Source organism: Kitasatospora sp. MMS16-BH015 (genome assembly GCF_002943525.1).
Classification (GTDB): Bacteria; Actinomycetota; Actinomycetes; order Streptomycetales; family Streptomycetaceae; genus Kitasatospora.
On sequence record NZ_CP025394.1, the window covers coordinates 6,612,062 to 6,669,732 of the forward strand.

The window sequence follows — 57,671 nt, forward strand, 5'->3', positions numbered from 1 at the left end:
CGCCAACCCCGACTACGTGCTCTGCTCCACCGCCCTGCGCACCAGGGAGACCTGGAAGCTGGCCGGCCACGAGCTGCCCAAGCGGGTGCGCCGCACGGTCTACGAGGAGCGGGTCTACGAGGCCAGCCCCGGCGAGATCATCGCCGTCCTCCAGGAGACCCCCGAGGAGTACACCGACCTCCTCCTGGTCGGCCACAACCCGGGCGTGCTCGGCCTCAGCCAGGTCCTCGCGGGCGACACCGGCGACCCGGACGCCCTCAAGCGCCTCAGCCTGGCCGGCTTCCCCACCGCCGGGATCGCGATGCTCAGCTTCGCCGGCCCCTGGTCCGCCGTCGAGCCGGGCATCGCCCAGCTCGACGCTTTCCACACCCCGGTCGAGTAATTCGGGCCGCGAGGTAGTTGCACTATCAGGGGCGCGGGGAACTGCGCGACCAGCCAAGCACCTCGGTGCACGCCGCTCGCACAGCTTCCCCGCGCCCCCCGGTGGCAGTCCGACTCAGTCGGCCACCGCGTCCGCCGCCTCGACCTCTTCCCGCGTGATCCCCAGCAGGTACAGCACCGTGTCCAGGAACGGCACGTTCACCGCCGTGTCGGCGGCCTCCCGCACCACCGGCTTGGCGTTGAACGCCACGCCCATCCCGGCCGCGTTGAGCATGTCGAGGTCGTTCGCGCCGTCCCCGATCGCCACCGTCTGCTCCAGCGGCACCCGCGCCTGCTCGGCGAACCGCCGAAGCCACCGCGCCTTGCCCGCCCGGTCGACGATCTCGCCGGTCACCCGGCCGGTGAACTTGCCGTCCACCACCTCCAGGGTGTTGGCCGCCGCGAAGTCCAGGCCCAGCTGCTCGACCAGGTGGTCGGTGACCTGGGTGAAGCCACCCGAGACGATCGCCACCTGGTAGCCCAGCCGCTGGAGCGTACGGATCAGGGTCCGCGCGCCCGGCGTGAACCGGACCTGGGCCCGGACCTTCTCGGTGACGGAGGCGTCAAGACCGGCCAGCAGGGCCACCCGGGCCCGCAGCGACTCGGCGAAGTCCAGCTCGCCGCGCATCGCCGCCGAGGTGATCTCGGCGACCTTGTCCTCGCAGCCCGCGTGGCCCGCGAAGAGCTCGATCACCTCGTCCTGGATGAGTGTGGAGTCCACGTCCATCACCACCAGCCGGTTGGCCCGCCGGTGCAGACCGGCCTGCACCACCGCGAGGTCCACGTGCTGGGCCGCGGCCTCGGCGACCAGCGCCGGGCGCAGCTCCTCGGTGGCCACGCCCGAGACGGCCAGCTCCACCGCGACCACCGGGTACTTGGCGAGCCGGAAGATGCGGTCGATGTTGCCGCCCATCTCGGTGATCCGGGCGGCCAGGGCGGAGACGGCGGCGGCGGTGAGCGGGTGGCCGAGCACGGTGACGTGCGAACGGCCCTCGCGGCGCGGGGCGTTGTCGCCGATGCCGGAGATGATCTCGGCCTGGAGGCGCTGCTCCTCGGCCCAGCGGTGCACGGTGACCCGCAGTGCCCCCTCGGCCTCGGGCGAGCCGCCGGGCGGGGGAGTGACCAGGGCGCAGAGCGTTATCCGCCCCCGGGTCACGAGCTGCTCCAGGTCGATCACCTCGACCCCGAAGTCGGCGAGGGTGGCGAACAGGCCGGTGGTGATACCGGGACGGTCCTTGCCGAACACCTTGACCAGCAGCGTGCGCTCGTCGTCAAAGGTCCGGGGCTGGTCGGCGGGGGCGGGCGCAGCGGCCGGAGGCATAGCGTTCATGGTGGGCCCCACGCTACCGGGCGCGGCACTCGGTGCCGCGCACCCGTCCGCCCCGTGGGACACCCCGCCGGTGGGCTCCCGCCGCGAGGTGCCGCCTGCACCAGCTGGGTCACAACCGGGCCCAGCGGGTTTCACCCGGCCCGGCCGGGCTGGGATGATGCCGCTCTAGTCGGAGTGGATCAACCGGGGCACCCGGAGAGCGGGCGGGCGGACAGTGCCGCAACTGGTAGTGGACATCAACGGGCAGCGGCGGACGCTCGAATCGGGCCGCAGCTACACCCTGGGCCGGGATCCGGCCTGTGACCTGCGGTTCGAGGACGCCCGGGTCTCCTGGCGGCACGCCGCCATCGCGTACGAGGGCACCGGTTGGCAGTACACCGACCAGGGCTCCACCAACGGCACGTACGGCCCCGGCGGCCGCACCGACCGCCTGACCCTCGCTCAGGGCACCGTGCTGCACCTGGGCAACGCCCAGGACGGGCCCCGGCTGGAGTTCTCGGTGCCGGTCACCGTGCCGCCGGTGGCGGAGGGGCCCGAGCCCCCGGTCTGGTTCGAGGCCACCACCCGCCGGGCCCCCGGCCTGCCCGCCCAGCAGGGCAACCCCACCCCGGTGAGCACCCCGGCGCCGGTCAGCCCGACGATGATCCGCAACCTGCCGCCGGCCGCCCGGGTGATCCGGATCGGCCGCGCGCTGGACAACGACATCGCGCTGGCCGACCTCCAGGTCTCCCGCCACCACGCCGAGCTGCGCCAGCTGGCCGACGGCCGGTACGAGATCGTCGACCTGGCCAGCCACAACGGCATCTTCGTCAACGGCCAGCCGGTGGAGCGTCAGCTGCTCGGCGAGGGCGACCGGCTGACCATCGGCCACTCCACCTTCCGGCTGGTCGGCGACCAGCTCCAGGAGTTCGTCGACACCGGCGCCGTCACCTTCTCGGCCCGCCACCTCACCGTGGAGGTCGACCACCAGGGCGGCAAGAAGGTGCTGCTGAACGACGTGAGCTTCACCGTGCCGGAGAAGTCCCTGGTGGCCGTGATCGGCCCCTCCGGCTCGGGCAAGTCCACCCTGCTGCGCGCCCTCACCGGCTACCGCCCGGCCGACCGCGGCGACGTGCTCTACGACGGGCGCAACCTCTACAAGCAGTTCGCCGAGCTGCGCTCGCGGATCGGCCTGGTGCCGCAGTCGGAGATCCTGCACAAGGAGCTGACCGTCCGCAGCGGCCTCAAGTACGCGGCCCGGCTGCGCTTCCCCGGCGACACCGAGGCCGCCGAGCGCGAGCGGCGGATCGACGAGGTGCTCTACGAGCTGCGCCTGGACAAGCGGGCCGACAACCGGATCACCGCGCTCTCCGGCGGCCAGCAGAAGCGCGTCTCGGTCGCCCTCGAACTGCTCACCAAGCCCTCGCTGATCTTCCTGGACGAGCCCACCTCGGGCCTCGACCCGGGCATGGACCGCGAGGTGATGCAGACCCTGCGGGGCCTGGCCGACGACGGCCGCACGGTGCTCGTGGTCACCCACTCGGTGGCCGAACTGGCCCTCTGCGACCGCCTGTTGGTGATGGCCCCGGGCGGCTCGGTGGCCTACTTCGGCCCGCCGGACGAGGCCCTGCACTTCTTCGGCTACCAGAGCTGGGCCGACGTCTTCCAGGCCTTCGAGAACTACCCCGAGCACCCCTGGGCCGAGCGGTACCGCGGCTCGGTGCACTACCAGCAGTACTCGGCGGACGTGGACGCGGAGGCCGCCCAGTCGCCCGCGATCGCCCGGGAGCAGTCGCGTCCGCCCAAGCCGCAGAGCTGGGGCTCCCAGCTCTGGACGCTGATCCGCCGCTACCTGTCGGTGATCGCCTCCGACTGGGGCTTCATCGGGCTCTCGCTGCTGCTCCCGCTGGTGCTCGGCGGGGTCTCCACCCTGATCCCCGACAACTGCGGCCTCGCCCCCTGCGACAACGGCCGCAACGACATCGCCCGGATGATCCTGCTGGTGGTCGCCTTCGGCGCCTGCCTCTCCGGCTCGGCGAACTCGGTGCGCGAGCTGATCAAGGAACGGGCCATCTACGAACGGGAACGGGCCACCGGCCTCTCCCGGTCGGCGTACCTCAGCTCGAAGATCATCGTGCTCGGCGCCGTCAGCTTCCTCCAGGGCGCCGTGATCTCCGCGATCAGCTTCGGCTTCCGCGACCTGCCCGCCCAGGGCCTGCTCTTCAAGCACGCCCCCGCCGTGGAGATGGCCATCGGCGTCATCCTGCTCAGCTTCACCTCGATGATGGTCGGCCTGGCCATCTCGGCCCTGGTCAAGACCGCCGAGAAGACCATGCCGCTGCTGGTGATGTTCGCGATCGTCCAGATGGTCTTCACCGGCGCGATCTTCCAGCTCTTCCACAAGCCCGGCCTCGAACAGCTCGCCTGGCTGATGCCCGCCCGCTGGGGCGTCGCCGCGACCGGCAACACCCTCGACCTCGCCCACACCGGCCCGGTCGTCGTCACCCGCCCCCCGGCCAAGCCCGAGATCGACGCCCTCTGGGACCACGGCATCAGCCACCTGGTGATCAACTGGCTGGCCCTGGTCGTCCTGGCCGCGGCTCTTGCCTACCTGGTAGGCCGCCTCCAGCGCCGCCACGAACCCGAAGTCATGCGCTAGCCCCCTCCGGGGGCGCGGGGAACGGCGCGGCCAGCTCTGCACCTCCCGCTGTTTTACATCGATGCCCACTTGCACTATCCGTTGACGGTGCAAGTGGGCATCTCTGCGATGTGACCGGGCGCGCTTCTTCCGTGTTCGCGCAGTTCCCCGCGCCCCTGGGGGATGCCCTCCGTCGTAAGGCTTAGGACCACTGGGGCTCAGGTCGGAGGTTCCGATTCCGGCCGGCCGCTAGGTTGGGGTGCATGTCCACCGACCTGAGCCTGAGCAGCATCGAGGCCGTGAGCGCCGCCGTGCTCGACATGAGCCGGCACCTGGAGGTGCGGGAGGTGCTGCGGCGGATCACCGCCTCGGCGCGCAGCCTGCTCGGGGCCGAGTACGCCGCCCTCGGGGTGCCCGACGACCACGGCGGCTTCGCGCAGTTCGTGGTGGACGGCGTGACCGACGAGCAGTGGAAGGCGATCGGCCCGCTGCCCCGCCAGCACGGCGTCCTGGCGACCATGCTGCACGAGATGACGCCCACCCGGCTGACCGACGTGCGCAAGGCGCCGGCCTTCGGGGGGTGGCCCGAGGCGCACCCGGACATGAAGGACTTCCTCGGGATGCCGATCGTGGACGGCGAGGAGATCCTCGGTGCCGTCTTCTTGGCGAACAAGGAGGGCGGTTTCACGGCCCAGGACGAGGAGCTGCTCCGGATCCTCGCGGCCCACGCGGCGCTGGCCCTCGGCAACGCCCGCCTGTACGAGCGCAGCCGCGAGCTGACCCTGGCCGGCGAGCGGGCCCGGATCGCCCACGACCTGCACGACGCCGTCTCCCAGAAGCTGTTCAGCCTCCGTCTGACGGCCAAGGCAGCAGCCACCCTGGTCGAGCGCGACCCGGCCCGGGCCCGGGCCGAACTCGCCGAGGTGGCCCGGCTGGCGGCCGAGGCGGCCGACGAACTCCGGGCCGTGGTGGTGGAGCTCCGGCCCGCCGCGCTGGACGAGGACGGCCTGGTGGCCACCCTCGCCTCCCAGGTGCAGGTGCTCGACCGTGCGCACAGCGCCGAGGTGGCCTTCACCACCGGGGGCGTCCGCACGCTGCCCCCGGGCCAGGAGGCCGCGGTGCTGCGGGTCGCCCAGGAGGCGCTGCACAACGCCCTGCGCCACTCCGGCGGCAGCCGGGTCGAGGTCACCCTCACCGGCACGCCCGGCCGGGGCGCGCTGCTCCGGGTCGCCGACGACGGCCGCGGCTTCGACCCGGACGGCGTCCGGCGGGCCGGGCGCCACCTCGGGCTGGTCTCCATGCGCGACCGCGCGGCGGCCGTCGGCGGCCGCCTCTCCCTGGAATCCGCCCCGGGCCAGGGGACCGTCATCGAGCTGGAGGTGCCCGGTGCCTGACCTCACCTCACCCATCCGCGTCCTGCTGGTCGACGACCACCAGGTGGTCCGCCGCGGCCTGCGCACCTTCCTGGAGGTCCAGGACGACATCGAGGTGGTCGGCGAGGCCGCCGACGGCGCCGAGGGGATCGCCAAGACCCAGGAGCTGCTGCCCGACGTGGTGCTGATGGACCTCAAGATGCCCGGCACCGACGGCCTGGAGGCGCTCAAGCAGCTCAAGGCGCTCGGCAGCCGGGCCCGGATCCTGATCGTCACCAGCTTCACCGAGCACCGCACCATGGTCCCGGCCCTGCGGGCCGGTGCCGCCGGGTACGTCTACAAGGACGTCGACCCGGAGGCGCTGGCCGGCGCGATCCGCTCGGTGCACGCCGGCCACGTCCTGCTCCAGCCCGAGCTCGCCGACGCGCTGCTGGCCGACGACGGCCCCCGCACCCCCGCCGGCCGCGGCGGCACCCTCACCGAACGCGAACGCGAGGTGCTCTCCCACATCGCCGACGGCCGCTCCAACCGCGAGATCGCCCGCGCCCTGCTGCTGTCGGAGAAGACCGTCAAGACCCACGTCAGCAACATCCTCATGAAGCTCGACCTGGCCGACCGCACCCAGGCCGCCCTCTGGGCCGTCCGCAACATGAACGCCTAGCGAGGACGCTCGTCCACCAGCGAGTTGTACGCCGCCACCTGCGCCCGCCGGGCCGTCCGCAGCAGCGGAGCGAGCACCTCCCGGCGGGCCGCCATCTCCCCGGCGCTCACCGCCGCGCCGTGCTCCTCCAGCGCGATCCCGAGCAGCGCCGCCACCTGCCGGGCGGAGCCGAGCACCCGCACCGCGCGCCCCGAGTACCCCGGCGCCAACAGCTCGTCCTGCCCGTGCCGGCGCAGCGCGTCCAGGGCCCGCAGGGCGTCCGGCCCGGCCCCGGCCACGTCCAGCTTGGTGAGCAGCAGGGTGGCCTCACGCAGGGCGTCGGCCATGGACCGCTCGGCCTCGTCCAGCGAGGCCACGTCGGCGCCGGGGCCCTCGCCGACCACCGCGCCGCGCCAGCGCACCCGCACGCCCTGGTCACCGGCCGGCCCGTACCGCTCCACCTCCGGGACGAAGCCCAGCGGCGCGCCCACGCAGAGCACGGCCTCCCCGGCCGCCAGCGCCTCGCCGTTGAAGCCGGCCGGGCCGGTCAGCCCCAGCGGGTGGCCGGCCGAGGGCAGGGCCAGCCGCAGGCCGGTCACCCCCAGCACCCGCAGCCGGCCGAGCGCCCAGGCCAGGCTGTGCAGTTCGCCCTCGGCGTCCCCGGGCAGCCCGCTCACCCGGTGGGCCTCGTCACGTCCGAGGATCGCCACGGCGGCGTTGTCCGGCGGGGCGAAGCCCGCCAGCAGGGCGTTGCCCCAGGCGGTCAGGCGCCCGGAGCGGGGTTCGGCGAAACGGTCGGCGGCAGCATCGGCGGCGGGAGATGACGGCATCCGGCCAGCCTACGGAATGACCGCCCATCCGGGTGGCGTAGGTTTGCCCTGTGCTGCGAGCGGCACCCCTCCCAGGCCTCACCCGGCGACGGGAGTAGGCTGCGCGCCCGCACCGACTGGTCGAACACGAGTGGACCGCACCCGAGGCCCCGAGCGCAGGGCCGCGGACGGCCGAATTCTGCATTGGGGAAGGCGTAGGCATGAGCGACGTGCTGGAGCTGGTGGACGTAACCGTGGTCCGAGAGGGTCGCGCTCTGGTCGACCAGGTCTCCTGGTCGATCTCGGAGGGCGAGCGCTGGGTCATCCTCGGGCCGAACGGCGCGGGCAAGACGACCCTGCTCCAGGTCGCCGCCACCTACCTCTTCCCGAGCACCGGCCAGGCCGCCGTGCTCGGCGAGAAGCTCGGCTCGGTGGACGTCTTCGAGCTCCGCTCCCGGATCGGCCTGGCCGGCGCCTCGATGATCGACAAGCTCCCGCACGAGCAGACCGTGCTCCAGTGCGTGCTCACCGCCGCCTACGGCATGACCGTCAGCTGGCGCGAGCAGTACGACACCACCGACGAGGCCCGCGCCCTCGCCCTGCTCGACCGCCTCGGCATGGCCGGCTACACCGACCGCAAGTTCGGCACCCTCTCCGAGGGCGAGCGCAAGCGCACCCTGATCGCCCGCGCCCTGATGACCGACCCCGAGCTGCTGCTGCTCGACGAGCCCGCCGCCGGCCTCGACCTGGGCGGTCGCGAGGACCTGCTGCGCCGCCTCGGCGCCCTCGCCCAGGACGACCAGGCCCCCGCGATGGCCATGGTCACCCACCACGTCGAGGAGATCGCCCCCGGCTTCACCCACGTGCTGATGATCCGTCAGGGCAAGGTGCTCACCGCAGGACCGATCGAGACCGAGCTGACCGCCCGCAACCTCTCGCTCTGCTTCGGCCTCCCGCTCACCCTGGAGCGCCACGGCGACCGCTGGTCCGCCCAGGGCCTCCCGCTGGGCTGAACCACCCCCGGAACGGGCTGAACTCACCGAGCTCGTACGCCTGGCCGGTTTCTCCCCGTCCACCTGCGGGAACTTGTCGTCCCAGTAGTGCTCCTCTCCCTAGGATGGACTTCGTGGACGGCTGGGCCTGGTGGTTGTTGGCCGGACTCGCCTTCGGCATCCCGCTGGTGCTGACGGCGATGCCGGAGCTCGCCATGTTCGCGATCGGTGCCGGCGTCGCCGCAGTGGCCGCCGGCCTCGGCGCGGGCGTGGTGCCGCAGTTCCTGGTGTTCCTGGGCGCCACGGCGGCCCAGCTGGTCTTCGTGCGGCCGGTCGCCTACCGGCAGCTCCGCAAGGGGCAGGCACCGCCGATGGGGATCGAGGCGCTCAAGGGAGCCACCGCGGTCGTGCAGGAACAGGTCGACGACGGGGAGGGCGGCCGGATCAAGCTGAACGGCGAGATCTGGTCAGCCCGCGCGCTCCACCCCGGCCAGGTGTACGCGCCGGGGCAGCAGGTCGACGTGGTGGAGATCCAGGGCGCAACCGCCCTGGTCGTTTAGGTCCGTCAAAGGGGAGAAGTCCGTGGAACCCGTCCTTATCGTGCTGGTCGTCCTGGTCGTGGTGGCCTTCATCGCACTGATCAAGACGATCCAGGTGATCCCGCAGGCCAGCGCCGCGATCGTGGAGCGCTTCGGCCGCTACACCCGCACGCTCAGCGCCGGGCTGAACATCGTGGTGCCGTTCATCGACACCGTGCGCAACCGGATCGACCTGCGCGAGCAGGTCGTGCCCTTCCCGCCGCAGCCGGTGATCACCCAGGACAACCTGGTGGTCAACATCGACACCGTCATCTACTACCAGGTGACCGACCCGCGCGCCGCCACCTACGAGGTGGCCAGCTACATCCAGGCCATCGAGCAGCTCACCGTCACCACCCTGCGCAACATCATCGGCTCGATGGACCTCGAGTCGACGCTGACCTCCCGCGAGGTGATCAACGCCGGTCTGCGCGGCGTGCTGGACGAGGCCACCGGCAAGTGGGGCATCCGGGTCAACCGCGTCGAACTCAAGGCGATCGAGCCGCCGACCTCCATCCAGGACTCGATGGAGAAGCAGATGCGCGCCGACCGTGACAAGCGCGCCGCCGTCCTCACCGCCGAGGGTGCCCGCCAGGCCGCCATCCTCCGCGCCGAGGGTGAGAAGCAGGCGGCGGTGCTCACCGCCGAGGGTGAGGCCCAGGCCGCCGTGCTGCGCGCCGACGGTGAGGCCGCCGCGATCCGCACCGTCTTCGAGGCCATCCACGAGGGCGACGCCGACCAGAAGCTGCTGGCTTACCAGTACCTCCAGACCCTCCCCGAGCTCGCCAAGGGCGACTCCAACAAGCTCTGGATCATCCCCAGCGAGGTCGGCGACGCCCTCAAGGGCCTCGGCGGCGCCTTCACCGGCCTGACCGGTGCCAACGGCGGCGCCCAGGCCGCCCCCACCCCGGTCCAGGTGCCGGTCGACAAGCAGCCCGGCGGCCCGCGCCCGCTCGACACCGACCCGAAGGGCGGCGCCGCCCGCCCCCGCGTCGAGCCGACTCGTGAGTACCCGCCCATCGACCCGGAGTAAGTTGCACTATCCGGGGGCGCGGGGAACTGCGCGGCCAGCCAGCGGAGACCATCTGCCGCCGACGCCGCCTAGCCCCCGCGCCCCTTTCCGCGTCCGTACACGTGATCATCCGCATACCGGACCGCCATAGCCCGCACCCACCCGCCAGCGGCATGATCACCACATGACGTTCTGGGAGTGCATAGCCGTCCTCCTCGCGGGAGTGGGCGCGGGCACCATCAACGCGGTGGTCGGCTCCGGCACCCTGATCACCTTCCCGGCCCTGCTCGCCTTCGGCATCCCCACCGTCACGGCCAACGTCTCGAACACCATCGGTCTGGTGCCCGGCAGCCTCTCCGCCGCCCTCGGCTTCCGCCGCGAACTGGCCGGCCAGCGGGCCAGGCTGCTCCGCACCGGCGGAGCAGCCCTGCTGGGCGGCCTGCTCGGCGCCGTCCTGCTGGTCAAGCTGCCCAGCAAGGCCTTCGACGCGATCGTCCCGGTGCTCATCCTGGTCGCCCTGGTGCTGGTGCTGATCCAGCCCCGGGTGGCCCGCGCGATGGCCGCCCGCCGCGCCGCGAACGGCGGCGGCACCCGCGACGGCGGCCCGCTGCTGCTGGTCGGCCTCTTCCTCTCCGCCATCTACGGCGGGTACTTCGGCGCGGCCCAGGGCGTCCTGATGATCGCCATCATGGGCATCCTGCTGGACGAGACCATGCTGCGGATCAACGCGACCAAGAACGTCCTCGCACTGCTGGTCAACGGCGTCGCCGCGCTCTTCTTCCTCTTCACCTCGACCGTCGACTGGACGGCCGTCGCCCTGATCGCCGTCGGCTCGGTGATCGGCGGTCAGCTCGGCGCCAAGATCGGCCGCCGCCTCCCACCCGCCGCCCTGCGCGGGATCATCGTCCTGGTCGGCCTCGCCGCCGTCGCCCACCTGCTCACCAGCTGAGCCCCACCCACCGGAGGACCCCATGGCCCTGGAGATGCGCGAGATCTGCGAACGCTGCGAGGTGTCGCTGACCCCGGACGCCCCGGCCTACATATGCTCATACGAGTGCACCTTCTGCCCGGCCTGCACCGAGGCGCTCGCCCACGTCTGCCCCAACTGCGGCGGTGAGCAGACCCCGCGTCCGCGCCGCGTCACCAGCTGAGGAGTCCCGGATGCCCGACCGCACCCTGCTGACCGAGGACGAGCTCACCGCCGGCCTGGCCGGCCTGCCCGACTGGACCAGGGACGGCGGCACCATCAGCCGCACCGCCGAGACCGCGAGCTTCCCCACCGCGATCCGGGTGGTCGACGCGGTGGCCGTGGAGGCCGAGCGGATCGACCACCACCCCGACATCGACATCCGCTGGCGCACCCTGACCTTCGCCCTCTCCACCCACAGCGCGGGCGGCCTGACCAGGCTCGACCTCGCCCTGGCCGCCTTCGTCGACGAGGCGCTGCGGACGGTCTCCTGAGCCCTCGTCAGCCCCCCGTCCACCCCGACCGGGCCGGGCTCTCCCGCCGTCCATGAGATGCTGGCAGCCGCAGCAAGCAGTCTGGACGGACGGAACGCATGGCTCAGGAGCACGCCGGCGCCGCCGGGCAGGAGCCCGTCGGCTACGACTACCAGCAGCCCTGGTACCCCCAGCAGGGTGGCCACCAGGGCGACCAGTGGACCGAGGGCCAGCCGCCCCAGCAGCAGCCCTGGCCCACCCAGGACCAGTCGCCGTGGCAGCCCGGCACCCCCGAGGGCCAGTACGCCCAGCCCGGTTACGAGCAGCCCTTCCCGACCGGGCAGCCGTACCCCGCCGAGCCGCAGCCGTACGCCGCCGACCAGCTCTACGCGCCCGACCAGTCCTACGCCGCCCAGCCCTATGCGGGCCGGCCCTACGCCGAGCAGCAGGGCTACCCGCAGGCGGACTTCGGCCACGCCGGCACCGGCACCGAGCAGCCGTACGCCGACCCGTACCAGCCCGACGCCACCGCAGGCACCGAGCAGCAGCTCTACGCCCCGCCCGGCGCCGACGGCTACTACGCCCCGTACGGCACAGGCGAGCCCGCCACCCCCGGCGACCCGACCGCCGCCTTCCCCGCCGTCGCGAGCCCGGCCTTCCCGGACGCCGCCACCTCCGCCTTCCCGGCCGTGGCCACCGCCGGCCCCACCGCTCCCGAGGCCGACCCTGCGTCCGCTGACCCCGCCGCCGAGGGCGCGGGCCGCCCCGGTCTGGTCGAGCGGGCCAAGGCCATGGCCGATTCGGTGATCTCCGCCGACCACGCCCCGAGCCGCCGCGCGCTCGCCATCCGGGCCGGCGCGGGCGCCGCCGCCCTCGCGGTGCTGATCACCGCGGGCATCATCGTCACCAGCGGCGACGACGGCGGCTCGAAGGCCGACTCCAACGACGCCACCGCCGCCGCCCCGGGCTTTGCCGTCGCGCACACCAAGACGTGGGCCGCCCAGGCTGCCCCGGCCGCCTCCGCGCAGCCCGGTGCCCCCGCCGCCGCCCCGGCCGACGACAGCCTGCTCGGCGGTTGGCTGCTGTCCGACGCGGTGGTCCGCGCCGACAGCACCGGCGTGCACGCCTACGCCCTGGCCGACGGCAAGCCGACCTGGACGGTGGCGCCCCCGGCGCCCGGCGCCGTGCCCTGCGGCCTCTCGCCGACCGTCAACGCGGCCGGCCTGGGCGCAGCGCTCTTCCGCCCCCAGGCGGACCCGAAGAGCCCCTGCACGGCCGTGGTCGCCGTCGACACCAAGACCGGCAAGACCGCCTGGCAGAAGAACCTCTCCGACGCCAAGGAGAACTACGCCGCCCACGTGGCCGTCACCGACGCCGCCGTGATCGCGGTCGGCGACGACAAGGCCGCGGCCTGGGCCGCGGGCGACGGCAAGGACTCCTGGCAGTACGGCGGGCAGGGCAAGTACTGCACCCTCTCCGGCAGCGCCAACGGCGCCACCGTCCTGCTGCACAGCAGCTGCGCCGACAGCAACCCGGTCGACCAGGCGGTGGCGCTGGGTGCCGGCGACGGCAAGGTCAAGTGGTGGCGCGGGCTCAACAACCAGCCCAAGACCGTCACCGTGCTCTCCGCCGAGCCCGCCGTGGTGCTCACCACCGGCGCGCAGCCCGCCGACGACCGGATCTTCGGCTGGGGCGCCGCCGGCGACCCGGCCGTGGAGATCCCGCTCACCACCCCGGCCGGCCGCCTCGACGCCTCCCGGGGCGCCTTCGACGCCCTGCCGAACGTCTTCTTCCAGGGCCAGACCATGGTCACCACCCTGACTCCCACCGGCACCGGCCCCACCACCGTCACCGGCTACGACCTCGGCACCGGCAAGCAGACCTGGAAGACCCCCGCCGCCGAGAAGGCCAAGGCCCGGGCCGTCGGCTTCGACAAGGGCGCCCTCCTGCTGGCCGTCGACGAGCGCCTCGACCAGCCCGCCCACCTCAGCCGCTTCGCCGCCACCGGCGGCCAGGAGACGGCCGGCGGCGGCTACCCCCAGGGCACCGGCTCCCTCCTCACCGCCGGCCGGGTGCTGACCGCGGGCGGCAAGTTCGTCGTCCTCCCCGAGCACTCGGCCAACTTCGGCACCGTCACCGCCTTCCAGGCCAAGAGCTGACGACAGCGATCCGGTACCTCTTCGCGCCCCTGCCGGGGACAATGAAGACAGGTGCCGACGGAAAGGAAGGGCACCGTGAGCGTTGCAGTCGATGAGCACAGCGGACCGTGGACGGTCGACGACGTCCTGGCCCTGCCGGAAGACACCCATCACCGCGTCGAGCTGGTCGGGGGAGCGCTGCTGATGAGCCCCAACCCCGGCATTCCGCACCAGCGGGCCAGCCTGCGCTTGGCCATGCTCCTGAGCCTGGCCGTGGACCACGCCGATGCCCCGTTCGAGGTCCTGGAAGCCGTCAACGTCATCGTGCCCGACGGCCTGCTGATCCCGGACTTGGTGGTTGCCGACGCTGCTGCGGCAGCCGAGGCCGGCACCACCCTGAGTGCCCACGACGTCGTCGTCGCGATCGAGATCGCCTCGCCGTCCACCCGGGTCACCGACAAGAAGCTGAAGCCGTCCCTCTACGCGGCTGCCGGTATCCCGCACTACTGGCGCCTCGAACTCGACCCGGCCCCGCGGCTCTACCTCGGCCACCTGGAGCGCGGCGGCTACGTCGACCGGCTCGTCCAAGTTGGCGAAAGCACCGGGCTCGACGAGCCGTTCCCCTTCGATCTCGACCCTGCCGCACTCCGGCGGTGAACCGCTGAGGGCGGGCCGGTATGCCGGCCCGCCCTCAGCAGTCTTTCGCCTACGCCACGGCCGGGAGCCAGGCAGCCAGGTCACCGGCCTCGCGGAGCCCCAGCGCCATCATCAGCGTGGCCTCCGGAGTCGGCTCGAACGGTGCCCGGAGCAGCCGCATGCCGGCCTGCTCCGGCGTCCGGTCGGCCTTCAGCTGGTTGTCCGCGGCGCAGGCCGCCACGGTGTTCAACCAGCTGTCGGCCCCGCCCCGGGACTTCGGCACCAGGTGGTCCACCGTGGTGGCCCGCCGCCCGCAGTACGCACAGAGGTGCTGGTCACGGACCAGCACACCCCGCCGCGACCACGGCGCCCGTTGTCGGAACGGCACCCGGACGTACCGTTGCAGTCTGATCACCCGAGGCACCGGTACGGAGACCCCCGTACCCCGTACCACGCGCATCGGATGCGCCTGCTCGACGACCGCCTTGTCCTGGAGCACCAGGACCACGGCACGCTGCAACGAGACCGTCGTCAGCGGCTCGTAGCTCGCGTTCAGCACCAGCGTGTTGCGCACTGCGGACACCTCCCCGAACGGCTGCGCCCGACGGCCCAGCCGTCTAGTTCCACCCGCCCGACGGACGGTCGTCGCCCCACTGTGAACCGCCACCCGCCCCGCGAACAACGGAATTTCGAGACCCACCCGGGTGCCCCGTCCGGTCTGCCGGAAAACTCGCTGGCCACGAGCGCGTACTCTCTAGAACGCTGGAGTCGTCCAGGCGGGAGAGCCCGAAGAGCGGGCCCTCGCACCGCGCCGGACGCCCGACCGAAGGAGAAGCGTGACCGTGACGGACATCGTCGACGAGCTGCGGTGGCGAGGGCTGATCGCCCTGTCCACCGACGAGGACGCACTGCGCAAGGCGTTCGCGGACGGCCCGGTCACCTTCTATTGCGGCTTCGACCCGACGGCCCCGAGCCTCCACCTGGGCAACCTGGTGCAGATCCTCACCATGCGCCGCATCCAGCAGGCGGGGAACTTCCCGCTCGGCCTGGTCGGCGGCGCCACCGGCCTGATCGGTGACCCGAAGCCCACCGCTGAGCGCGTGCTCAACGACCCCGAGACGGTCGCCAACTGGGTCGAGCGCCTGCGTGGCCAGATCTCGCGCTTCCTCGACTTCGAGGGCGAGTTCGCCGCCCGCATGGTCAACAACCTCGACTGGACCTCGGGCATGTCGGCGATCAGCCTGCTGCGCGACGTGGGCAAGTACTTCCGGGTCAACAACATGATCGCCAAGGAGGCCGTCTCCCGACGGCTCAACTCCGACGCGGGCATCAGCTACACCGAGTTCAGCTACCAGATCCTCCAGGGCATGGACTACCTGGAGCTGAACCGCCGCTACAACTGCACCCTGCAGACCGGCGGCAGCGACCAGTGGGGCAACCTCACGGCCGGCAGCGACCTCATCCGCAAGGCGGAGGGCAAGTCCGTCCACCTGATCTCCACCCCGCTGATCGTGAAGGCGGACGGCACCAAGTTCGGCAAGACCGAGTCCGGCACGGTCTGGCTCGACCCCGAGCTCACGACGCCGTACGCGTTCTACCAGTTCTGGCTGAACGTGGACGACCGCGACGTCCCGAACTTCCTGCGCATCTTCTCCTTCCGCTCGCGGGAGGAGATCGAGGAGCTGGAGCGCGAGACGGCCGAGCGTCCGCAGGCCCGCCTGGCCCAGCGCGCCCTCGCCGAGGAGCTGACCACCATGCTCCACGGTGCCGACCAGTACGACCGCGCTGTCGCCGCCTCCAAGGCCCTCTTCGGCCAGGGCGACCTCGCCGACCTGGAGTCCGCCACCCTGGCCGCCGCCCTCGCCGAGGTCCCGAAGGCCACCGTGACCGAACTCCTCCCGGTCGTCGACCTCCTGGTCGAGTCCGGCCTCGCCCCTTCCCGTTCGGCCGCCCGCCGCACGATCAAGGAGGGCGGCGCCTACCTCAACAACACCAAGGTCACCGACGAGGAGGCCACCGTGTCGCCGGCCGACCTCCTCCACGGCCGCTGGATCGTCCTCCGCCGAGGCAAGCGCAACCTCGCGGCGGTCGAGTTCACCGCCTGAGCCTCACCCGTAGTCGATTACCAGCCACCGAGGGGCCCGATCCAGACGGATCGGGCCCCTCGGTGTTTGACCTGGCCCTTCCGTTGCCCTAACGTAGTCCGAGCCGCCTGAACCGGGCGGGCCGGTTTCACACCGACCCGAACGAGATCAACAGGCGGAACTCCGAAACTGTCGAACGGTTCGGTGCGCCCTTTTCCGGATGGAAAAGCCGCCCGAAAAGCTCTGATAGAGTCGGGGAAGCCGAAAGGCCCCAGCAGAAAAAGCTGGTGAATGAAACTCCGGAAAACGGAGCGGAAATCATCTGCTAAGCTGGAAACACGAAAGAACGAAACGAACGAAGCCCGGAGAGCTTGCGAGAGCGGCTTGAAGGAAGCGTCCGTTCCTTGAGAACTCAACAGCGTGCCAAAAGTCAACGCCAGATATGTTGACATCGCCGGCCTGAACCGATCGGTTCGGGTTGGAGATTCCTTTAGTAGCAAAACACAGCGAGGACGCAGTGCGCGGGGCCACCCTATTCCGGTGGTTGCCGTGCCGCTCAACGCGAGTGTCTCTCCCGATTACGGGAAAACATTCACGGAGAGTTTGATCCTGGCTCAGGACGAACGCTGGCGGCGTGCTTAACACATGCAAGTCGAACGATGAAGCTCTTCGGAGTGGATTAGTGGCGAACGGGTGAGTAACACGTGGGAAATCTGCCCTGCACTCTGGGACAAGCCTTGGAAACGAGGTCTAATACCGGATATGACCTTCCTCCGCATGGGGGTTGGTGGAAAGCTCCGGCGGTGCAGGATGATCCCGCGGCCTATCAGCTTGTTGGTGGGGTAACGGCCCACCAAGGCGACGACGGGTAGCCGGCCTGAGAGGGCGACCGGCCACACTGGGACTGAGACACGGCCCAGACTCCTACGGGAGGCAGCAGTGGGGAATATTGCACAATGGGCGAAAGCCTGATGCAGCGACGCCGCGTGAGGGATGACGGCCTTCGGGTTGTAAACCTCTTTCAGCAGGGAAGAAGCGCAAGTGACGGTACCTGCAGAAGAAGCACCGGCTAACTACGTGCCAGCAGCCGCGGTAATACGTAGGGTGCGAGCGTTGTCCGGAATTATTGGGCGTAAAGAGCTCGTAGGCGGCCTGTCGCGTCGGATGTGAAAGCCCGGGGCTTAACCCCGGGTCTGCATTCGATACGGGCAGGCTAGAGTGTGGTAGGGGAGATCGGAATTCCTGGTGTAGCGGTGAAATGCGCAGATATCAGGAGGAACACCGGTGGCGAAGGCGGATCTCTGGGCCATTACTGACGCTGAGGAGCGAAAGCGTGGGGAGCGAACAGGATTAGATACCCTGGTAGTCCACGCCGTAAACGTTGGGAACTAGGTGTTGGCGACATTCCACGTCGTCGGTGCCGCAGCTAACGCATTAAGTTCCCCGCCTGGGGAGTACGGCCGCAAGGCTAAAACTCAAAGGAATTGACGGGGGCCCGCACAAGCAGCGGAGCATGTGGCTTAATTCGACGCAACGCGAAGAACCTTACCAAGGCTTGACATATACCGGAAACGGCTAGAGATAGTCGCCCCCTTGTGGTCGGTATACAGGTGGTGCATGGTTGTCGTCAGCTCGTGTCGTGAGATGTTGGGTTAAGTCCCGCAACGAGCGCAACCCTTGTTCTGTGTTGCCAGCATGCCTTTCGGGGTGATGGGGACTCACAGGAGACTGCCGGGGTCAACTCGGAGGAAGGTGGGGACGACGTCAAATCATCATGCCCCTTATGTCTTGGGCTGCACACGTGCTACAATGGTCGGTACAAAGGGCTGCGATGCCGCGAGGCGGAGCGAATCCCAAAAAGCCGGCCTCAGTTCGGATTGGGGTCTGCAACTCGACCCCATGAAGTTGGAGTTGCTAGTAATCGCAGATCAGCATGCTGCGGTGAATACGTTCCCGGGCCTTGTACACACCGCCCGTCACGTCACGAAAGTCGGTAACACCCGAAGCCGGTGGCCTAACCCTTGGGAGGGAGCCGTCGAAGGTGGGACCAGCGATTGGGACGAAGTCGTAACAAGGTAGCCGTACCGGAAGGTGCGGCTGGATCACCTCCTTTCTAAGGAGCACACAGCAGCTCGGAGCGAATGTCTTCGAGTGCTAGCTCATGGGTGGAACGTTGACTATTCGGCACACTGGGTGATGGTTCGTTAGTACTGCTTCGGCGTGGAAAGCGTATCCAGAGTCTGGTGGGTCGGGCACGTTGTTGGGTCCTGAGGGAACGGCTTGATGTCGTTGCTTCAGTGATCGCCGGTCTCACTTGAGAGTCGCCTTGTGCGGGTCGAGGGTGGGGGACTGGTCGTTGTTTGAGAACTGCACAGTGGACGCGAGCATCTGTGGCCAAGTTTTTAAGGGCGCACGGTGGATGCCTTGGCACCAGGAACCGATGAAGGACGTGGGAGGCCGCGATAGTCCCCGGGGAGTCGTCAACCAGGCTTTGATCCGGGGGTTTCCGAATGGGGGAACCCGGCAGTCGTCATGGGCTGTCACCCGCACCTGAACACATAGGGTGTGTGGAGGGAACGAGGGGAAGTGAAACATCTCAGTACCCTCAGGAAGAGAAAACAACCGTGATTCCGGGAGTAGTGGCGAGCGAAACCGGATGAGGCTAAACCTTGAGCGTGTGAGACCCGGCAGGGGTTGCGCTCAAGGGGTCGTGGGAAAGTTCTTCAGCTGTCTGCCGGCAGTTGGGCGAGTCAGAAACCGTATGGATAGTCGAAGGACATGCGAAAGGTCCGGCGTAGAGGGTAAGACCCCCGTAGACGAAATCTGTACGGCTCGCTTGAGCTTCTCCCAAGTAGCACGGGGCCCGAGAAATCCCGTGTGAATCTGGCGGGACCACCCGCTAAGCCTAAATATTCCCTGGTGACCGATAGCGGATAGTACCGTGAGGGAATGGTGAAAAGTACCGCGGGAGCGGAGTGAAATAGTACCTGAAACCGTGTGCCTACAAGCCGTGGGAGCGTCGGACATGCAGCTTGCTGTGTGTCTCGTGACTGCGTGCCTTTTGAAGAATGAGCCTGCGAGTTTGCGGTGTGTAGCGAGGTTAACCCGTGTGGGGTAGCCGTAGCGAAAGCGAGTCCGAATAGGGCGATTGAGTTGCACGCCCAAGACCCGAAGCGGAGTGATCTAGCCATGGGCAGGTTGAAGCGCGGGTAAGACCGTGTGGAGGACCGAACCCACCAGGGTTGAAAACCTGGGGGATGACCTGTGGTTAGGGGTGAAAGGCCAATCAAACTCCGTGATAGCTGGTTCTCCCCGAAATGCATTTAGGTGCAGCGTCACGTGTTTCTTGCCGGAGGTAGAGCACTGGATAGGCGATGGGCCTCACCGGGTTACTGACCTTAGCCAAACTCCGAATGCCGGTAAGTGAGAGCGTGGCAGTGAGACTGTGGGGGATAAGCTCCATGGTCGAGAGGGAAACAGCCCAGAACACCGACTAAGGTCCCTAAGCGTGTGCTAAGTGGGAAAGGATGTGGAGTCGCAGAGACAACCAGGAGGTTGGCTTAGAAGCAGCCACCCTTGAAAGAGTGCGTAATAGCTCACTGGTCAAGTGATTCCGCGCCGACAATGTAGCGGGGCTCAAGCACACCACCGAAGTCGTGTCATTGCAGCAATACCCCCAACGGGGGCTGTGATGGGTAGGGGAGCGTCGTGTGCCGGGTGAAGCAGCGGAGGAATCCAGTTGTGGACGGTTCACGAGTGAGAATGCAGGCATGAGTAGCGATACAAGAGTGGGAAACTCTTGCGCCGATTGACCAAGGGTTCCTGGGTCAAGCTGATCTGCCCAGGGTAAGTCGGGACCTAAGGCGAGGCCGACAGGCGTAGTCGATGGACAACGGGTTGATATTCCCGTACCCGCTTTGAAGCGCCAACGGCGAACCTCTGAATGCTAAAGCCGTGAAGCCGGCCCGGAGTCTTCGGACGAAGGGACGTGGTGGAGCCGCTGACCCAACAGGGTAGTAGCTGAGCGATGGGGTGACGCAGGAAGGTAGTCCAGCCCGGGCGGTGGTTGTCCCGGGGTAAGGGTGTAGGACGCAAGGTAGGCAAATCCGCCTTGCACATAGTCTGAGACCTGATGCCGAGCCGATTGTGGTGAAGTGGATGATCCTATGCTGTCGAGAAAAGCCTCTAGCGAGTTTCATGGCGGCCCGTACCCCAAACCGACTCAGGTGGTCAGGTAGAGAATACCGAGGCGTTCGGGTGAACTATGGTTAAGGAACTCGGCAAAATGCCCCCGTAACTTCGGGAGAAGGGGGGCCGGAACTGGTGATCGGATTTACTCCGTGAGCTGGGGCCGGCCGCAGAGACCAGCGAGAAGCGACTGTTTACTAAAAACACAGGTCCGTGCGAAGCCGTAAGGCGATGTATACGGACTGACGCCTGCCCGGTGCTGGAACGTTAAGGGGACCGGTTAGTCAACTTTCGGGTTGGCGAAGCTGAGAACTTAAGCGCCAGTAAACGGCGGTGGTAACTATAACCATCCTAAGGTAGCGAAATTCCTTGTCGGGTAAGTTCCGACCTGCACGAATGGCGTAACGACTTCTCGACTGTCTCAACCATAGGCCCGGTGAAATTGCATTACGAGTAAAGATGCTCGTTTCGCGCAGCAGGACGGAAAGACCCCGGGACCTTTACTATAGCTTGATATTGGTGTTCGGTTCGGCTTGTGTAGGATAGGTGGGAGACTGTGAAGCCGTGACGCCAGTCATGGTGGAGTCATCGTTGAAATACCACTCTGGTCGTGCTGGATGTCTAACCTGGGTCCGTGATCCGGATCAGGGACAGTGTCTGGTGGGTAGTTTAACTGGGGCGGTTGCCTCCTAAAGAGTAACGGAGGCGCCCAAAGGTTCCCTCAGCCTGGTTGGCAATCAGGTGTTGAGTGTAAGTGCACAAGGGAGCTTGACTGTGAGACCGACGGGTCGAGCAGGTGCGAAAGCAGGGACTAGTGATCCGGCGGTGGCTTGTGGAAGCGCCGTCGCTCAACGGATAAAAGGTACCCCGGGGATAACAGGCTGATCTTCCCCAAGAGTCCATATCGACGGGATGGTTTGGCACCTCGATGTCGGCTCGTCGCATCCTGGGGCTGGAGTAGGTCCCAAGGGTTGGGCTGTTCGCCCATTAAAGCGGTACGCGAGCTGGGTTTAGAACGTCGTGAGACAGTTCGGTCCCTATCCGCTGTGCGCGTAGGAATATTGAGAAGGGCTGTCCCTAGTACGAGAGGACCGGGACGGACGAACCTCTGGTGTGCCAGTTGTCCTGCCAAGGGCATGGCTGGTTGGCTACGTTCGGGAGGGATAACCGCTGAAAGCATCTAAGCGGGAAGCCTGCTTCGAGATGAATGTTCCCACCTCCTTGAGAGGGTAAGGCTCCCAGTAGACGACTGGGTTGATAGGCCGGATGTGGAAGCCCAGTAATGGGTGGAGCTGACCGGTACTAATAGGCCGAGGGCTTGTCCTCAGACGCTCGCGTTCACTGTGTGGTTCCCGGGTAGCGAACAGCTATTGCCGGTGAACAGGAAACACTTTATCAATTAAAAAGTGTGTTCGCTGAATACCCGATAGGGTTTCGGTGGTCATAGCGTGAGGGAAACGCCCGGTTACATTCCGAACCCGGAAGCTAAGCCTCACAGCGCCGATGGTACTGCAGGGGGGACCCTGTGGGAGAGTAGGACGCCGCCGAACAATTATTCAAAGGCCGAGGGCCCCAGCGATTCGCTGGGGCCCTCGGCCTTTTTGTTTTGCCTTTCAAAAGGCGCAGCAGGCTTACACACGGCAGCCGTTCGGCCGTCCCGCGCGACGCGGGACCGGGCGGGATGTCGGACAATGGAGATGATGTGCGGCCACGTGGCCGGCATCACACCGTGCAGGGCGACTGGGTCGTCTCGGGTGCGCGGTGCAGCAGAGCAGCAGAAGGAGTCACCACGATGTCGTACCCTCCCCAGGACCGTCCCGAGCGTCGATCGGACGACGGCCGCGGCCAAGACTCCCGGTCGCGTGGGGGCTGGTCGAACGACCGTGGCCCGCGTCGTGACGACCGTGACGACCGTGGTGGTCGCTCGTACGGTGACCGTCCGTCCGGTGGTGGCGGTTACAACCGCGACCGCGGTGGCGACCGCCCCCAGGGTGGCGGCGGCTACGGCCGGGACCGCGATGACCGTGGTGGCCGTTCCTACGGTGACCGTCCCCAGGGCGGCGGCTACAACCGCGACCGCGGTGACCGTCCGTCGGGTGGCGGGTTCAACCGTGACCGTGATGACCGTGGCGGTCGCTCGTACGGTGACCGTCCGCAGGGTGGCGGGTTCCGCCGTGACGACCGTGGTGGCGACCGCCCGCAGGGTGGTGGCTTCCGTCGCGACGACCGGGGTGACCGTCCTTCCGGCGGTGGCTTCCGTCGCGATGACCGTCCGTCCGGTGGTTTCAACCGGGATGACCGTCCGTCGGGTGGCGGGTTCAACCGTGACCGTGACGACCGTGGCGGCCGCTCGTACGGTGACCGTCCGCAGGGCGGCGGCTTCCGCCGTGACGACCGTGGTGGCGACCGCCCGCAGGGTGGTGGCTTCCGTCGCGACGACCGGGGTGACCGTCCGTCCGGCGGCGGGTTCCGTCGCGATGACCGCGGTGACCGTCCGCAGGGTGGCGGCTACGGCCGTGACCGTGACGACCGTGGTGGCCGTTCCTACGGTGACCGTCCGTCGGGCGGTGGCTTCCGTCGGGATGACCGTCCGTCCGGTGGTTTCAACCGGGACGACCGTCCGTCGGGTGGCGGCTACGGCCGTGACCGTGACGACCGTGGCGGCCGCTCGTACGGTGACCGTCCGCAGGGCGGCGGCTTCCGTCGCGATGACCGTGGTGGCGACCGTCCCCAGGGTGGCGGCGGCTACGGCCGGGACCGCGACGACCGTGGTGGCCGTTCCTACGGTGACCGTCCGCAGGGCGGCGGGTTCCGTCGCGATGACCGTGGTGGCGACCGCCCGCAGGGTGGCGGCTACGGCCGGGACCGCGACGACCGTGGCGGTCGCTCGTACGGTGACCGTCCCTCCGGTGGTGGCCGGCCGTACGGCGACCGTCCGTCGGGTGGCGGGTTCAACCGTGACCGTGACGACCGTGGTGGCCGCTCCTACGGTGACCGTCCCCAGGGTGGTGGCCGCTCGTACGGCGACCGTCCGTCCGGTGGCGGCCGCTCGTACGGTGACCGTCCCCAGGGCGGCGGGTACAACCGTGACCGCGGTGACCGCCCGCAGGGTGGCGGCGGCTACGGCCGGGACCGGGGTGACCGGGGTGGGCGGTTCGAGGGGCAGCGCGACGACCGTCGGGACTATGACGACCGCCGTGGCAACTACGAGCCGGTCAACCGGCTGCCGATCCCGGAGGACGTCACCGGGTTCGAGATCGACGCGGACGTGCGTCAGGACCTGAAGAGCCTGCCGAAGACGCTCGCCGACGACGTGGCGCGCAACCTGGTGATGGTCGCGCGGCTGCTCGACAGCGAGCCGGAGGAGGCCTACAAGTACTCGCGGGTCGCCCTGCGGCTGGCCTCGCGCGTGGCTTCGGTCCGTGAGGCGGCCGGCTTCGCCTCGTACGTGACGCAGCGGTACGCCGAGGCGCTCACCGAGTTCCGGGCGGCGCGGCGGATGACCGGGCGGGCCGACCTGTGGCCGGTCATGGCGGACTGCGAGCGCGGTCTGGGCCGGCCGGAGAAGGCGCTGGCGATGGCCGGCGAGCCGGAGGTCAAGCAGCTGGACAAGGCCGGGCAGGTCGAGATGCGCCTGGTCGCCTCCGGCGCCCGCGCCGACCTGGGCCAGCTCGACGCCGCACTGGTGACGCTGCAGAGCCCGGAGCTGGGCTCCAGCGCCGTGCACCCGTGGACGGCTCGCCTGCGCTACGCGTACGCCGAGGCGCTGATCGCGGTCGGCCGCGAGGAGGAGGCCCGCGACTGGTTCGCCAAGGCCGCCGAGGCGGACACCGAGGGTGCGACCAACGCGCACGAGCGGCTGGCCGAGATCGACGGGCTGGAGTTCGTGGACGCCCTCGACCCCGAGCTGGGCGAGGAGGAGGGCGAGGAGCAGGATGAGGAGCCCGTCCGCGAGGAGGCTCCGCGCCGCAAGATCGCCGTGGATGACACCGGTGAGGACCGGGACATCTACGAGGACGAGGAAGACGTCGAGGAGTACTACGACGAGGACGACCTGGAGATCGACGAGGTCGACGTCCGGGACGACAAGCGGTAGTAGCTGAGCACCAGAAGGCCCGGCAGGGGATCTCCCCGCCGGGCCTTCGGCGTGTCCGGAGCCGGAGCCGGGGGTGGTCAGCCGAGCTTGAGGTTGCGCAGGACCAGGCCGGTGGCGGGCTTGGGGCCGAAGGAGGTGGACTTGCGGGGCATCGTCACGCCCTGTTCGGCGAGGCGGCGGACCACGCTCTCCTTGACCGGGTTGAGCAGGACGGCGGTGCCGCCGGTGCGGGCGGCCTCGCGCTCGGCGGAGACGGCGGTGTGCAGGTAGCCGATGTCGTCCGGGCCGTCCGGGATGCTCCAGGTGTGGTCGAGCAGGGTGGCGTGCAGGACGGTCGCGTCCAGCCGGCGCCACTCCTCCGGCTTGCCGGTCGGCACGGTGGCGGCCAGCAGGGCCTCCTCCGGCTCGCTGACCAGGTGGTAGTGGCCGTCGCCGCCGGTGAGCAGGAAGGCGTTGCCGCCGTGCCGCTTGGCCTCGGCCAGCGCCTGGAGGGCCGGCTCCAGCGGCCCGGGCACCTCCTTGACCCGCCAGTGGTCGCCGAGGGCGGCCAGCGCGGCCTCGACCGGGAGGCGGTAGAGCACCCGGTGGATGGCGCGCACCCGGAGCGGGTAGCGGGCGGTGTCCACCAGGAGCACCAGACCGCGGTCCCAGGGGCTGCGCGGGAGGTGGCGGTGCTCGCGCTGGAGGCGCAGGTACATCTCCCAGCGGTGGTGGCCGTCGGCGATCAGCGCCCGGCAGGTGGCCAGGTCGCGGGTGACCTCGGCCAGGTCGGCCGGGTCGGTGATCGCCCAGAGGCGGTGGTGGGTGCCGTCGCTGGTGGTCGTGGTGAGCAGCGGCTCGCCCTGTACCGCCTGCTCGATCACGGCGGCGGCGCCGCCGTGGCCGCGGTAGGTGAGCAGCAGCGGTTCGAGGTTGGCCTTGGTGGTGCGCATCAGGCCGACCCGGTCGGCCACCGGGCGGGGCATCACGTCCTCGTGCGGGAGCACCACCCCGGCCTCCCTGCCGCTGACCGCGAGGGCGCCGATCAGACCGCGCTGGAGCAGCTCGCCGCCGGGGGAGCCGGGGCTGGTGCGCTGCTCGTAGACGTAGAGCGCGGGCTCCCGGTCGGGGGCCAGCACGCCCTCGCGCTGCCAGTCGGCGAGCAGCCGGGCGGCGTGCCGGTAGCGGGTGTCGCGGTCCGGGCGGTCGCCGTTGTCCTCGGGCTCGGGCCTGGGCAGGATCAGCCGCACGATGTTGTGCGGGTCGGCCGTCTCCAGGTCGAGCCGTCGGTTGGGGTCGACGACGTCGTAGGGCGGGGAGGTGACCGCCGCGAGGGTGCCGACCCGGTCCGGGACGTACCGCAGGCCACGGAAGGGGAACAGGGACAGCCCTGCGGTGGCGACGTGGCCGGGATCGCCGGGGCCGCCTGCCGGAGACTCCGCTCCGGTATCTGCACTGGGTGCACTCATTCTGGGCATGGTAACCGGGGATGCGGTGTTGAGAGATCAAGAGTACCGAGAAGTGTCAGGTGACAGGGGGTCCGGGATGGATCAGGGGATGGAGCGGGGCAGCGGGTCGGGGGAGGAGCCGGGGCCCGTCGGGGCCGGCGGGGTGCCGCAGGGGGACGTGTACGACTGGTTCAGACGCGGGGCTAAGTTGCTCGAGCAGGGCCACCCGGCGGCGGCCGAGCAACTGCTCGCGCGGGCGGCGGCCGCCGAGCCGCACTCGCGGAGCATCCGGGAGACGCTGGCCCGGTCGCAGTTCGACGCCGGGCTGTTCGCGGCGGCGCTGGAGAACTTCAAGGCCGTGGCGCTGGCCGATCCGGCGGACGACTACGCTCAGTTCGGGTGGGGCGTCGCCGCGGCCCGGCTGGGGGATTTCGAGACCTCGGCGGAGCACCTGGCGCTCGCGGTGGCGATGCGGCCGGAGTCCGAGCACTACCGGGCGGCGCTGCGGCAGACCAGGGCGACGCTGGCGGCTCGCGCCGGGGCGTACGGGCCGCTGCTGCCCGGGGCGCCGGGGTACCGGGCGCCCGAATGAGATGTCCGAGACGACCGACGTACGAGGTGGAGCAGGATGGCGGACACCGCCGCTGAGCAGACCGGCACCGAGCCCCGGATCCTTCCCGGGGGGTGTGACCGGCCGCTGACGGAGGCGTACGACACGGCCCTGCTCGACCTGGACGGGGTGGTCTACGCCGGGCCGGACGCGATCGAGCACGCCGTGGATTCGCTGGCCGCGGCGCGGGAGGCCGGGATGCGGCTCGCGTACGTCACCAACAACGCCTCCCGTCCGCCGCGGGTGGTGGCCGAGCACCTGACCGAGCTGGGCGTGCCGGCGGTGGCCGAGGACGTGATCAACTCGGCGCAGGCCGCGGCGCGGCTGGTGGCGGCGAAGGTGCCGGCCGGGGCGAAGGTGCTGGTGGTCGGCGGGGCCGGGCTGGTGGAGGCGCTGGCCGAGCACGGGCTGGAGGCCGTCCGGAGCCTGGCCGAGGGCCCGGCGGCCGTGGTGCAGGGCTACGACCCCTCGGTGGGCTGGGCGGAGCTGGCCGAGGCCTCGTACGCGGTGGCTGCCGGGCTGCCCTGGGTGGCCTCGAACACGGACCTCACCGTGCCGACGGCGCGGGGGATCGCGCCGGGCAACGGCACGCTGGTCGCCGCCGTGCGGACGGCCACGGGCGTCGAGCCGGAGGTGGCGGGCAAGCCGCTGCCGCCGATGCACCGGGAGACGGTGATCCGGACGGGCGCGAAGCGGCCGCTGGTGGTCGGCGACCGGCTGGACACCGACATCGAGGGGGCCTTCAACGGCGGGGTGGACTCGCTGCTGGTCTTCACCGGGGTGACGACCGCTGCGCAGGTGCTCGGTGCTCCGGTGGAGCACCGGCCGACGTACGTGGCGGCGGATCTGCGGGGTCTGCTCGTTGCTGCGCCGGCCGTGTCGGAGACCGGTGAGGGTGTCTTTGTGTGCGGCGGGTACCGGGCCTGGGTGGACGGTGGGGAGCTGCGGGTCGCCGGGGGCGGCGATCTGTATGACGGGCTGAGGGCGCTCTGCGGGGCGGCTTGGGCCTGGGTGGACCGGGAGGGCTCGGGGGTGGACGGCGCGAAGGCGCTGTTGGAGCTGGGGTTGTAAGGCGGCTGCGGGGGTGCGGGGGCCTCGCACCCCTGGATGGTGCAACTAGAGCAGGGACTTCAGGCGCAGGAGGTCACGGAGGCCGGCTTCGAGCTTGATGCGGCCGGTGGCCCAGGCCGGGGCGAAGGAGAGTCGGCCGGCGACCAAGGCGACGAGGTCGTCGGAGGTCATGGTGAGGCGGATCTCGGCCTTGGTGGGGGGCGGGCCGGGGTTCTCCGTGATGCCGGTGAGGGCGCCGTCCTGGAGGCGGCCGGTGAAGCTGGTGGCCAGGTCGGTGAGGTGGCAGCTCAGGGAGCGGTCGAGGCTGGTGGCCTTGCGGACCTCTCCGCCGGTGCCCGCCAGGTTGCGGCTGAGCTGCTCGAGGGCTTCGCGGCACTGCTCGGTGGTGGCCATGGTCTCGCTGCTCTCCCGTCCGGTCCGGTCGGCGCCTACCGTACCCGAGTGGCCCACTCGTCCCGGGTGTAACGGCGGCGGGGGGAGGCGTGCAGGGGGTAGCGTCGAGGCGGTGCCCGGTACGTGGTCGAGGAGGCAGGCGGATGCTGCGGAGTGTGGTGCGCGGGGTGACCACGGTCGCTGCCGTGGTGGTGGCGGAGGCCGGGAAGCGGGCCGAGGGGCTGTTGGAGCGGATGGCCGCCGAACCCTTCCCGCCGACCGTGAAGTCGCTGCGGACGCTGGCCGGTGAGGCCGTCACGGCCGGCCGGGCCGGGGTGGACCTGGCGGTCGGCGTGGTGAAGAGCGAGACCGAGCGGGCCTTCGAGCTGGTCGGCGACCAGGTGGTGAAGGTCGGCGTGGTGCTCGGCTACCTGGAGAGCAAGCTGCGCGAGGTCGAGGAGCCGGCGGCTCCGGAGCCTGCGGCGGCGCCGCCGAAGTCGCGGGCGGAGGGCCTGTTCGAGACGGGCTGGGAGGCGGAGCCCGTACCGGCGGAGGCGCGGGAGCCGGAGACGGAGCCGGAGCCGGAGTTCGAGGAAGTGCCGCTGGACGAGGCGCCGGTGGTGGCGGCTGCCGCTCCGGTGAAGAAGGCGGCGGTGAAGAAGACCTCCGCGAAGAAGACGGCGCCGGCGAAGAAGGCAGCGGTGAAGAAGGCGACGGCGAAGAAGGCCACGCCCGCCAAGAAGGCCACGACGAAGAAGGCCGCGCCGCGGAAGGCGGTGGGTGAGGGTGAGTGAGGAGCTGACCGGGCATCCGGAGGTGGATGCGGCGCTGGCGCGGTTGGCGGAGCTGGACGGGGTGGAGACGGGGGAGCACGTCGCGGTGTACGAAGATGTACACCAGCGGTTGGTGGAGACCCTCGCGGGGCTCGACCGGCCGAGTTGAGACCGTGGCGGTACCGGAGTAGCAGGAGCTGAAGCACCAGTGGCAGTGGCACGACGCCGACTCGACGCGGAGCTCGTCCGCCGTAAGCTCGCCCGTTCGCGGGAGCACGCGAGTGAGCTGATCGCGGCCGGGCGGGTGACGGTCGGGGGTACGACCGCGACCAAGCCGGCGACGCAGGTGGAGACCGCGGCGGCCGTGGTGGTGGCCGCGGACGAGAACGACCCGGACTACGTGTCGCGGGGCGGGCACAAGCTGGCCGGGGCGTTCGCGGCCTTCGTGCCGCAGGGGCTGGTGGTCGAGGGCCGCCGGGCGCTGGACGCCGGGGCCTCGACCGGCGGGTTCACGGACGTGCTGCTGCGGGCCGGGGCCCGGCAGGTGCTCGCGGTGGACGTCGGCTATGGGCAGCTGGCCTGGAGCCTGCAGAGCGACGAGCGTGTGGTCGTGATGGACCGGACGAACGTGCGGGAGCTGACGCCGGCGCAGATCGGCGGGGAGCCGGTCGACCTGGTGGTGGGTGACCTGTCGTTCATCTCGCTGGGGCTGGTGCTGCCGGCGCTGGCCGGGTGCTGCGCCGAGGACGCGGACCTGGTGATGATGGTCAAGCCGCAGTTCGAGATCGGCAAGGAGCGGCTCGGCAGCGGCGGCGTGGTGCGCAGCCCGGAGCTGCGGGCCGAGATGGTCCGGCGGGTGGCCGACCAGGCCTGGGAGCTCGGGCTCGGGGTGGTGGCCGTGACGGCGAGCCCGCTGCCGGGGCCCTCGGGCAACGTGGAGTACTTCCTGTGGCTGCGGCGGGGCGCCGAGCGGCTGGACCCGGCGGAGGCGGACCGGGCTGTTGCCGAGGGCCCTCGGTAGGGTACTTGGCAGACGTTCGGCCGGTACGGGTGACGTGGTGGCCGCCGCCGGGGTAGAGAGGGCAGCATGAACGACGAACGTACGGTCTTCCTGATCGCGCACACCGGCCGGGAGGCGGCGCTGCGCAGCGTCGAGGGCCTGGTGCAGGGGCTGGTCAAGGCCGGGATCAGGATCAGGCTGCTCGCCGTCGAGGCCGTGGACCTCGATCTGCCGGACGGGGTCGAGCTGGTGGCGGGCGGCCACGGGGCCGCCGACGGCTGCGAGTTGATCCTGGTGGCCGGCGGGGACGGCACGCTGCTGCGGGGGGCCGAGCTGGCCCGGGAGTCCGGGCTGCCGATGCTGGGGATCAACCTGGGGCGGGTCGGCTTCCTGGCCGAGGCCGAGCGGGACGATCTGGCCGTGGTGGTCGACCGGGTGGTGGACGCCGACTACGAGATCGAGGACCGGATGACCCTCGACGTGGTCGTGCGGACCAACGGTGACGTGGTGCACGAGGACTGGGCGCTGAACGAGGCCTCGGTCGAGAAGGCCGTGCGGGAGCGGATGCTGGAGGTCGTGACGGAGGTGGACGGCCGGCCGGTCTCCAACTTCGGATGTGACGGAGTCGTGCTCTCCACGCCGACCGGGTCGACGGCGTACGCGTTCTCCGGCGGCGGGCCGGTGGTCTGGCCGGAGGTGGAGGCGCTGCTGATGGTGCCGATCAGTGCGCATGCGCTGTTCGCGCGGCCGTTGGTGACCTCGCCGGATTCGGTGCTGGCGGTGGAGGTGCAGCCGAAGACGCCGCACGGGGTGCTGTGGTGTGACGGGCGTCGGTCGGTGGAGTTGCCGGCGGGGGCTCGGGTGGAGGTGCGGCGGGGGCGGGTGCCGGTCCGCTTGGCGCGGTTGCACCGGGCGCCGTTCACGGATCGGTTGGTCGCCAAGTTCGCCCTGCCGGTGACGGGGTGGCGGGGGCGGGCTTCCTGCTGAGCGTGTTTACCAGTTAGGTGAGCGCCCCACGGGTTGCCCTCGCAGTTCCCCGAGCCCCCATGGTTACTGTTCGGAGTCGAGTGACGGCGTCTTCCACCTGGTCTGCCGGGATGGTGAGGGGGAGGCGGAGGTAGGGCTCCAGGGTGCCGTCGGTGGCGAAGCTGGGGCCCGGGGCGAGGCGTAGGCCCTGGGGGTCGGCGGTCTCGGCGAGGGCGGTGGTGGAGTGGCCGTCGGTGGCTACCCAGAGGCAGAGGCCGCCCCGGGGGAGGGCGAACTGCCAGGTGGGAAGCTGGGTGCGCAGCGCCGCGGCCAGGGCGTGGGCGGTGTCGCGCATGCGGGCGTGCTGGTGGGCGCGGACCTCGGGGAGGGCGTGGTCGAGCAGGTGGGCCGCGATGAGCTGGTCGAGTACGGGGGTGCCGACGTCGGTGTAGACGCGTTCGGCGGCGAGGCGGCGGATCAGGGCGGGCTGGGCGCGTAGCCAGCCGATCCGCAGGCCGCCCCAGAGGATCTTGCTGGCGGAGCCGACGGTAACGGTCTGGGCGGCCCGGTCGAGGGCGGCCGTGGGCAGGGGCATCCGGTCGGTGCCCCAGTCGAGTTCGGCCGGGGTCTCGTCCACCACGACCACGGTGCCCGAGGTGCGGGCGGCGGCCAGCAGGGTGCGGCGCTGCTCCTCCTCGATCAGGGCGCCGGTGGGGTTGTGGAAGTCGGGGACGACGAAGGCGGCCCGGGGGGCCGCGCCGCGCAGTACGCGGGACCACTCCTCGGTGTCCCAGCGGGGGAGGGCGGTGTCGCCGCCCGGGCGGGCCAGCGGGACGGGGACCAGACGGGCGCCCTCGCGCTGGAGCAGGCCCAGGGTGTGCGCGTAGCCGGGGGCCTCGACGGCGACCCGGTCGCCCCGGTTGAGCAGGGTGCGCTGGAAGAGGTGGAGGGCGCTCATCGCGCCGGTGGTGACCAGGATCTGGTCCGGGGTGGTGGGCAGGCCGCGTTCGGTGAAGCGGCGGGCGATCGCCTCGCGCAGGACGGGGACGCCGGTGGGGTACTGGCCGTGCCCGGTGGCGTAGGCGGGGAGCTGTTCGACGGCGCGGGCGGCGGCCTCGCCGAGGTAGGGCTGGGGCGCGGGGAGGGAGGCGACGCCGAGGTCGACCAGGTGGCCGCTCTCGTGGGGCGGGACGGGGTGCAGGGCGTCGCCGGGGGGCCGGCTGCCCTCGGGCAGGGCCGTCCAGCTGCCGGAGCCGCGACGGCTGCGCAGGTAGCCCTCGGAGCGCAGGCTCTCGTAGGCGGTGGCCACGGTGGTGCGGCTGAGGGTGAGGGCCTGGGCGAGCTCGCGTTCGGCGGGCAGCCGGGTGCCGACGGGCAGGCGGCCGGCCGAGACCAGGGAGCGCAGCTGGGCCGCGAGCCGGCGGTAGGCGGTGCGCTCCTCGGTGGGCGGGGCGCCGGCGAGCAGGCGGGCGAGGGCGGGCGGGGTCACGGTGCTCTGCCAGTCGGCCACGCTGATCAGTCCACTTGGCTCGGATTGGACCTGGAGTCGGCCCAGGTGGACTGCCCATGATGGCAGGGCGGCCCGCCGGTCGCCAAGTGGCTGCCCAGTAGCGAGGACCTCCCGTGGCCGTCTCCGCCTCCCTCACACCCACCTTCGCCTGGCGCGGCGAGCGGCTCGGCCGCCGCCTGCCGCAGCTGCTGCTCGGTCTGGGCCTGTACGGCGCCAGCATGGCGCTGATGATGCGCGCCGCCCTCGGGGTCAACCCGTGGGACGTGCTGCACCAGGGCCTGCGCGAGCACCTCGGCGGCAGCATCGGCGGCTGGGTGACGCTCACCGGCGCGGCCGTGCTGCTGCTCTGGATCCCGCTGCGCCAGCGCCCGGGGGTGGGCACCGTCGGCAACGTGCTGGTGCTCGGGGCGGCGATGAACCTCACCCTGCACCTGGTGGCCACCCCGGCCGGCTGGGCGGCCCGGGCGGGCCTGCTGGCCTTCGGGATCCTGCTGAACGGGCTGGCCACCGGCCTGTACATCGGCGCCCGGCTGGGCCCGGGGCCGCGGGACGGCCTGATGACCGGGCTGCACCGCAAGACCGGCTGGTCGCTGCGGCTGATCCGCACCGGCATCGAGCTGACCGTGCTGCTGGCGGGCATCGCGCTGGGCGGCAGCGCCGGTGTCGGTACCCTCCTCTATGCTCTGGCGATCGGCCCGCTGGCACAGTTCTTCCTGCGCTGGTGCACCGTGCCCGAGAGCGACCGGATGGGATGAACTTGGGCCCCGGCCACCGGTGCTCGTCGCGCGATGGGGGTCGGCCACCGTAAGGTCGTCTCCGTGCTGGACGAGATGCGGATACGGGATCTTGGCGTCATCGACGACGCGGTGGTCGAACTGGCCCCGGGCTTCACGGCGGTGACGGGCGAGACCGGTGCGGGCAAGACCATGGTGGTGACCAGCCTGGGCCTGCTGCTTGGCGGCCGGGCCGATCCGGGCCTGGTGCGCCGGGGTGCCGAGCGGGCCGTGGTGGAAGGCCGGCTGGCCCTGCCCGAGGGCTCGCCGGTGGCGGCCCGGGCCCAGGAGGCCGGGGCCGAGCTGGACGAGGGCGAGCTGCTGATCAGCCGCACCGTCTCGGCCGAGGGGCGCTCGCGCGCCCACGTCGGCGGCCGGAGCGTGCCGGTGGGCCTGCTCGCCGAGCTCGGCGAGGACCTGATCGCGGTGCACGGCCAGACCGACCAGCAGCGCCTGCTGCGCCCCTCCCGCCAGCGCGGCGCGCTGGACCGGTACGCGGGCGCCGCGGTGGCCGAGCCGCTGGGCCGCTACCGCGAGGTCTACCGCGAGCTGCGCGAGGTGGCCGCGACCCTGGAGGAGCTGACCACCCGGGCCCGGGAGCGGGCCCAGGAGGCCGATCTGCTCCGCTTCGGCCTGGAGGAGATCGCCGCCGCCGAGCCGGTGGCCGGCGAGGACGCGGAGCTGGCCGCCGAGGCCGAGCGGCTCGGCCACGCCGACGCCCTCTCGATGGCCGCCACCATGGCCCACAGCGCCCTCGCGGGCGACCCGGCCGAGCCCGACTCGGTGGACGCGGGCACCCTGCTGGCCCAGGCCCGCCGGGCGCTGGAGTCGGTGCGCGGCCACGACGAGCGGCTCGGCGCGCTGGCCGAGCGGGTCAGCGAGGTCGGCTACCTGCTGGCCGACGTCTCGGCCGATCTGGCCGGCTACGCGGAGGACCTGGACGCCGACCCGGTGCGCCTGGCCGCCGTGGAGGACCGCCGGGCCGTGCTGGCCCACCTGGTGCGCAAGTACGGCGGCCCCGACAACTCGCTGGCCGAGGTGATCGCCTGGGCCGAGGCGGGCTCGGTGCGGCTGCTCGAACTGGACGGGGACGACGAGCGGATCGACGAGCTCGGCGCCCGGGAGACCGAGCTGCGGGCCGAGCTGGCCCAGCTGGCGGGCGAGGTCTCGGCGGCCCGGCACGCGGCGGCCGGGCGGTTCGCCGAGGCGGTCTCCGCCGAGCTGGCCGAGCTGGCCATGCCGCACGCCCGGGTCACCTTCGCGCTGAGCCGGGTGGACGACCCGGCCGGGATCGAGTTCGAGGACCGGACGGTCTCGTACGGCTCGCACGGAGTCGACGAAGTCGAGGTGCTCCTCGCCCCGCACCCGGGCGCGGTGCCCCGGCCGATCGCCAAGGGCGCCTCGGGCGGTGAACTCTCCCGGGTGATGCTGGCCGTCGAGGTGGTCTTCGCCGGTGCCGACCCGGTGCCGACCTACCTCTTCGACGAGGTGGACGCCGGCGTCGGCGGCAAGGCCGCGGTGGAGATCGGCCGGCGCCTGGCCAAGCTCGCCCAGAGCGCCCAGGTCGTGGTGGTCACCCACCTGCCGCAGGTAGCCGCCTTCGCCGACCGCCACCTGGTGGTCGAGAAGACCAGCGACGGCACCGTCACCCGCAGCGGGGTCAAGGTGTTGAACGACGAGGAGCGGGTGCGCGAACTCTCGCGGATGCTGGCCGGTCTGGAGGACTCCGAACTCGGCCGTGCGCACGCGGAGGAGCTGCTGGCCGCCGCCCGGGCCCCTCGGGGGGAGTGACGGTACCCGGGGTGCCGACTGTCCAAGCACCGGCCGGACCTGGCATGGTGGCGGCTGGACACTGGCACCCCAGTCCCGAGCGCCGCGCGGGGGCACACCCCGCCCCCGGCGTGAGTCCGTGTTACGAGTTCGGAGCGAGACAGAAGTGGACCAATCCGTCACCAGGGCCACCGCAGCCGCCGTCGAGCGCGGGCAGTTGCACGTGGTGCTCGTGCTGGCCGCCAGCACCGGCGGCATCGGCGCCCACTGCCGATCGCTCGCCCAGGGCCTGGTGGCCCACGGCGTCACCGTGACGGTCTGCGCCCCCGCCGGGACGGACGCCCTGTTCGGCTTCTCCCGGACGGGCGCCCGCTTCCACCTGGTCGACATCACCCCGACGGCCGGCGCGCGCAGCGACGCCGCCGCGATCGGCGAGCTGCGGCGCGCCTTCACCGGCGCCGACGTGGTGCACGCGCACGGCCTGCGGGCCGGCCTGCTCTCCGACCTCGCACTGCGGACGGCCGGGCGCTTCCCCGGCCTGCGGCCCGAGACCCCGCTGGTGGTCACCTCGCACCACGCGATGCTCGCCACCGGCCTGGACCGCCGGCTCCAGCGGCTGATGGAACGGCGGGTGGCCCGGGCCGCCGACCTGGTGCTCGGTGCTTCCTCGGACCTGGTCGCCCGGGCCCGTGAGCTCGGCGCCTCCGACGCCCGGCTCGGCCCGGTGGCCGCGCCCCCGATGCCGCCGGGCACCCTCGACCGCGAGGCCGCCCGGGCCAAGCTGCTCGGCGGCCGGACGGACCGGCCGGTGGTGCTGGCGATCGGGCGCCTGGTGGCGCAGAAGTCCTTCGGCCTGCTGCTCGACGCCGCGCGTGGCTTCGGCCCGGACGCGGCGGTGCTGATCGCCGGGGACGGCCCCGAGGCGGATGACCTGCGGGAGCGGATCGCGGCGGAGTCCCTTCCGGTGGAACTGCTCGGGTACCGGACGGACGTGCCGGATCTGCTGGCGGCGGCCGATGTGGTGGCGCTCAGTTCGCGCTGGGAGGCACGGTCTTTGGTCGTCCAGGAGGCGATGCGGGCCGGCGTGCCGGTGGTCTCCACGGCGGTGGGCGGGGTGCCGGAGCTGGTGGGCGACGCGGCGGTACTGGTCCCGTACGGGGATGCGGAGGCGCTGGGCGCGGCCGTACGGGAGCTGCTGGAGTCGGAGGAGCGGCGCACCGCGCTGGCGGCGGCGGGCAAGCTGCAGGCGCAGACCTGGCCGGACGAGGCGGATACGGTCGCGCAGGTGCTATCCACCTACGACGAACTGGTGAGCCGCCAAGCTTAGGTTGCACCTCCAGGGGCGCGGGGCCCTGCTGAATTAACTGCGTGCGCGCCCGGCCCGGTAGCTCGCCTTCAAGATCGCAGAGATGCCCACTTGCACCGTCAACGGATAGTGCAAGTGGGCATCTGTGTAAGACAGCGGGAGTGTCGAGGGCTGGCCGCGCCGTTCCCCGCGCCCCTGGTGGTTACACCGTCAGGTAAGCACCTGCGCAGGCGGTGAGCCGCAGGGCCGTGTCGATCAGGGGGACGTGGCTGAAGGCCTGGGGGAAGTTGCCGACCTGGCGCTTGAGGCGGGGGTCCCACTCCTCGGCCAGGAGGCCGAGGTCGTTGCGGAGGGAGAGGAGCTTGTCGAAGAGTTCGCGGGCCTCCTGGACGCGGCCGATCATGGCGAGGTCGTCGGCGAGCCAGAAGGAGCAGGCGAGGAAGGCGCCCTCGTGGCCGGAGAGGCCGTCGACGTTGTTGCCGTCCTCGTCGTGGGTGGGGTAGCGCAGGACGAAGCCGTCCTCGGTGGAGAGTTCGCGCTGGATGGCCTCGATGGTGCCGATCACCCGCTTGTCGTCCGGCGGGAGGAAGCCGACCTGCGGGATGAGCAGCAGGGAGGCGTCCAGCTCGGTGCCACCGTAGTACTGGGTGAAGGTGTTGCGGTCGGGGTCGTAGCCCTTCTCGCAGACGTCCCGGTGGATGGTGTCGCGCAGCTCGCGCCAGCGCTCCAGCGGGCCGTCGGCGGGGGACTGCTCGAGGAGCTTGATGGTGCGGTCCACGGCGACCCAGGCCATCACCTTGGAGTGGACGAAGTGGCGGCGGGGGCCGCGCACCTCCCAGATGCCCTCGTCCGGCTCCTGCCAGTGCCGCTCCAGGTAGCCGATCAGCTTGAGCTGGAGGTGGTGGGCGTGGTCGTTGCGGGTCAGGCCGGTCATGTGGGCCAGGTGCAGGGCCTCGACCACCTCGCCGTAGACGTCCAGTTGGAGCTGGCCGGCCGCGCCGTTGCCGATCCGGACGGGCTGGGAGCCCTCGTAGCCTGGCAGCCAGTCGAGGGAGGATTCGGTCAGCTCGCGTTCGCCCGCGATGCCGTACATGATTTGGAGGTTCTCCGGGTCACCGGCGACCGCGCGCAGCAGCCACTCGCGCCAGGCCCGGGCCTCGTCGCGGTAGCCGGTGCGCAGCAGCGAGGAGAGGGTGATGGCGGCGTCGCGCAGCCAGGTGTAGCGGTAGTCCCAGTTCCGCTCGCCGCCGATGTCCTCGGGCAGCGAGGTGGTGGGGGCGGCGACGATGCCGCCGGTGGGGGCGTAGGTGAGGCCCTTGAGGGTGATCAGGGAGCGGACCACGGCCTCGCGGTAGGGGCCCTGGTAGGTGCACTGGCTGACCCACTCCTCCCAGAACTGCTCGGTGTCGACGAGCTGGCTCTCGGCGTCCGGCGGGTTCGGGGCGGGCAGGTGGGAGGCCTGCCAGGTGAGCGCGAAGGCGATCCGCTCGCCGGCGGAGACGGTGAAGTCGGCGTAGGTGGTCAGGTCGCGGCCGTAGGTCTCGGCCTCGCCGTCCAGCCAGACCGAGTCGGGGCCGGCCACGGCGGCGGTGCGGTGGGTGCCGTCGGCCTGCTCGACGCGGTGCACCCAGGGCACCACCCGGCCGTAGCTGAACCTCATCCGGACGGCCGAACGCATCCGGACCCTGCCCTTGAGGCCCTCGACGATCCGGATCATCTGCGGGACCGATTCGGTACCGGTGAGCGGGCGCGGCGGCATGAAGTCGATCACCCGGACGGTGCCGCCCTGGCTGTCCCACTCCTGCTCCAGGATCAGCGAGTCGCCCCGGTAGCGGCGCCGGTCGGCCGGCACCGCGGGCGCGGCGGCCGTCTCGGGCACCGGCCGCACCTCGCCGCCCAGGTCGCACGGGGGTTTCGGGATCGGCCGCGGCACCAGCGGCGCGGTCACCGGTTCGGCCGGGCCGATCCGCCAGAAGCCGTGTTCGTCGGTGCCGAGCAGCCCGGCGAAGACGGCCGGGGAGTCGAATCTGGGCAGACAGAGCCAGTCCACGGCCCCGTCCCTGCTGACCAGGGCGGCGGTCTGCATGTCCCCGATGAGTGCGTAATCCTCGATACGGCCGGCCACGTGAGTCTCCAGTTCGCAAGATGTGCTCGGCGGGCGTCCGACTGCGGAACGCTTACGGCTTGCCTGCGCGCACGGAGACCGTCAGAGTGAGCCCCTCGCCCTCCGCGTGCTCTGTTTGTCGGCGATGCGTCCGTGCAGCTTACGACGCTGGTGGGGCGCGGAGCACGCCTACCGCGCCCCGTACTGCCCCAGAGGGGCCGAGTTGAGGAGGAGTTGGTCCGACTGGAGCAACTCCGATTCACTCGGACGGGCGTGCGGTGACCCCTCCGCAGGCGCGTCGGCGTGGGCCCGAACGCGGTCTGGTCGGGGCGCTGATACCCTGGTATCCCGTGGACTGGTGAGTTCGGACGAGCCTCAGGCCCCACCACCAGCGTCACTTACGACACGCGACCCACGGGAGCCCCCTCTTGGCACAGCCCCATTCCGGCAAGTCGGCTAACGGCCGCGCCGTGACGACCAAGCACCTCTTCGTCACCGGGGGTGTCGCCTCTTCGCTCGGCAAGGGGCTCACCGCCTCTAGCCTCGGCGCCCTGCTCAAGGCCCGCGGTCTCCGCGTGACGATGCAGAAGCTCGACCCGTACCTCAACGTGGACCCGGGCACGATGAACCCGTTCCAGCACGGTGAGGTCTTCGTCACCGACGACGGCGCCGAGACCGACCTCGACATCGGTCACTACGAGCGCTTCCTCGACACCAACCTGCACGGCTCGGCGAACGTCACCACCGGCCAGGTGTACTCGACGGTCATCGCCAAGGAGCGCCGCGGCGAGTACCTGGGCGACACCGTCCAGGTCATCCCGCACATCACCAACGAGATCAAGTCCCGGATCCGCCGGATGGCGACCGAGGACGTGGACGTGGTCATCACCGAGGTCGGCGGCACCGTCGGCGACATCGAGTCGCTGCCGTTCCTGGAGGCCGTCCGCCAGGTCCGCCACGAGGTCGGCCGGGACAACGTCTTCTTCGTGCACGTCTCCCTGCTGCCGTACATCGGCCCCTCGGGCGAGCTGAAGACCAAGCCCACCCAGCACTCGGTGGCCGCGCTGCGCAACATCGGCATCCAGCCGGACGCCATCGTGCTGCGCGCCGACCGCGAGGTGCCGAGCGCCATCAAGCGCAAGATCTCGCTGATGTGCGACGTGGACGAGGAGGCCGTGGTCGCGGCCATCGACGCCAAGTCGATCTACGACATCCCCAAGGTGCTGCACGGCGAGGGCCTGGACGCGTACGTGGTGCGCCGCCTGGACCTGCCGTTCCGCGACGTGGACTGGACCACCTGGGACGACCTGCTGCGCCGGGTGCACGAGCCCCAGCACATCGTGAAGGTGGCCCTGGTCGGCAAGTACATCGACCTCCCCGACGCCTACCTCTCGGTGACCGAGGCGCTGCGGGCCGGCGGCTTCGCCAACAACGCCCGGGTCGAGATCAAGTGGGTCACCTCCGACGACTGCACCACCCCCGAGGGTGCGCAGGAGCAGCTCGGTGACGTGGACGCGATCTGCATCCCCGGTGGCTTCGGCGACCGCGGCGTGGACGGCAAGGTCGCGGCGATCACCTACGCCCGCGAGAACAAGATCCCGCTGCTCGGCCTCTGCCTGGGCCTGCAGTGCGTGGTCATCGAGGCCGCCCGCAACCTGGCCGGCCTGCCCGAGGCGAACTCCACCGAGTTCGACGCGGCGGCCAAGTACCCGGTCATCTCCACCATGGCCGAGCAGCTGGCGATCGTGGACGGCAAGGGCGACCTGGGCGGCACCATGCGGCTCGGCCTCTACCCGGCCAAGCTGGCCGAGGGCTCGATCGTCCGCGAGGTCTACGCCGGCGAGCAGTACGTGGAGGAGCGCCACCGCCACCGCTACGAGGTCAACAACGCCTACCGCGCCGACCTCGAGAAGACCGGCCTGCAGTTCTCCGGCCTCTCCCCGAAGGGCGACCTGGTCGAGTACGTCGAGTACCCGCGCGAGGTCCACCCCTACCTGGTGGCCACCCAGGCCCACCCGGAGCTGAAGTCCCGCCCGACCCGCCCGCACCCGCTCTTCGCGGGTCTGGTCGCGGCGGCGATCAAGATCAAGACCGACGCCCAGTAAGCCAGCGGTAAGTCACGGTGTCGTAGGAACGGCGGCTCCCCGGTACTCGGGGAGCCGCCGTTCGGCGTTAGATTGGGCCGTACTTTGTGTCATACTGACGAGAAGTCGAGAAGGGGTGTGTCGGCGTGATCAAGGACGTGGCGGAGGAGTGGGAGGTGCGGACGTCGTCCGTGCCGTTCCAGGGGCGGGTCACCGGGGTCCGGACGGACGAGGTGCTGATGCCGGACGGTTCGTACGCCCGCCGGGACTACCAGACCCACCCGGGCTCGGTCTCGGTGCTGGCCCTGGACGGGGAGGGGCGGGTGCTGCTCGTCCGCCAGTACCGGCACCCCGTCCGCCAGCGGCTCTGGGAGCTGCCGGCCGGCCTGCTGGACGTGCCCGGGGAGAACCCGCTGCACGCGGCGCAGCGGGAGCTGTACGAGGAGGCGCACTGCAAGGCCGGGGCCTGGAAGGTGCTGGTCGACTTCTACACCTCGCCCGGCGGCACGGACGAGGCCCTGCGGCTCTTCCTGGCGACGGAGCTGGAGGAGGCCGGGGAGGAGCGGTACGCCGCCCACGGGGAGGAGCTGGAGATCGAGATCGCGCGGGTGCCGCTCGATGAGCTCGTGGCGCTGGTCCTGGCGGGGGAGCTGCACAACCCGACGCTGATCACGGGGACGCTGGCGCTGCACGCCACGCTGACGGGGGCGGGGATCGACTCGTTGCGGGCGGCGGAGTCGCCGTGGCCGGCGAGGCCCTTCTCCTGAGACGGGTCAGTTGCACTATCGAGGGGCGCGGGGAACTGCGCGCCCGGCCCGGTAGCTCGCCTTCGAGATCGCAGAGATGCCCACTTGCACCGTCATCGGATAGTGCACGTGGGCATCTGCGTAAGACAGCGGCAGAGTGCAGGGTGGGCCGCGCCGTTCCCCGCGCCCCTCACCACGCGGGTGAATTGACGGGTCGTAGTACTGGTGTCACTGATCAGGAGGAGGCCGGTCGAACTACGCTTCGCGGACAGGGCGGCGTTGGACGACTGGTCGGGAGTGGCGCTGGTGGCGACGGAGGACGGGCCCGGCGTCTGGGCCGGGCGGCAGGGGGAGTTGGCGGCGCTCGCGGCGGCGGGTGAGCGGGGTGGGGTGCTCGTGGTGGCCGGGCGGCCGGGGTCGGGGCGGACCTCGTTGGCCGTGCGGTACGCCGGGGCGGTGGCCGGGGAGTACCCGGACGGGGTGCTGTACGCGCGGGTGTCCGCGCCGGACGGGAGCCTGCTGCCGGCGGGCCGGGTGGCGCGGCAGCTGCTGGGGCAGCTGGGGGAGTCGGCGTCGGCGGAGCCGGTGCCGGGGGCGGCGGATCCGGCCTGCGCGGAGTGGCGGGCGGCGCTGCGGGGGCGGCGGGTGCTGGTGGTCCTGGACGACGTGGGGGAGGCCGAGCAGCTGAAGCCGCTGCTCGCGGAGGAGCCGGGCAGCCTGGTGCTGGCCACCACCGCCGGGCCGCTGAACGGGATCGAGGGGATCGACCCGGTGATCCTGGGCGGTCTCGGGCTGACCGCCGCCACCGAGCTGCTGAGCGGGCTGGTCGGCGGGACGCGGATCAGCTGTGACCCGGTGGGGGCGGCGAAGCTGGTGGAGGCCTGCGGGGCCGGGCCGGCCGCGCTGCGGCTGATGGCCGGCTGGCTCAAGGCCAACGGCAAGGCCGCCGTGACGGACGCGGCCGCCGAGCTCGCGGCGGTGACGCAGCCGGCCACGCCGGCGGCCGAGGGCAGGCGGGGGAAGAGCCGCCGCAAGGGCCGCTCCTCGGGCCAGGTGGCCGACCCGCTGGAGGTCGAGCGGCTGAACCGGGCCGCCGAGGCGGCCGTGGACGCGGACACCGAGCTCGACGTGGGCACCGGGGTCGGCCTGGACGGCGTACCGAGGATCGTCCCGACCGGGCCGTGGCAGGCGGACCCGGAGGCGGCGGACGATCAGGTGGGCGGGCGGGCCGAGGGGCAGGGCCAGGGGCGCTCCCGGCAGGGGGCCCGTACCGGTGGTGCGCCCGGTGGCGCGCCCGGTGGACCGGCCGTGGTCACGGACACCGCCCCGGCGGCCGGCTTCGCCGGGTCTGCGGCGGTCGCCGACTTCGTCGTGCCGCTCGGTTCCGCCGTGCCCACCGGCTTCGCGGGGCCGGCCGGAGCTGCCGTCGGCGCCGGGTCTGCCGACCCGGCAGCCCCGGCCGTGGCCGACGGCTCCGCGAAGGGGGCTTCCGCCACGGGCGGGGCCGTCCCGGTGGCGGACGGGGATCCGTTGAGCGGGGCGTTCCTGCTCGGGTACCGGGCGCTGTCCGCCGGGGAGGGGCGGATGCTGCGGATGTTGACGCTGGCGCCGGGGCAGGTGGCGGATCTGCGGACGGCTTCGGCGTTGGTGGGGTGTCCGGCGCCGGATGCGGGGGCGGTGTTGCAGCGGTTGGCGGAGCGGGAGCTGGTGGAGGTGATGGGGGCGGGGGCCGACGGGGTGGTGCGGTACCGGCTGCCGGGGCGGCTGTACGGGCGGGTGGTGGCGCTGCGGGAGGGGGCGGACCGGGCGGCCGAGGTGGAGTTGGCGCGGGCCCGGCTGCTGGAGCGGCTGGTGCGGCTGGTGGATTCGGCGCGGGAGCTGCTGGAGCGGGGGTCGGTGGCGGATCCGCTGCCGGGGCCGCTGCGGCTGCGCGGGGCCGGGCAGGCCCGGGCCTGGTTGGCGGAGGAGCGGGACGGGCTGATCGGGGCGGCCGAGGAGGCCGTGGCGGCGGCGGACCTGGACGGGACGGCCGGGCGGCTGGTCACGGCACTGCTGCGGGCGCTGCCGCTGACCGGACGGGCGGCGCCGGCCGAGCTGTACCGGCTGCACGGCCTGGTGGCCGAGCTCGCGGGGCGCTCGGGTGACTCCCGTCGGGTGACGGCCGCGCTGCTCAACCTGGGTGATCTCCAGCGGGCGGCCGGCCGCTGGTCGGCGGCGGCCGAGCGCTACCGGGCGGCCCTGGAGAACGGCCGGGCGGGCGGGGACGAGACGGCCTGCGCGCGGGCGCTGGAGAGCGTGGCCGGCTGCCACCGGGCCCAGGGCGACGCGGTGCGGGCGGCCGACTGGTACGGCCGGGCGCTGGCGCTGCGGCAGGGCCTGGGGGAGCGGGCCGCCGAGGCCCGGTTGCTGGCCCGGCTGGCGGAGGCGCACACCGCGCAGCGGCGGTTCGAGGAGGCCGAGCGGGAGTACCGGGCGGCGCTCGCACTGCTGCGCCGGCTGGAGGACGCGGCGGGCCAGGTGGCCGTCGGTACGGCCCTGAGAAGGCTGAGGGAACAGGTCGAGGGTGAGCGGCTCCGGGTGACTTCGGAGTAATGTCCGATCTGCCCTTTTGTCCAGTGTTTGGGTGGTTCGTAGCGCTACAAGCCTACGAACCTGCCAATGACTCCGGCTGATTTATTCAGTTTGGAAGGCTGACGGATCCGCTGGGCTTCATTACACTCGACCTTAGTCGCGCAGCGAAGCGTGCCCCGGTGTCCTCCGGTGGCTTCCGCTTGCGCGTCGCCCGCCGGTCTTCCCCGGCCGGGACCCCCAGGCATAAAGGGACGTGTTCAGTCGTGAAGGTCGGCATCCCCCGCGAGGTCAAGAACCACGAGTACCGCGTGGCCATCACGCCCGCCGGCGTGCATGAGCTGGTCCGCAACGGACACGAGGTCTTCATCGAGGACAACGCCGGTGTCGGCTCCTCGATCCCCAACGAGGAGTACGTGGCCGCCGGCGCCACCATCCTCGACACCGCTGACGAGGTCTGGGCCACCGCCGACCTGCTGCTCAAGGTGAAGGAGCCGATCGCGCAGGAGTACCACCGCCTGCGCAAGGGCCAGACCCTCTTCACCTACCTGCACCTCGCGGCCGACCGCGCCGGCACGGACGCGCTGGTCGCCTCCGGCACCACCGCGATCGCGTACGAGACCGTGCAGCTGGGCAACGGCGCGCTGCCGCTGCTCGCCCCGATGTCCGAGGTCGCGGGCCGGCTGGCCCCGCAGGTCGGCTCGTACCACCTGATGCGCCCGGCCGGCGGCCGCGGCACCCTGCCCGGTGGCGTGCCCGGCACCCACCCGGCCAAGTGCGTGGTCATCGGCGGCGGCGTCTCCGGCTGGCACGCCGCGACCATCGCGATCGGCATGGGCTACGAGGTGACCCTGCTCGACCGCGACATCAACAAGCTGCGCGAGGCCGACAAGGTCTTCGGCACCAAGGTCAAGGCCATCGTCTCCAACTCCTTCGAGCTGGAGAAGGCCGTCGTCGAGGCCGACCTGGTCATCGGCGCCGTGCTGATCCCGGGCGCCAAGGCCCCGAAGCTGGTCACCAACGAGCTGGTCGCCAAGATGAAGCCGGGCTCCGTGCTCGTCGACATCGCGATCGACCAGGGCGGCTGCTTCGAGGACTCGCACGCCACCACCCACGCCGAGCCGACCTTCCAGGTCCACAACTCGGTCTTCTACTGCGTGGCGAACATGCCGGGCGCCGTCCCGAACACCTCCACCTACGCGCTGACCAACGCGACGCTGCCGTACGTCGTCGAGCTGGCCAACCGTGGTTGGAAGGAGGCGCTGCGCCGCGACGCCGCGCTGGCCAAGGGCCTGAACGTGCACGAGGGCCAGATCACCTACGGCGCCGTCGCCGAGGCCTTCGGCCTGGAGTCCGTCTCCCTTGACAGCGTGCTCGCCTGACGATCCGTCAGTGGAGTGTGCCCCCGGTCCCGCCGTGCGCGGGGCCGGGGGCTTCGCCGTGCCCGCAGGAAGCCGAGGGGAATCCCATGCGCGGGTGACTTGTCAAGCCCCGGGTGACCTGCGGGTGGAGACGAGATGTCAATTTATGTGCAACACGTCACCCGCCCGGTGTGACGACCACTCGCCCGCACCCACGGTGAGGGGGCGATGTGCGCGGAAACGTTAGGCTCACGGGCCTCTCGATCCCTTGACAGCGACCGGGTCGACGGCCGACACATCCGGCCCACTACCGTGGATTGTGTTGCTGCGAACGCCGCAGACGGCCTAGAGTCGCAAACCGTCGGCATGCTGCCACGCTGACGAATCGACATAGAGTCCTGGATGCCCAAGGAGGTAAGACGACTTGTGAATGAGTCGACATTTGCTCCCGGGGGTGGTCAGCCAGGACTGGCGGAGACCCCTGACTTTTCTGCGGGCGCCGGGCAGCCGAACGAGGACCACTCGGCCCGGCAGGCCACGGTGGGCTCGGTGGAGGTCGGCTCGGTCGCGGTCCGCACCTTCGAGGCACGCCAGAGCGTCGCTACCACGACCGCCACCGACTACGACGCCGAGCTGCCCGCCCACGGGCTGGCCTACGGCGACTTCGCCTACGGGTCCTACGACGACCCGGACGCCGAATACGAACCCGACCCGGAGTACGCCGCGACCTTGGCCCCTGACGCAGCCCGTCAGCGACGCGAGCGGGTCGGCCCCACCGGCCGTCCGCTGCCCTACTTCCCGATCCCCGCGCCGCTGGCCGAGCACGGCCCCGCGCAGATCATCGCCATGTGCAACCAGAAGGGCGGCGTCGGCAAGACCACGTCGACCATCAACCTGGGCGCGGCGCTGGCGGAGTACGGCCGCCGGGTGCTGCTGGTGGACTTCGACCCGCAGGGCGCCCTGTCGGTCGGCCTCGGCGTCAACCCGATGGAGCTCGACGTCACGGTCTACAACCTGCTCATGGAGCGGGGGCTGACGGCCGATGAGGTGCTGCTGAAGACCGCCGTCCCCGGCATGGACCTGCTGCCCTCGAACATCGACCTCTCCGCCGCCGAGGTGCAGCTGGTCAGCGAGGTCGCCCGCGAGTCCGCGCTGGCCCGCGCGTTGAAGCCGCTGCTGCCCGACTACGACTACGTCATCATCGACTGCCAGCCCTCCCTGGGCCTGCTGACGGTCAATGCCCTGACGGCGGCTCACAGCGTCATCGTGCCGCTGGAGTGCGAGTTCTTCGCGCTGCGCGGGGTCGCGCTGCTCACCGAGACCATCGAGAAGGTCTGCGAGCGGCTCAACCCCGACCTGCGCCTGGACGGCATCCTGGCCACCATGTACGACTCGCGCACCGTGCACAGCCGCGAGGTGCTGGCCCGGGTGGTCGAGGCCTTCGGCGACCACGTGTTCCACACCGTGATCGGACGGACCGTCCGCTTCCCGGAGACCACCGTGGCCGGCGAGCCGATCACCACGTACGCGACCAACTCGGTCGGCGCCGCCGCCTACCGTCAGCTCGCCAGGGAGGTGCTCGACCGGTGCCGCCCCGTCGAGTGAGTCTCCCGGGGGCCGACGAGCTGTTCCGGACCACCGGCGGGATGGCGCTGTCGCCCTCCCTGCAGCAGCGTCCGGCCGAGGCACCCCGTCCGGAGACCGCGCGAGCGGCCGAACCGGCTCCCGAGGCCGCCGAGGCGCCCACCCGGCGCGAGGTGCCGCCCGCACGGGCCGAGCAGCACACCGCCGCCCCCGCCGGGGCGGAGGAGGGCGGGGAGGCCGCCGCCCGGCGGCCCCGCCCCCGGGGCCGGGCGCCCCGGCGGCCCAGCGGGCGCGAGCGGCACGACGAGAAGATCACCGTCTACGTCTCCGCCGAAGAGCTGATGGACCTGGAGCACGCCCGGCTCGTCCTGCGCGGCGAGCACGGGCTCGCGGTGGACCGCGGCCGGGTGGTCCGGGAGGCCATCGCCGTGGTGCTGGCCGATCTGGAGCAGCGCGGCGAGAGCAGCATCCTGGTGCGGCGGCTGCGCGGGCGCTGAGCCCCGCCGCCGCGGGCGCCGCACGGGCGCCCGGCGCGTGGCCCGGCCGAGGGCGTGCGCCCGGCGCTCGCCGGGCGGTGGCGCGCGGGCCTGTCGCTGGCCAGGGGTGCCCGCCCGGTGGGGCAGGATGGGCGGCGATGCCGAACCAGCCCGACCCCCAGCCAGTGCCGCCGACACCGCCGCCGACCGGCGCGGGGGCTTCAGTGTGCGGCTGGAGAACTTCGAGGGCCCCTTCGACCTGCTGCTGAGCCTGATCGCCAAGCACAAGCTGGACGTCACCGAGGTGGCGCTGGCCACCGTGACGGACGAGTTCATGGCCCACATCCGCGCGATGGGCCCGGACTGGGACCTGGACGCGGCCACCGAGTTCCTGGTCGTCGCCGCCACCCTGCTCGACCTCAAGGCGGCCCGGCTGCTGCCGGCCGCCGAGGTCGAGGACGAGGAGGACCTGGCCCTGCTCGAGGCCCGCGACCTGCTCTTCGCCCGGCTGCTGCAGTACCGCGCCTACAAGCGGGCGGCCGGCATCCTGGGCGACCGGTTCGCGGCCGAGCAGCTGCGCCGGGCCCGCTCGGTCGGCCTGGAGCCGGCCCACGCGGCGCTGCTGCCCGAGGTGGTCATCACGATCGGGCTGGAACGGTTCGCCAAGCTGGCCGCCGCCACCATGGCCCCCAAGCCCAAGCCCGTGGTCTACGTGGACCACATCCACACCCCGCCGGTGAGCGTGCGCGAGCAGGCCGAGGTGGTCACCCGGCTGCTGGCGATCCTCGGCGAGGCGAGCTTCCGCCAGCTGTCGGCCGACGCCGACTCCACGCTGGTGGTGGTGGCGCGCTTCCTGGCCCTGCTGGAGCTCTACCGGGAGAAGGCGCTGGCCTTCGAGCAGCCCGAGGCGCTCGGGGAGCTGCTGGTGCGCTGGGTCGCCGAGGGCGACCGGCAGGTGACGGTGACGGACGAGTTCGACCGGCCGGTGGAGCCGGAGACCGCGAAGGGCGGAACGGCGTGACGGAGCAGCCGAGGGCACGGCGGTCACTGGGCGTCCCGGGCCAGGGCCCCCGCCCGGACGAGTGGCTGGAGCCCGCCTACGAGGCCCTGGAGGGCCCCTACGCCGCCGCGGAGCCCGCCGGGGCAGTGGAGCCGCAGGCAGGCGCCGCGGGGGCGCTGGGGGCCCTGCGAGGGCCTGCGGAGGCCGGCGTCGCCGACCCCGAGGTGCCGCCGGCCCTGCGGGAGGCCGTGAAGGCGGTGGCCCGGGCGGAGGCCGGCTTCGCCGGGCCCCGGGCGCCGCGCGCGGTGCCGGCGCCCGCGGAGCCGGAGGCTCCGGGGGTTGCGCAGGCTCCGGGGGCGGCGGTGCCCGCGCAGGCGGGGGACGAAGGGGCCGCCGGGCGGGAGGCGGTGGAGCGGGCCTCGCTCCGGGCCGAGCTGGAGGCGATCCTGATGGTCGTCGACGAACCGGCGGCCGAGGGGCGCCTGGCCGGCGTGGTCGGGCGGCCGGTGGCGGTGGTGGGGGCGGCGCTGCGGGAGCTGGCGGCGGAGTACACCGCGCAGGGGCGCGGCTTCGAGCTCAGGCTGGTGGCCGGAGGCTGGCGGTTCTACTCGCGGGCGGAGTGCGCCGGGGCCGTGGAGCGGTACGTGCTGGACGGCCAGCAGGCCCGGCTGACCCAGGCCGCGCTGGAGACGCTGGCGGTGGTCGCGTACCGGCAGCCGGTGTCCCGCAGCCGGGTCTCGGCGGTCCGTGGTGTGAACTGTGACGGTGTGATGCGTACCCTGGTACAGCGAGGGCTGGTGGAGGAGACCGGCTCCGAGCCCGAAACAGGTGCGATCCTGTATCGGACGACGAACTACTTCCTGGAACGGATGGGGCTGCGCGGCCTGGAGGAACTCCCGGAGCTGGCGCCCTTCCTGCCCGAGGTCGACGACGTGGAAGCGGAGTCCCTCGAGGGCACGGTGATCGCGGAGGCGGTCGCTGCCGCGCGTGCGGTGGACGACGGCGACGAGGCGGCTGATCGGGAAGTGCTGTGAGGTCGGCCGGCACGACTTGCACTTCCCTAGACGGACACGACGTACGGACTTTTGATGCGTAGCAGCGGTAACGGCAGGAACAGCAGCGGCGGTGGCGGGAGCCAGGGCCGCGGAGGACAGGGCGGGGGCCGCTCGGGCGGTTCGTACGGCGGTGGCGGCGGTTCGCGCTCCGGTGGCGGTTCGTACGGCGGCGGTGGCGGCGGTTCGCGCGGCGGCAGCGGTGGCGGCGGCTCCTACGGCGGTTCGCGCGGCGGTGGCGGCTCCTACGGCGACCGGGACCGGCGCGACGACCGCCGGGACGACCGCCGGGACGACCGGAAGCAGTACCCGGACCGTCCGCTGCGGCCGGAGGAGCGCAAGTACGACCGCCCCGAGTACGGCTCCGGCGGCCACTACGGCCCGCGCAAGGCGCTGCCGCCGGCCAAGCGGCCGCGTCAGCCCGGTCAGGGCCAGCCCGGTGACCCGCGCCGTCAGCCGCAGCGCTCGCGCGAGCTCCAGGGGCGGATCGAGGACGCGGTGCTGGCCCGGCACGACGGGCCGTCCGGCAAGGGCGGCAGTGGTGCCGCCGGGCCCGAGGGCGAGCGCCTGCAGAAGGTGCTCGCGCGGGCCGGCATGGGCAGCCGTCGCGCGTGCGAGGAGCTGGTCGAGCAGGGCCGGGTGATGGTCAACGGCAAGCTGGTGACCGAGCAGGGCAAGCGGGTCGACCCGCAGCACGACGAGATCAAGGTGGACGGCCTCACGGTGGCCACCCAGTCGTACCTGTTCTTCGCGCTCAACAAGCCGGCCGGCGTGGTCTCCACCATGGAGGACCCGGACGGCCGCCAGTGCCTGGGCGACTACGTGACCAACCGGGAGACCCGGCTGTTCCACGTGGGCCGGCTGGACACCGAGACCGAGGGCATCATCCTGCTCACCAACCACGGCGAGCTGGCCCACCGCCTCACCCACCCCAAGTACGGCGTGACCAAGACATACATGGCCGCCATCCAGGGCCCGATCCCGCGTGACCTGGGCAAGACCCTGGCTCAGGGCATCGAGCTGGAGGACGGCTTCGCCCGGGCCGACAGCTTCAAGGTGCTGTCGAACGTCGGCAAGAACTACCTGGTCGAGGTGACCCTGCACGAGGGCCGCAAGCACATCGTCCGCCGGATGCTCGCCGAGGCGGGCTTCCCGGTCGAGAAGCTGGTGCGCACGCACTTCGGGCCGATCGCGCTGGGCGACCAGAAGTCGGGCTGGCTGCGCCGCCTGACCAACCCCGAGGTCGGTCAGCTGATGAACGAGGTCGGTCTCTAGGACCGGCGCGGGTCTCAGACCTGCGGACGAGGGCCTCCCCGCCGAACGGCGGGGAGGCCCTCGTGCCGTTCGGGGGGATCCGGGGCCGTGGAGCGAGACCGGCTTGTCAGCCGGCGTCGTGGTGGCACAGGATGGCCACCGTCATCCGGGTGGACGGGTGGCGGGACTGCGCCACCAGGGGAGTGCGCAGGGGGAAGGAGGGTCGGTGCTCGACTCATTCGGAGTGCTGGGGCTCGGGAAGCCGGACGGCCAGGTCTACGCGGCCCTGGTGGTCTCGCCGCAGTCCACCGCCGAGGAGCTGGCCGAGAGCTGCGGGCTCACCCTGGAGCAGGGCCGGGCCGCACTGGACCGCCTCGCCGACCAGGGCATGGCCACCCGGGCCCCGGTGGACCGGGAGCGCTACCTGGCCGTCGCCCCCGACGTGGCCATCGGCACCCTGATCGGCCACCGGGAGGCGCAGCTGCGCTCCGCCCGGGCCGAGATGCACCGGCTGATGGACGCCTTCCGCGAGGCCTCCAGGTTCACCGACCCCGCGCACTCCGTGGAGGTGCTCAGCGGTGGCGAGGCGATCGCCCAGCGGCTGGAGCACCTGGCCGACACAGCCGAGTACCAGGTGCGTGGCTTCGACTGCCCGCCCTACATCCAGGACCCGGTGGCCAACCTGCCCCGGCAGCGCCAGCGGATGAGGGCCGGGGTGCGGTTCCGCACCGTCTTCGACAAGGAGGCGGTGGCCTGGCCGGGCCGGCTGGAGAAGGAGATCCTGGTCGGCGTCGCCGACGGCGAGGAGGCCCGGGTGCGACCGGTGCTGCCGATGAAGATGATGATGGCCGACGATCGGATGGCGATCATCCCGATCAGCGTCGGCGACGCGGTGCTCGACGCCGCGTACGTGATCCACCCCTCCGCGCTGCTGCAGGCCCTGGACGGCCTGTTCGAGGCCGAGTGGGAGCGGGCCGTGCCGCTGCAGGCCGCGATCGGCGGCACGGTGGAGCAGGGCCCGGAGGCCGACCACCGCAAGCTGCTCGGGCTGCTGGCCGCCGGGCTCACCGACGAGTCGATCGCCCGCTCGCTCGGCTGGAGCGCCCGCACCACCCAGCGGCGGCTCCAGACGCTGATGCGCGAGCTCGGGGCGACCACCCGCTTCCAGGCCGGGATGGCCGCCCGCGAGCGCGGCTGGCTGTAGTGCCTGCTAGCTCCAGGGCAGCAGGGTGGCCCAGCGGCCGTCCGGGCCTCGTTCGAGCTTCTCCAGGCCGACCACGGCGGTGCGGTTGAGCCGGCCGTAGACGTGCGGGAAGAGGATGCCCGGGGTGGCCCCGGCGGGGGGCTCGCCGTCCGGGGCCTCCCACTTGACCATGGGCTCGACCAGCGACTCCTCGATCAGGAGCGCCATCAGCGGCCCCTGGGCCTCCGCGAAGAAGGCGTTCGCCACGGCGAGCACCGTCTGCTCGTCGGCCGAGCAGTGGATGAACCCGTCGGTGAGAAGCGAGGCGGCCGCGTACGGCCGCCCCGGGTCGTGCAACCAGTCGTCCAGCGGCGCGAGATGGTAGATCATGCTCCCTTTCTAGCAGGGCCCGGCCGCTGATCCGGGTTCAGAGACCGGTGACCTTCGCGGTGGCGGAGATCTCGTACGCCAGGGTGACGGTCCGTCTGCCGCCCGGGGGCAGCGGGACGGACCAGCGGCAGATGCCGTCGGCGTCCAGCTCGTCCGGGGCCGGGGCGCACAGCTCCTTGCGCAGCCGCACCTCCACCGAGGAGACCTCGGAGACCGGTACCCGCTCGTGCACCGTGACCAGCTGCTCGTCCCGCTCCTGCGGCCCGGAGAAGCGGGAGAGGTGCAGCCGGACGGTGCGGGTCACCACGGTGCGCTGGGTCAGGCCGGTGGTGGCCCGGCTCTCCTCCGTCTCGCGGACCACCCGGTAGCCGTCCGAGCTGCCGAAGGAGAGCTCGGCGCGGGCCCCCGGCGCGGTGAACGGCAGCTCCCCGCGCCCGGCGAACCCGCTCTCCAGCACCAGGTCGACCGGCCCGGCCAGCAGCGGGTGCTCCGCCGCGCTGCGGAACCGCACCACCCGGCTGACCAGCGGCGACAGCTCCGGCGCGCAGACGTACTCGCTGCTCGCGCCGGTGCTGAACGAGCCCAGCGGCACCCGGTGTGGGCGGCCGTCCCCGGCCACCGTGGCCGGGTCGGGGGCGGTGAGCACCTGCACCTCGCCGCCGTCGTCCACCCCGGGCAGGCCCTCCGCCGGCAGGCCGTCCGTCGGTCCGGCGGCCGGACCGGTCGTCTGGACGGCCTCCTCGCGCAGTTCGACCTCCACCGTGCGGCGCTCCTCGGCGGTGCGCTCGCGCAGGCTCAGCACGTCCGGCACCAGCTGCGGCGGCTCGGCGGCCAGCGTGCTGCGGGCGGTGGAGAGCACCAGCCGGACGCCGGCCCAGTCCTCACCGGTGCGCTGCCAGACCACGGCGTCCGTCTCCAGCTGCAGGCTGCCGCCGCTGAGGGTGGCCCGGTAGGCGGGGCGCCAGAGCGCGCAGGGGGTCAGGTGGCTGACCGTCAGCTCGGCCGGCCCGGCGGCGCCGGCGGCCACCGTCAGCTCGACGTGGGCGGTCAGCTCGGCGGGCTCCTGCTCGGTGCGGTCCAGCACCGCGCGGGCCTGGGCCAGCTCCTGCTCCACCGCGCGGAGCCGGGCCCGGCAGGCGCGCAGCCGCTCGCCGTGGGTCTCCCGTTCGCCGTCCACCCGGTCGAGCTCGCGCGTCCAGCGGGCGGTCTCGGTCTCGCCGTGCCCGGCGCCCTCGCCGATCTCGCGCAGCAGATCGGCCGCCAGCTGGGCCAGCAGCGCCAGCCGGGCGGCGAGCCGCTGCTCCTGGCCGCTCAGCTCGCGCTCCTCCGCCTCCAAGGCGTGCACCCGGTGGCGCAGCTCGGAGTCGCCCGCGCCGGGCGGGGCCGGGGCGGGCCGGGTCCAGGCCCGTACCAGCCGGGTCTCCAGCACCCGGGGGCCGTCGGTCTCCGCAGCGGCGGGGGGGAGTTCGGCCTGGAGTGCGGTGCCGGGTGCGGTGCCGAGTTCGGCTGGGGCTGCGGTGCCGAGTTCGGTGCCGAGTTCGGCTAGGGCTGCGGTGCCGAGTGCGGTGCGGAGCTCGGCCCGGAGGGAGTGGTCGACGGCGAGGGCGGTGACCGGGCCCAGGCGCAGCTTCTGGACACCTTCGGCCAGCTCGACGCGGACGGTGCGCTCGACGAGGGCGCGGTCCTCCAGGCAGGTGACGGCGGTGACGGGCAGCCCGGTGAGGGGCGGGGGGTTGGTCATCAGTACCTCCGGTTACCGCCGTGCAGGGCCTTGCCGGCCGGGATGCGGATCTCGTAGCCGCCGTCGAGCTCGGCCGTGCCGTGGGCGGGCAGTTCCACCCGGCGCCGCCGGGCGCCGGGCGCACCGGCCCCCGCCGGGTCCGCCGCCGGATCCAGCGGTGACCAGCCGGGGTGCTCCTGGATCCGGATCTCGGCGTCCGAACTGACCGGCACCCGTTCGCGGACCTCCACCGTCACCGGGTGGGAGAGCCGGTTGGCCAGCTCGACGTGCAGGCGGTGGTCCAGGACGGTGGTGCTGCCGCGCAGCCCCGCCGTCGACTCGCGCAGCTCGGTGCGGCGGGCCACCCGGATGCCCTCGGTCACCCCGAGGCCCACCCGCTGGCGCCCGCCCGGCGCGAGGGTCGGCAGCGCCGTGGTCAGCAGGTGCTGCCCGTCCGCGGTGACCTCCACCGGTCCGGCCAGCAGTGCCTGGTCGGTGTCGTTGCCGAGCACCAGCACCCCGTACACCGTCGGCTCCACGGCGGGTACGCAGACGTACTCGCGGCTCACCGCGACCGGCAGCTCGGCCAGGGTGACGGTGTGCCAGCCGCCGTCCGAGGGGATCTCGGCCGGGGCCGGCGCCTCGTACCGGTGGTCGAAGGACCCGGCCGACTGGCGGGGTCGCACCGCGTGCCGGGGCAGCGGCAGCGAGGCCACCCGGCCGGCCTTGACGCGCAGCCCGAATGCGGCCTGGTCGAGCGGCTCGGCCTGCAGCCGCCCCCGACGACCGGGCCCCTGCTCCGGCCCGGCGAGCACCAGGTTGGCGAAGTCCAGCCAGGCGGGGTCGGGGGAGCCGGTGCGGTCGGGGGAGCCGGTGTGGTCGGGGGTGGCCTCCGGTACGGGCTGGGCCTCGGCGCGGACGGCGGAGTGGCGCTTGCGGGCGAGCGGTGCGGCGCCGCCGGCGGCCGGCGCGGAGCGGCTCGGAGCGGCCTGGGGGAGGGCGGCGGAGAGGAAGTCGGGGGCGAGGTCGTCCTCGGCAGCGGCGGCGACCGAGGCGGTGAACGCCGCGGCGGAGGCGGCGTACGGGCTCGGCGCCGCCTGGGTGGCACCCGGCGGGGCGGGGACGGGGGGAGTCCCGTACGCGGGGGCGGGCAGCGGGGCGGAGCCGGCCGGGGCCGCGCCTCTCGCGGCTGCGCCCGCCGCGCCGAAGGGGCCTTCCGGGCTCGACGGGTGCGCTGTGCCGAGGGCCCCCGCCGGGCCCGCCGGGCTCGTTGCGCCGTACGGGCCGGTTGCGCCACCGCCGGTCGGGGTGGCGGTGCCGTACGGGCCGGCGGTCGCGGCGAAGGTGCGCGCGGCGGCGAGGGCCGGGGTGGCGGACCGGCGGTGGGACTGGTCGGGGCGGGGGGTGGTGTCGTAGCCCTCGAACAGCTCGTCCAGCCCGCTGGGCGGCTCGCGCCAGCCCGACGGGCTCGGGGCCGGCTGGGCCTTGCCGATCCGGATCGACTGGAGGCGGGGGAGCTCGGTGCGGCGGTCCAGGTCGGCCGTGGAGAGGCTCAGGCGGACGCCGGCCCAGTCCTCGCCGGTCCGTTGGGCCACGGCGGCCCGGAGCACCAAGGCTCCGTTCGCCTCGCCCTGGCGGTGGCTCAGCCGGTAGGTCGGGACCCAGACCGCCCCCGGCACCGCGTACTCGACCTCCAGCTCGACCACCGGGGCGCCCTCGGCGGCCAGTGCGGTGGTCGGGGTGAGGTGGAGGACGGCCGTGCGGGTGGTGGCGGTGGGCGTGGTCGGAGCCGCCGTGGTGGCGCGGTCGAGTCGGTCCTGGGCCACGGTGACGGAGTGTTCGGCCTGGCGGAGCTCCTCCGTCAGGCGGGTCAGGCGGGTGTGCAGCGAGGCCAGCCGGGCGTCGACGAAATCGGCGAGGTCGAGCCAGACGTCGGCCGGGGTGCGGCGGTGCTCCTCGGACGGTCCGCGCTCGGCCGGTCCGCGCTGGGGCGGCACCGCGCGCAGGGCGGCGATCTCGCCGATGTGGGTGAGCTGGCGGTCGTGCCGCTCGCGGGCAGCCGCCAGGGTGTCCCGGGCGAGGGTGAGGGCCCGGACCAGCTCGGGCAGCTGGTCGGGGCCGCGGAGTTCCGCGGTGTGCTCGGCGCGCAGCTCGATCACCCGGTGGGTGGGCCGGCCGTCGGCGTCCAGCACCCGGGCCCGCAGCGAACCGTCCTCCAGGGCGGCCGGCAGGCCCGGCAGGTGGACCACGCCGTCCGGCGGGACGACACCCCGGGCGCGGCGGCGGCAGAGCGCCCCGCTCGCGTAGACCACGACCGAATCGAGCTCCGACTCCCAGCTGTGCCCCGTCTCCACGGCCACCCCGTTGAACCCTTCTTCAGTCCCGCATCCCCCGGCGGCCCAGTCTGCCCCCGGGATCCGCCCGTGTCAGCGAATTTCCGCCGCCCAGGCGTGGCGCGCCCGGTCGGGGGCCCGGCCAGGGGTGCCCGGTCGGCGGTGCTTGGTCGGCGGTGCGGCGCAGGTGGGGCCCCGGGTGCGAGAGGATGGGCGGGTCGGGCACCGGTCGGTGCCGGGCCTGTCGGACAGCTCCAGGAGACGAACCCAGCCATGCGTACTGTCGCCGTCGTCGGCACCGGACTGATCGGCACCTCCGCCGCGCTCGCCCTCGCCCGCCGCGGCCTGACGGTGCACCTGGAGGACGCCGACCCGGACGCCGCCCGCACCGCCGCCTCGCTCGGCGCCGGTACCACCGACCCGGCCGAGGGCCCGGTGGACCTGGCGATCGTCGCGGTGCCGCCCGCGCTGGTCGGCAAGACGCTGGCCGACTGCCAGCGGCGCGGGCTGGCCCGCTGCTACACCGACGTGGCGAGCGTCAAGGCCGGGCCGCGCGGCGAGGTGACCGCGCTGGGGCTGGACACCGCCCACTACATCGGCGGCCACCCGATGGCCGGCCGCGAGCGCTCCGGCCCGCTGGCCGCCCGGGCCGACCTCTTCGAGGGCCGCCCCTGGGTGCTCACGCCCACCCCCGACACCGACACCGAGACGCTCAACGCCGCGCTCGAACTGGTCGCGCTCTGCGGGGCGATGCCGATCGTGATGGACGCCGCCGCGCACGACCGCGCCGTGGCACTGGTCTCGCACGCGCCGCAGCTGCTCTCGTCGCTGGTCGCGGCCCGGCTGGAGCACGCCGACGAGACGGCGATAAGGCTCTCCGGCCAGGGCGTCCGGGACGTGACCCGGATCGCCGCCTCCAACCCGGCGATGTGGGTGGACATCCTCTCCGCCAACGCGGGGGTCGTGGCCGACATCCTGGAGGAGCTCGCGGCCGACCTGGGCGAGACGGTCTCCGCACTGCGGCGGCTGGAGGAGAGCGACGAGGGCGAGCGGCGGGCGGGGGCGGCCGGGATCGAGGCCGTGATGCGGCGCGGCAACTCCGGCCAGGCCCGGATCCCCGGCAAGCACGGCGCCCCGCCCACCCGGTACGAGACCCTCGCGGTCGTCCTCGGCGACCAGCCGGGCGAGCTCGGCCGCCTGTTCGGCGAGGTCGGCGCGCTGGGGGTCAACATCGAGGACGTGGTGATCGAGCACTCCAGCGGGCAGCAGGTGGGCTTCGTCCAACTTTCGGTCGCGCCGGGCGCGGTGGCGCGGCTGAAGACGGAGCTGCGGGAGCGGGGCTGGAGCGTACGCTCCGTCTGAGAACGGTGCGTCAGTTGCGCTATCAGGGGAGCGGGGAACGGCGCGAGGTCGGACGAGGCCGGCCTGTCGGCTGTCGCAGGGATCCGGTTGCACTACCCGGGGGCGCGAGGAACTGCGCGCGTGCGGCAGGTGACGGCCCGTCGCCTTCCGGTTTCGCGCAGTTCCCCGCGCCCCTGGATAGTGCAACCGCGCCTTGAAAGTGGACTAAACGGAGGTTGGGTCGAATGTCGCAGCAGGTCAGGGGCGTTGTCGCGCGGGGCAAGGGCGAGCCGGTGCGGGTGGAGACCATCGTGGTCCCCGATCCCGGGCCCGGGGAGGCCGTGGTGAAGGTGCAGGCCTGCGGGGTGTGCCACACCGACCTGCACTACCGGGAGGGCGGGATCAACGACGAGTTCCCGTTCCTGCTCGGGCACGAGGCGGCGGGCGTGGTGGAGTCGGTGGGCGAGGGCGTCACCGAGGTCGCGCCGGGGGACTTCGTGATCCTCAACTGGCGGGCGGTCTGCGGGCAGTGCCGGTCCTGTCG

General features: G+C 72.0%; 45 protein-coding genes, 3 rRNA genes and 1 pseudogene (2 of these 49 running past the window's edge). 39 read left to right on the top strand and 10 right to left on the bottom strand.

Annotated features, from left to right (window positions below):
• Positions 1 to 382: the 3' portion of a histidine phosphatase family protein gene (locus tag CFP65_RS28455; protein ID WP_104818860.1), read on the top strand. The gene continues 146 nt to the left of window position 1, outside the view; only the last 382 of its 528 coding nucleotides appear in the window; its start codon lies off the left edge, out of view; it ends in the stop codon at positions 380 to 382.
• 114 nt (positions 383 to 496) lie between these two features.
• Here CFP65_RS28455 and serB read toward each other — a convergent pair whose 3' ends face one another.
• Positions 497 to 1,741: a phosphoserine phosphatase SerB gene (serB, locus tag CFP65_RS28460; protein ID WP_254553129.1), complete on the bottom strand. Its 1,245-nt coding sequence runs from the start codon at positions 1,739 to 1,741 to the stop codon at positions 497 to 499.
• Between the two features lie 223 nt (positions 1,742 to 1,964).
• Between serB and CFP65_RS28465 the strand changes: the two genes are divergently transcribed.
• The 3 genes from CFP65_RS28465 (at position 1,965) to CFP65_RS28475 (ending at position 6,401) form a co-directional block, all read left to right on the top strand.
• Entirely contained in the window at positions 1,965 to 4,388 is a 2,424-nt protein-coding gene (locus CFP65_RS28465) for an FHA domain-containing protein (protein ID WP_104818862.1), read from the top strand.
• 242 nt (positions 4,389 to 4,630) lie between these two features.
• Positions 4,631 to 5,761 (top strand): GAF domain-containing sensor histidine kinase, encoded by a 1,131-nt coding sequence (locus CFP65_RS28470; protein ID WP_104818863.1) that lies wholly within the window; start codon positions 4,631 to 4,633, stop codon positions 5,759 to 5,761.
• A complete protein-coding gene (locus CFP65_RS28475) occupies positions 5,754 to 6,401 on the top strand; it encodes a response regulator transcription factor (RefSeq protein WP_104818864.1) in 648 nt (215 codons plus the stop codon). The genes CFP65_RS28470 and CFP65_RS28475 overlap by 8 nt, the downstream gene beginning before the upstream one ends.
• Here CFP65_RS28475 and CFP65_RS28480 read toward each other — a convergent pair.
• Positions 6,398 to 7,210, bottom strand: coding sequence for a hypothetical protein (locus tag CFP65_RS28480; RefSeq protein ID WP_104818865.1), 813 nt, complete (start codon positions 7,208 to 7,210; stop codon positions 6,398 to 6,400). The two genes, CFP65_RS28475 and CFP65_RS28480, sit on opposite strands and share 4 nt — an antisense overlap.
• Positions 7,211 to 7,410: 200 nt before the next feature.
• Here CFP65_RS28480 and CFP65_RS28485 point away from each other — a divergent pair, with 200 nt between their 5' ends.
• The 8 genes from CFP65_RS28485 to CFP65_RS28520 all read left to right on the top strand — a co-directional run bounded on the left by CFP65_RS28485 (position 7,411) and on the right by CFP65_RS28520 (position 14,006).
• The gene (locus tag CFP65_RS28485; RefSeq protein ID WP_104818866.1) at positions 7,411 to 8,202 is read left to right on the top strand and encodes an ABC transporter ATP-binding protein; all 792 of its coding nucleotides are present in this window, start codon (positions 7,411 to 7,413) and stop codon (positions 8,200 to 8,202) included.
• A 104-nt stretch (positions 8,203 to 8,306) separates the two neighbouring features.
• A complete protein-coding gene (locus tag CFP65_RS28490; RefSeq protein ID WP_104818867.1) occupies positions 8,307 to 8,741 on the top strand; it encodes an NfeD family protein in 435 nt (144 codons plus the stop codon).
• A 22-nt stretch (positions 8,742 to 8,763) separates the two neighbouring features.
• Complete coding sequence (locus CFP65_RS28495) at positions 8,764 to 9,792, top strand: SPFH domain-containing protein (RefSeq protein WP_104818868.1); 1,029 nt, start codon at positions 8,764 to 8,766, stop codon at positions 9,790 to 9,792.
• A 163-nt stretch (positions 9,793 to 9,955) separates the two neighbouring features.
• The gene (locus CFP65_RS28500) at positions 9,956 to 10,720 is read left to right on the top strand and encodes a sulfite exporter TauE/SafE family protein (protein WP_104818869.1); all 765 of its coding nucleotides are present in this window, start codon (positions 9,956 to 9,958) and stop codon (positions 10,718 to 10,720) included.
• 22 nt (positions 10,721 to 10,742) lie between these two features.
• Entirely contained in the window at positions 10,743 to 10,922 is a 180-nt protein-coding gene (locus tag CFP65_RS28505) for a DUF1272 domain-containing protein (protein WP_104818870.1), read from the top strand.
• Between the two features lie 10 nt (positions 10,923 to 10,932).
• A complete protein-coding gene (locus CFP65_RS28510) occupies positions 10,933 to 11,232 on the top strand; it encodes a 4a-hydroxytetrahydrobiopterin dehydratase (protein ID WP_104818871.1) in 300 nt (99 codons plus the stop codon).
• A 98-nt stretch (positions 11,233 to 11,330) separates the two neighbouring features.
• Complete coding sequence (locus CFP65_RS42210; RefSeq protein ID WP_104818872.1) at positions 11,331 to 13,370, top strand: PQQ-binding-like beta-propeller repeat protein; 2,040 nt, start codon at positions 11,331 to 11,333, stop codon at positions 13,368 to 13,370.
• Positions 13,371 to 13,445: 75 nt separating this feature from the next.
• On the top strand, positions 13,446 to 14,006 hold the full coding sequence (locus CFP65_RS28520) for a Uma2 family endonuclease (RefSeq protein WP_104818873.1): 561 nt from the start codon (positions 13,446 to 13,448) through the stop codon (positions 14,004 to 14,006).
• Positions 14,007 to 14,055: 49 nt separating this feature from the next.
• Here the strand turns inward: CFP65_RS28520 and CFP65_RS28525 are convergent, their stop codons facing one another.
• Positions 14,056 to 14,559 (bottom strand): HNH endonuclease, encoded by a 504-nt coding sequence (locus tag CFP65_RS28525; protein ID WP_104818874.1) that lies wholly within the window; start codon positions 14,557 to 14,559, stop codon positions 14,056 to 14,058.
• Positions 14,560 to 14,827: 268 nt separating this feature from the next.
• Here CFP65_RS28525 and tyrS point away from each other — a divergent pair, with 268 nt between their 5' ends.
• From tyrS to CFP65_RS28560, 6 genes and pseudogenes are all read left to right on the top strand, one after another.
• On the top strand, positions 14,828 to 16,090 hold the full coding sequence (gene tyrS, locus CFP65_RS28530) for a tyrosine--tRNA ligase (RefSeq protein ID WP_104821192.1): 1,263 nt from the start codon (positions 14,828 to 14,830) through the stop codon (positions 16,088 to 16,090).
• A 570-nt stretch (positions 16,091 to 16,660) separates the two neighbouring features.
• Positions 16,661 to 18,182 (top strand): 16S ribosomal RNA (locus CFP65_RS28540).
• Positions 18,183 to 18,461: 279 nt separating this feature from the next.
• Positions 18,462 to 21,583: ribosomal RNA gene (locus tag CFP65_RS28545) — 23S ribosomal RNA — on the top strand.
• Between the two features lie 107 nt (positions 21,584 to 21,690).
• A 5S ribosomal RNA gene (gene rrf / locus CFP65_RS28550) occupies positions 21,691 to 21,807 on the top strand.
• The 16S, 23S and 5S rRNA genes sit together here, the layout of an rRNA operon.
• 557 nt (positions 21,808 to 22,364) lie before the next feature.
• A pseudogene (locus CFP65_RS42215) lies at positions 22,365 to 23,084 on the top strand (hypothetical protein); the annotation flags it as partial.
• A gap of 441 nt (positions 23,085 to 23,525) precedes the next feature.
• Complete coding sequence (locus CFP65_RS28560; protein WP_104818877.1) at positions 23,526 to 24,353, top strand: tetratricopeptide repeat protein; 828 nt, start codon at positions 23,526 to 23,528, stop codon at positions 24,351 to 24,353.
• A gap of 77 nt (positions 24,354 to 24,430) precedes the next feature.
• Here the strand turns inward: CFP65_RS28560 and CFP65_RS28565 are convergent, their stop codons facing one another.
• The gene (locus tag CFP65_RS28565) at positions 24,431 to 25,801 is read right to left on the bottom strand and encodes a DUF1015 family protein (protein WP_104818878.1); all 1,371 of its coding nucleotides are present in this window, start codon (positions 25,799 to 25,801) and stop codon (positions 24,431 to 24,433) included.
• 76 nt (positions 25,802 to 25,877) lie between these two features.
• Between CFP65_RS28565 and CFP65_RS28570 the strand changes: the two genes are divergently transcribed.
• Together CFP65_RS28570 and CFP65_RS28575 are read left to right on the top strand one after the other, a co-directional pair.
• The gene (locus CFP65_RS28570; protein ID WP_254552618.1) at positions 25,878 to 26,372 is read left to right on the top strand and encodes a tetratricopeptide repeat protein; all 495 of its coding nucleotides are present in this window, start codon (positions 25,878 to 25,880) and stop codon (positions 26,370 to 26,372) included.
• Between the two features lie 36 nt (positions 26,373 to 26,408).
• Positions 26,409 to 27,461 (top strand): HAD-IIA family hydrolase, encoded by a 1,053-nt coding sequence (locus CFP65_RS28575; RefSeq protein ID WP_104818879.1) that lies wholly within the window; start codon positions 26,409 to 26,411, stop codon positions 27,459 to 27,461.
• 45 nt (positions 27,462 to 27,506) lie between these two features.
• Here CFP65_RS28575 and CFP65_RS28580 read toward each other — a convergent pair whose 3' ends face one another.
• Complete coding sequence (locus CFP65_RS28580; RefSeq protein WP_104818880.1) at positions 27,507 to 27,854, bottom strand: alkyl sulfatase C-terminal domain-containing protein; 348 nt, start codon at positions 27,852 to 27,854, stop codon at positions 27,507 to 27,509.
• Between the two features lie 143 nt (positions 27,855 to 27,997).
• On the opposite strand from CFP65_RS28580, the gene CFP65_RS40270 reads away from it, so the two are divergent.
• The 4 genes from CFP65_RS40270 (at position 27,998) to CFP65_RS28595 (ending at position 30,593) form a co-directional block, all read left to right on the top strand.
• Entirely contained in the window at positions 27,998 to 28,627 is a 630-nt protein-coding gene (locus tag CFP65_RS40270) for a hypothetical protein (protein ID WP_217368330.1), read from the top strand.
• Positions 28,620 to 28,775: a hypothetical protein gene (locus tag CFP65_RS39270; protein WP_158702395.1), complete on the top strand. Its 156-nt coding sequence runs from the start codon at positions 28,620 to 28,622 to the stop codon at positions 28,773 to 28,775. The genes CFP65_RS40270 and CFP65_RS39270 overlap by 8 nt, the downstream gene beginning before the upstream one ends.
• A 45-nt stretch (positions 28,776 to 28,820) precedes the next feature.
• Positions 28,821 to 29,627, top strand: coding sequence for a TlyA family RNA methyltransferase (locus CFP65_RS28590; RefSeq protein WP_104818881.1), 807 nt, complete (start codon positions 28,821 to 28,823; stop codon positions 29,625 to 29,627).
• 66 nt (positions 29,628 to 29,693) lie between these two features.
• Complete coding sequence (locus CFP65_RS28595; protein WP_104818882.1) at positions 29,694 to 30,593, top strand: NAD kinase; 900 nt, start codon at positions 29,694 to 29,696, stop codon at positions 30,591 to 30,593.
• Between the two features lie 13 nt (positions 30,594 to 30,606).
• Here CFP65_RS28595 and CFP65_RS28600 read toward each other — a convergent pair whose 3' ends face one another.
• Positions 30,607 to 32,082, bottom strand: coding sequence for a PLP-dependent aminotransferase family protein (locus CFP65_RS28600; protein WP_254552619.1), 1,476 nt, complete (start codon positions 32,080 to 32,082; stop codon positions 30,607 to 30,609).
• 113 nt (positions 32,083 to 32,195) lie between these two features.
• Between CFP65_RS28600 and CFP65_RS28605 the strand changes: the two genes are divergently transcribed.
• The 3 genes from CFP65_RS28605 to CFP65_RS28615 all read left to right on the top strand — a co-directional run bounded on the left by CFP65_RS28605 (position 32,196) and on the right by CFP65_RS28615 (position 35,952).
• Positions 32,196 to 32,837 (top strand): YitT family protein, encoded by a 642-nt coding sequence (locus CFP65_RS28605; protein WP_104818884.1) that lies wholly within the window; start codon positions 32,196 to 32,198, stop codon positions 32,835 to 32,837.
• A 33-nt stretch (positions 32,838 to 32,870) separates the two neighbouring features.
• On the top strand, positions 32,871 to 34,646 hold the full coding sequence (recN, locus tag CFP65_RS28610) for a DNA repair protein RecN (RefSeq protein ID WP_104818885.1): 1,776 nt from the start codon (positions 32,871 to 32,873) through the stop codon (positions 34,644 to 34,646).
• Between the two features lie 145 nt (positions 34,647 to 34,791).
• Entirely contained in the window at positions 34,792 to 35,952 is a 1,161-nt protein-coding gene (locus tag CFP65_RS28615; protein ID WP_104818886.1) for a glycosyltransferase family 4 protein, read from the top strand.
• Between the two features lie 181 nt (positions 35,953 to 36,133).
• Here the strand turns inward: CFP65_RS28615 and CFP65_RS28620 are convergent, their stop codons facing one another.
• Positions 36,134 to 38,056 (bottom strand): glycoside hydrolase family 15 protein, encoded by a 1,923-nt coding sequence (locus CFP65_RS28620; RefSeq protein WP_104818887.1) that lies wholly within the window; start codon positions 38,054 to 38,056, stop codon positions 36,134 to 36,136.
• Between the two features lie 449 nt (positions 38,057 to 38,505).
• Here CFP65_RS28620 and CFP65_RS28625 point away from each other — a divergent pair, with 449 nt between their 5' ends.
• From CFP65_RS28625 to CFP65_RS28670, 10 genes are all read left to right on the top strand, one after another.
• Positions 38,506 to 40,140, top strand: coding sequence for a CTP synthase (locus CFP65_RS28625; protein ID WP_104821194.1), 1,635 nt, complete (start codon positions 38,506 to 38,508; stop codon positions 40,138 to 40,140).
• Positions 40,141 to 40,265: 125 nt separating this feature from the next.
• Positions 40,266 to 40,886 (top strand): NUDIX hydrolase, encoded by a 621-nt coding sequence (locus CFP65_RS28630; RefSeq protein WP_254552620.1) that lies wholly within the window; start codon positions 40,266 to 40,268, stop codon positions 40,884 to 40,886.
• A gap of 285 nt (positions 40,887 to 41,171) precedes the next feature.
• The gene (locus tag CFP65_RS28635; RefSeq protein WP_158702396.1) at positions 41,172 to 43,457 is read left to right on the top strand and encodes a tetratricopeptide repeat protein; all 2,286 of its coding nucleotides are present in this window, start codon (positions 41,172 to 41,174) and stop codon (positions 43,455 to 43,457) included.
• Between the two features lie 242 nt (positions 43,458 to 43,699).
• Positions 43,700 to 44,815 (top strand): alanine dehydrogenase, encoded by a 1,116-nt coding sequence (ald, locus tag CFP65_RS28640; RefSeq protein WP_104818889.1) that lies wholly within the window; start codon positions 43,700 to 43,702, stop codon positions 44,813 to 44,815.
• Between the two features lie 519 nt (positions 44,816 to 45,334).
• Positions 45,335 to 46,399, top strand: a complete 1,065-nt coding sequence (locus CFP65_RS28645; RefSeq protein WP_104818890.1) for a ParA family protein — start codon at positions 45,335 to 45,337, stop codon at positions 46,397 to 46,399.
• The gene (locus CFP65_RS28650) at positions 46,396 to 46,875 is read left to right on the top strand and encodes a hypothetical protein (protein ID WP_104818891.1); all 480 of its coding nucleotides are present in this window, start codon (positions 46,396 to 46,398) and stop codon (positions 46,873 to 46,875) included. The genes CFP65_RS28645 and CFP65_RS28650 overlap by 4 nt, the downstream gene beginning before the upstream one ends.
• Positions 46,876 to 47,002: 127 nt before the next feature.
• Positions 47,003 to 47,875 carry a ScpA family protein gene (locus CFP65_RS28655; protein WP_104818892.1) on the top strand — a complete coding sequence of 291 codons (873 nt, stop codon included), beginning with the start codon at positions 47,003 to 47,005 and terminating at the stop codon, positions 47,873 to 47,875.
• A gap of 428 nt (positions 47,876 to 48,303) precedes the next feature.
• On the top strand, positions 48,304 to 48,888 hold the full coding sequence (locus CFP65_RS28660) for an SMC-Scp complex subunit ScpB (RefSeq protein WP_254553133.1): 585 nt from the start codon (positions 48,304 to 48,306) through the stop codon (positions 48,886 to 48,888).
• Between the two features lie 54 nt (positions 48,889 to 48,942).
• The gene (locus CFP65_RS28665; RefSeq protein WP_104818893.1) at positions 48,943 to 50,181 is read left to right on the top strand and encodes a pseudouridine synthase; all 1,239 of its coding nucleotides are present in this window, start codon (positions 48,943 to 48,945) and stop codon (positions 50,179 to 50,181) included.
• Between the two features lie 205 nt (positions 50,182 to 50,386).
• Positions 50,387 to 51,364, top strand: coding sequence for a helix-turn-helix domain-containing protein (locus CFP65_RS28670; protein ID WP_158702397.1), 978 nt, complete (start codon positions 50,387 to 50,389; stop codon positions 51,362 to 51,364).
• A gap of 6 nt (positions 51,365 to 51,370) precedes the next feature.
• Here the strand turns inward: CFP65_RS28670 and CFP65_RS28675 are convergent, their stop codons facing one another.
• The 3 genes from CFP65_RS28675 to CFP65_RS28685 are packed head-to-tail and all read right to left on the bottom strand — an operon-like array spanning position 51,371 to position 55,813.
• Positions 51,371 to 51,733: a DUF952 domain-containing protein gene (locus CFP65_RS28675; protein WP_104818895.1), complete on the bottom strand. Its 363-nt coding sequence runs from the start codon at positions 51,731 to 51,733 to the stop codon at positions 51,371 to 51,373.
• A gap of 37 nt (positions 51,734 to 51,770) precedes the next feature.
• On the bottom strand, positions 51,771 to 53,474 hold the full coding sequence (locus CFP65_RS28680) for a mucoidy inhibitor MuiA family protein (protein WP_104818896.1): 1,704 nt from the start codon (positions 53,472 to 53,474) through the stop codon (positions 51,771 to 51,773).
• Positions 53,474 to 55,813, bottom strand: coding sequence for a DUF4139 domain-containing protein (locus CFP65_RS28685; RefSeq protein WP_158702398.1), 2,340 nt, complete (start codon positions 55,811 to 55,813; stop codon positions 53,474 to 53,476). The genes CFP65_RS28680 and CFP65_RS28685 overlap by 1 nt, the downstream gene beginning before the upstream one ends.
• 246 nt (positions 55,814 to 56,059) lie before the next feature.
• Here CFP65_RS28685 and CFP65_RS28690 point away from each other — a divergent pair, with 246 nt between their 5' ends.
• Both CFP65_RS28690 and CFP65_RS28695 read left to right on the top strand, forming a co-directional pair.
• Positions 56,060 to 57,148 carry a prephenate dehydrogenase gene (locus CFP65_RS28690; RefSeq protein ID WP_104818898.1) on the top strand — a complete coding sequence of 363 codons (1,089 nt, stop codon included), beginning with the start codon at positions 56,060 to 56,062 and terminating at the stop codon, positions 57,146 to 57,148.
• A 224-nt stretch (positions 57,149 to 57,372) separates the two neighbouring features.
• Positions 57,373 to 57,671: the start of an S-(hydroxymethyl)mycothiol dehydrogenase gene (locus CFP65_RS28695; RefSeq protein WP_104818899.1), read on the top strand. The gene runs 787 nt beyond the window's last position; the window shows 299 of its 1,086 coding nt (coding positions 1-299); its start codon is at positions 57,373 to 57,375; its stop codon lies off the right edge, out of view.

Bases quoted from the DNA above. Each gene is read 5' to 3' on its own strand.
- serB (WP_254553129.1), bottom strand. From the start codon at position 1,741: ATGCCTCCGGCCGCTGCGCCCGCCCCCGCCGACCAGCCCCGGACCTTT.
- CFP65_RS28470 (WP_104818863.1), top strand. From the start codon at position 4,631: ATGTCCACCGACCTGAGCCTGAGCAGCATCGAGGCCGTGAGCGCCGCC.
- CFP65_RS28480 (WP_104818865.1), bottom strand. From the start codon at position 7,210: ATGCCGTCATCTCCCGCCGCCGATGCTGCCGCCGACCGTTTCGCCGAA.
- CFP65_RS28485 (WP_104818866.1), top strand. From the start codon at position 7,411: ATGAGCGACGTGCTGGAGCTGGTGGACGTAACCGTGGTCCGAGAGGGT.
- CFP65_RS28490 (WP_104818867.1), top strand. From the start codon at position 8,307: ATGGACTTCGTGGACGGCTGGGCCTGGTGGTTGTTGGCCGGACTCGCC.
- CFP65_RS28500 (WP_104818869.1), top strand. From the start codon at position 9,956: ATGACGTTCTGGGAGTGCATAGCCGTCCTCCTCGCGGGAGTGGGCGCG.
- CFP65_RS28505 (WP_104818870.1), top strand. From the start codon at position 10,743: ATGGCCCTGGAGATGCGCGAGATCTGCGAACGCTGCGAGGTGTCGCTG.
- CFP65_RS28510 (WP_104818871.1), top strand. From the start codon at position 10,933: ATGCCCGACCGCACCCTGCTGACCGAGGACGAGCTCACCGCCGGCCTG.
- CFP65_RS42210 (WP_104818872.1), top strand. From the start codon at position 11,331: ATGGCTCAGGAGCACGCCGGCGCCGCCGGGCAGGAGCCCGTCGGCTAC.
- CFP65_RS28565 (WP_104818878.1), bottom strand. From the start codon at position 25,801: ATGAGTGCACCCAGTGCAGATACCGGAGCGGAGTCTCCGGCAGGCGGC.
- CFP65_RS28570 (WP_254552618.1), top strand. From the start codon at position 25,878: ATGGATCAGGGGATGGAGCGGGGCAGCGGGTCGGGGGAGGAGCCGGGG.
- CFP65_RS28575 (WP_104818879.1), top strand. From the start codon at position 26,409: ATGGCGGACACCGCCGCTGAGCAGACCGGCACCGAGCCCCGGATCCTT.
- CFP65_RS28580 (WP_104818880.1), bottom strand. From the start codon at position 27,854: ATGGCCACCACCGAGCAGTGCCGCGAAGCCCTCGAGCAGCTCAGCCGC.
- CFP65_RS40270 (WP_217368330.1), top strand. From the start codon at position 27,998: ATGCTGCGGAGTGTGGTGCGCGGGGTGACCACGGTCGCTGCCGTGGTG.
- CFP65_RS28595 (WP_104818882.1), top strand. From the start codon at position 29,694: ATGAACGACGAACGTACGGTCTTCCTGATCGCGCACACCGGCCGGGAG.
- recN (WP_104818885.1), top strand. From the start codon at position 32,871: ATGGGGGTCGGCCACCGTAAGGTCGTCTCCGTGCTGGACGAGATGCGG.
- CFP65_RS28655 (WP_104818892.1), top strand. From the start codon at position 47,003: ATGGGCGGCGATGCCGAACCAGCCCGACCCCCAGCCAGTGCCGCCGAC.
- CFP65_RS28660 (WP_254553133.1), top strand. From the start codon at position 48,304: ATGGTCGTCGACGAACCGGCGGCCGAGGGGCGCCTGGCCGGCGTGGTC.
- CFP65_RS28665 (WP_104818893.1), top strand. From the start codon at position 48,943: ATGCGTAGCAGCGGTAACGGCAGGAACAGCAGCGGCGGTGGCGGGAGC.
- CFP65_RS28675 (WP_104818895.1), bottom strand. From the start codon at position 51,733: ATGATCTACCATCTCGCGCCGCTGGACGACTGGTTGCACGACCCGGGG.
- CFP65_RS28680 (WP_104818896.1), bottom strand. From the start codon at position 53,474: ATGACCAACCCCCCGCCCCTCACCGGGCTGCCCGTCACCGCCGTCACC.
- CFP65_RS28690 (WP_104818898.1), top strand. From the start codon at position 56,060: ATGCGTACTGTCGCCGTCGTCGGCACCGGACTGATCGGCACCTCCGCC.